Raw genomic sequence first — 57,671 nt, 5'->3', positions numbered from 1 at the left:
TGTATCTTCGTCCTCTTTCTGATTAACGAGTATCTCAGCACCTAAATTAGACGTTAAAACTATAATAGTATTCTTAAAATCAACCGTGATACCCTGACTATCGGTTAATCTTCCCTCATCAAGTATTTGCAGCATAATATTAAATATATCGGGATGGGCTTTTTCAACTTCATCAAATAATATTACTTGATAAGGACGGCGTCTTACTGCCTCCGTCAACACCCCGCCTTGATCATATCCGATATAGCTGGGAGGTGCTCCTATCAGGCAAGAAACAGCATGCTTCTCCATATATTCCGACATATCTATACGAAGTATTGCATTACGGTCATCAAAAAGAAAACCGGCTAAAGCTTTGGTAAGTTCGGTTTTACCGACGCCGGTCGGTCCTAAGAATAAGAATGAACCAAGAGGGCGGTTAATATCCTGAATACCTGCACGTGATCTTCTAACCGCATCACTGACCCCTTTAATTGCTTCACCCTGCCCTATGACCGATTCACGTAGCTTCTGCTCCATCACAAGCAGACGCTCACGTTCACTTGATAGCATTGTATCAATTGGAATACCAGTAATACGAGAGATAATACTCGCTATATCGCTTTCCGATACAATTTCTTTTAACAGCCCTTTATTATCCATACTTTCAGCTTCCTGAATCTTTTTCATAATCTCAGGTATAATTCCGTATTTTAGCTCACTAGCTTTAGCGAGATTAGTATCACGTTCGGCACGTTCAAGCTCGTTTCGGCTACGGTCTAGTTCTTCTTTGAGCTTTTGTGCTTGCTGTAGTTTAGACTTTTCAGCTTGCCATTTAGCTCCCATATCATAGGATTTAGACTCTAATTTTTCTAATTCTGTAGTTAAATGCTCTATTTTCTTTTTAGAATGCTCGTCATTTTCTTTTTTAAGTGCTGCAAGCTCTATTTTTATCTGAATAATACGACGGTCCAGCTCATCAAGCTCTTCGGGTTTACTTGATAGCTCTATTTTCATACGGCTACAAGCTTCATCAATCAAATCAATAGCTTTATCAGGCAAATAACGATCGGTAATATAACGGTTTGATAACGTCGCTGCTGCAACTATTGCACTATCGGAAATTCGCACTGCATGATGTAGCTCATATTTTTCTTTAATTCCTCTAAGTATTGATATAGTATCCTCAACCGTCGGCTCACTCACGTAAACAGGCTGAAAACGACGAGCAAGTGCCGCATCTTTCTCGATATATTTACGATATTCATCTAGAGTAGTAGCACCGATACAGTGCAGCTCACCACGAGCAAGCATTGGCTTTAGCAAATTCGAGGCATCCATAGCACCGTCGGTTTTTCCCGTACCGACTAATAGATGCAATTCATCGATAAATAAAATAATTTCACCGCTTGATTCTTTGATTTCGCTAAGCACTGCTTTAAGACGCTCCTCAAATTCACCTCGATATTTAGCCCCCGCTATTAATGCTCCCATATCAAGCTCAATAATACGGCAGTTCATAAGCGACTCAGGTACGTCCTTACTAAATATGCGTTGTGCAAGTCCCTCTATTATAGCAGTTTTACCGACTCCGGGTTCGCCGATCAATACAGGATTGTTTTTCATACGGCGTGATAGTACCTGCACGGTTCTTCTTATTTCTTCATCACGCCCGATTATCGGGTCAAGCTTACCGCTTTCGGCAAGCTCTGTTACATCTCTGCCGTATTTCTTTAGAGCATCGTAACTATTTTCTGCCGATTCGGTATCTGCTTTTTTGCCTTTACGAAACTGTAAAATAGCTGCTGCTAATTTTTTACTATTAATTCTATTATTCGTTAAAATTTTACCGGCTATAGTATTATCATAAGTTAATGCTTCAAATATACGCTCTATGGTTACAAAACTATCCCCGCTGTCTTTAGCAATGCTACTCGCTTTTTCTAAAACTTTAAGAACTTCAGCAGAAGAATAAACTTGTCCCCCTCCCTCAACCTGAACTTTTGGGATTTTATTTAGTTCTAGCTGAACTTGATCTTTTAATAAGTTTATATTACCGCCGGTATTATTAATAAGGGTTTGAATTATACCTGTTTCTTCACTTAAAAGACTAGATAATAAATGCAAAGGTAATATTTGCTGATGATCGTTTTTAGCAGCAAGCGATTGACTACTAGCTATCACTGATTTAGCATGTGCAGTAAATTTATCGATATTCATATAAATAACACATTTTAATTAATAAAGTTAAATTTTAATATAATAATTTTTAATTAAAATAACAAGAGATGAACAACTACATATAGAATTTTATAATGCTTTCATCATTAAAAAACAATTTGATAACGATAAGGAGTTTTTGTTAAATCATACAAAAGAATTTTTAACTACACCAGGAGTAGGCGTTCCTTTAGAAACAAATAGAGCTAAAATTGAAAAAGGCAGCTTTACCGAGGCATTACAGGGTTTAGAAATTTTACGTCATGAGAAAACCGGTATAAAGCTTACTAAAATTGAAGGAAAAATATGCAAGCTGAGATTGACAACGTTGCTGAATTGCTAGGAAAAAATGGTATTAAAAATGCTCATAAAAAATTAAATGTTGCTAAAGATTTTCAAAATTTCAATGATGAGCATTGTAATATAGTAACTTTGTCAAAAGTCATCAATAATGAGGGAAAAGAGCATATTGTAGTTGAAGCGGAAGTAGCTTTTAAAGGCTTGACAGAAGAACAAAAGCAAGAATATCAAAATAGAGACGGTAAAAACTGGTATAATGTAATGCCTGAATGGGAGAAAAAGCTTGTTGATCAGTACGCTGATACAATTCAAAACGGTAGGCATGTTATCCCAACCCAGTTACAACAAATTGTTGGCATGAAAAATACCTTTGAGAAAATTGGTGCAATAACTGACAAAGACGGTAAAAATTTTGAAACATTGCTTACATCTAAACATGCAGGTACATTAGCCTCGATTTCGGATGATATAGATTCTAGACAAAAAATTACCGACTTAAATGCACGCCAAGCCCAAGAATGGACTGAAGACGGTGTTACTCTTCATACCAATACATTAAACTCAGATCCTATAGGAGTCGGCAATGATCCCACAATTGTTGAGCAGACAAAAAAATCTATGGAAAGTGTCGGTGGGAAAAATACTAATACTCCTCTTAATTTATTTAGGCTTATAGGAGTAACAAATAACTTTTCAGGAGTGAGCGATACTTTAAACAAAATAGCAGAAAATTTACCGACTGAAAAAGGAATTGATGAATTAAAAGCACATATTAAACCTAGAAGCAAATTTGAACGTTTTTTTAGGATAAATAAACCTAAAGGAAATGCAGCAGAAATAATTAACAATGTAAATTTAACGGATAAGGAAAAAGAAATATTAAAAAAGCCGTCACATTAAGAAAAAATATTGAGCAAGCAGGTAGTATTTATGCAGGCGGTGCAACAATAGGTTGTTACGGCACTAAAAAAGAAAATAAAAGAGCCATTCCAAAAAGTAGAAAAGAAGCACTTGCTGCTATAATGGAATTAACTGCTAAAACTAATAAAATTGAAGACAAAAAAAATGGATGAAAAGATAGATGCAGAATATGAAAAAAATCATCCTAAAGAATCTATCGTAATACGCAGTGATAGGAAAGTTGTTAAACCGGTAGTAACTAAATCGGTGTCACAGTTTAAACCAAGTATAACCCCACCGGTTAAATTTAATAAAAGTCAAAATATAGGTATGGAAAAATAATGTCAGAACTTGCAATTGTAACAGGCGGTACTAGAGGAATAGGTAAAGCTACCGCTCTAGAATTAAAAAATAAGGGTCTTACGGTAGTTGCTAATTTTTTCAGCAATTACGACGCTGCTAAAGAAATGGAAGAAAAATACGGTATAAAAACCAAACGCTGGAATGTTGCAGATTTTGAAGAATGCAAGCAAGCAGTAAAGGAAATTGAAGAGAAATTTAAAAAACCGGTAAGTATTCTTGTTAACAATGCCGGTATTACCAAAGATAAAATGCTACATAGAATGAGTCATCAAGATTGGAATGATGTGATTAACGTTAATCTCAATTCTTGCTTTAATATGTCTAGTAGCGTAATGGAGCAGATGCGAAACCAAGATTACGGTCGTATAGTAAATATCAGTTCAATTAATGCTCAAGCAGGGCAGGTTGGACAGACTAATTACTCTGCTGCTAAAGCCGGAATTATCGGCTTTACTGAGGCCCTTGCTCGTGAAACTGCTTCTAAAAATATCACCGTTAACTGTATAGCTCCAGGGTATATTGCAACCGAAATGGTAGGAGCAGTACCCGAAGACGTGCTTGTTAAAATCGTTAATAGTATCCCCAAAAAAAGACTAGGACAGCCGGAAGAAATAGCTAGAGCCGTAGCATTTTTAGTTGATAAAAATGCCGGTTTTATAACAGGCGAGACTATTTCCATCAACGGCGGTCATAAATATGATTTAAACAATTAACTAATATAGATTAGAATATGAAAGAGATAGTAGACCAATTAATCTCTGAAGGAAGAGAGCTTTTAAGTAAAAATGAATATAAAAAAGCACTTAATATATTTACTTTAATTAAACAATATAAAGATTTTCTACATGCCTATTATTATTATGAAGGCTTCACTTACTTATGTTGGGGAGAGTATACTAATAATATAACTGAGCAACAAACCCTTTGGCAGTAGCTTCATTACGACAAGCAGCTCTATATACATATACATCTAAACCTAAAGATACTGATTTTTTATTAGGAAAAGCTTTTTATAAAGCAGGCAAATTAAGCGAAGCTGGTACTGTACTTAAAAAATATAAACCTTGCCCAGAGAATGAGAAAGAATTTCAAGAAATTCTCAGTCAAATAACTCCAGAACTTAATAAAACTACTAATTCACTGATGTTATCGAGAGATAGTAGTCAATTAACTTCGTTTAACAATAAAGATTCGCATGATATAATAGAAGTGAGTCAAAAATTAAATGCAGTAATAAGCATAGTAGTTAAACATGATCAAGATATAGCTCGACATGAGCAAGCAACTGCAGACATAAAAAAAATGTTACAATCTGCAAATATCCCACTTACCGCAGATATAAACGAGCAAATTACAAAATTGAAAGGCATTGATCCTAAATTAGAAGAATATTATAAATATTTTAATATGGCTTATGTATTGCTGCTAGTGCCGTAAGTAGCGGCTTAGTAGTTCCTGATGCAGGGCATTTGGAACGTGTGAGTGCCTCTTCTCTTATAAAATGGGTTTGTTACCTTGGCGACATAGCAGCGTCCGGTTTTTTAAATCCTATTATCACTGCTCTAATAGCAGTTCTGCATGATGCCGGTGATAATATGTTTAACTCTAAGGAAGAAAAAAAGCTAGTAGATGTACTTACTAAATTTTGTAAAATGATTAATAAACAATCTGATATGACCGTGCCTGTAGGACAAGATTTACAGAGATTAGCTTTACTTTTTGCTAATTTAAGGAGTGCGGAAATCACAAAAACTAATGAGACAGATTTTAGTAATTTCTTTACGACTAAACTGCCGATGCAAAATAAATTTTTTCGTTATGATACCAATAATACCAAAGAAATGAATAGTAATCCTATGGAAAAAGTAGCACTTCAAGATACTATTTCTTTGATTAGTTATATGTATCATCATGCAGAAGATATATTAAAGAGTTCTAAATCGTTGTTAAATCAAATTTTAACTACTACAAAAGAAGGATTAAGCACATCTCATGGGATGATATAAAGAAAACTACTCCCGGCAATGTAGAGTATGATTTATGGCAAATGGAAAAGCAAGTATCTGAATCTGAAATAATAACTGAGAAAGCAAAAAGCGGACAACTGCGCAGTATAAAGATATCTTGCCTTTCGGTTGATTTCTCAAAACCACTTTTGAAAAAAATAGCGATTTCTTCAACCGACATCAGAAGAGGAGTTGAAGATTTTCTTAATCAAAAATATTTTGCTGATAAATTTACTGAAGAAGAACAAGGTTGTTTTGTCTTATTCTTAGCATATAAAATATTTAGATATGGTAATAAGGTATGTCTCGAATATTTTAGCGAGAAACAGCCGGAGCTAATTACAAAAATTTTCAATGATTATCCTCATTTATTTTTTAGGAGAGAGGTAATTAACATATGTATTAAAAATGAAGATGGTAGACAAAAAGCATTAGATGCAATAAAGTTAAAATAGTCGGATAAATTTTTTAAAGATTGCTTTGACACAGTATTCCCTAAGGTAGATGTTGTTGTAAACCTTATATTCGAAGAAGAACCTAAACCGAAGCACGTATCTAATGAACCTGAACTTGTATTTAACTTAGAGGTCCTACCTTTAAATATAGACGAAAATGATGATGTACTACCAACAGGTAATGTAGAAGATAATAATCACTAAACAAATAAAATGACTAGCATATATCACATTCTTGACCGTGTTCCTGCTATTTATAAGCAGGACATGGAAATAGAGTATGAGCATTTAGCGATGCAATTAATTAAGTCCGGTAAATTACGGATAGATACCGATGATTGCTGCAATTTTGCAAGGTTTATCGAGCCTGCTCTTAATATAAACTTAATGGTTAGTAAAGAAGAACTAACAAGTCCGCATTTAGTCCCCGAAACTACCAAGCTTTTTCAAAATTTATACAGAAACTCTGCTTCAGATCAAAAAATAAAATCAATTTTCGACAATTTAAAAAAGCAAATACAAAAGCTACAGCCGGTTAAGAAAGAAGTAACCGAAATGCTGGCACGTCTTTTTGTACAGTCTGCTCATCCAATCGTAATAAGATGGCTTCTTTTTAATAAGACAGAAGTATTCCTTACCTACTCACATAATATCGGCGATATGATGGATATGGTTAGCTGGCAACGGGTAGGCGGTAATAGCGGTATGCAAAGCACTAACGGTAAGGACGTGGCTATTTTTGTTTCATGCGGCGGTAATCCTTTTGCTGAAAACAATAAAGATCATCCGACTTACGGCAACGGCTTTGCTGCGGCAGCAAGACTTCAGATTATCGCAGCTCAAGAACTTGGGCATTTTGCCGATATAAAAAGAGATGATAGGGGGCGGCAAATAACTCGCCATTCAGCTAATTTTTCCGGTACTAAAGCTACCGATAAAGTACGAATTGCTAGAAAAAATGATATAATACATTGTCATAATTTGCTGGCTAAGCTCCTTAAAGCAGGTATGAAAAAGCAATTAGATTATGAAACGAAACTTAAATTTTATAATGTAAATAAAGTTAGCGGCTTAAAAGTTTATGCTATAAAATTCATGATTTTTATATATAAATTTCGGCTTTTAAATTATAGCAGTAGGAATAACCTAATATTTGTAAAAAAATTTAAAACCGATAAATATATGGCATTAATGATTGAGGCTATGTTTAAAGATATGCAAGCTAATTTATCACCAAACGCTGACGTGTATAAAAATAAAAACCCTGAAATTGAAGAAGCTGTAGCCTGTATTGAAGCACTTGCTAGAGTACCGCAACAAGCCGTAAAATGGGGGTATTTAACTACCAAAGAAACTATGCATGACCTTTATAAAATATATTATAACAAGGTTATACCTTCTCTGATTACTAGCTATAATGCTGTCACCGGTGAAAATTATAAACGTGATTTTAAAAAGCCAAAAAGCAATTTCTTTTCTAAAATTAATATCTTTAGTAACAAAAAGTTAGTACTAAAACCGGTTAGGGAATTATGAGTATACTGATGTGAAATGAAGAATAGTAGACGAAGATAAACTTCAAAAAGAGCAAGGAATTCACAAGGCGAGGAGGCATTGCTGCGTGGATATCGGTTTTTCCGTCATTGCGAGGAAATTACAAAGTAATTTGACGAAGCAATCTCAGGAGTTTGTTATTATTTCATGAGATTGCCACGCAGCCTACGGCTGCTCGCAATGACGATTTAGTATCCCGTTTCTACAGGAAAGATATTATTAGAACAATATCTTTAACTTTAATGAACCTTGATGGCTAGTATATTTGCTGCGTAAATTACAGTTATACGTTGCAAGTAGCTCAATATTCTTATGAGCCGTAAGTAAACTTGCACCTACATTATAGCCGACTTTCGGTGTGCTGCTACTTGTAGTGTTCTCAAAGTAATTATCTGCCCCAACAAATCTAGCTTTCACCTTAGGTTGCTTATTGCTAAAGCTATTTCCTATGGAAGCATGCAGTCCGGATACTATTTTAGTATCGTTTGATAATTTCTTAGGAGCGGTTAGTTTTATACCTGCAATCCCTGTAGTTAAGTTACCGGATTTACCTGCAACATACATATTATTCACACCTATACCGGTTTCGGTATAAGCATTATCTTTATATGTATTATATCTAAATACCGATATTAGGCATTAAATTTATACCGTCCATAGCAGAGAATTGATAACCGACATTACCCTCAAAACCGTAAGCTTTGCTTGTATATTTACCGCTAGCCGTTTTATAACTATTAGGTCCGACCGGTCTTAAGTCCTTCTTGTTGATTTTACTGTTACTTGCTGAAAATATTTCTTGTAAAGGCCATTACTAAATTGTTGTTGACCGTATAGAGAAATAATATCGCTTTCTGCCGATAATTTATCACCGGTGCTTGAACCTTTAAACTTAAAGTCAGAGTTCATACGGCTATATGCAATACCGACAAGACTATTTTCCCCGATGTAAAGATCACCGCCGATCGTGCCGCCGGATACCGTGCCTTTATAGCTAGGATTACCTTTATATGCATCTTGATTACTTGAACCGAAAGTATCGGCAACCCATAATCCTTTTTTAGTAATTATAGAGGTTTCTTCATCACCTGCTACAACGGCTATCACACTACCGCCTGATAGGTGATTATTAATATTAGCAGTTACTGCTTCAGCCGTAACATTTGCTACACTAACCGATCTTGTTCCTTGCTCGGTTAAATGCTCTACTACTTTTTTTGCATTATCAGGTGCAACTTGAGCTAAGTTTGCTACGAATAATAAAGATTGCTCTTGCTTTGTTTTACTCACTACAACAGTATCATCATTAGCTACTTTAGCCACTTCTTTAAGCTCAGCTTTATTATTTACTAACTCCTTAGCAAGTTCTACCTCATGTTTTTCAGGATTTTTCATAACAAGTGCAGATTTTTCTCTGATCACTTCTTTTTGCACTTCCGTTACAAAAGTATTTTCCGTATAAACAACGATAGTATTATTGATTACCTCAGCTAATTTTTGCAGCTCAGGTTTTTTAACATATTCCTCGGCTACTCTTATTTCGTTAGCTTGACGTTGCTGATACTCCGCTTACAGTCTTTGCTCTTCTATTCTTCTATTATTTTCTTCGACTATTGCTCTTTCGTTAGCCTCTTGTTGTGCTAATCTTTCATTTCTTCTTTCTTCTTCTTGCTGTTGCTGAGCTTGCAGTCTTTGCCGTTCAGCTCTTTCTTTAGCTTCACGCTGAGCTTGAGCCTGTGCTTGTTTGCTGATTCTGCTGAACTTGTCCTTGACCTTGGCCCTGTCCTTGCTGGTTCTGCTGTGCTTGAGCTTGTTGCTGAACTTGCTGCTGTTGCCGCTGTAATCCTTGAATTTCAGCTTGTAATCTAGGTTGCTGCTGGGCTAACCTCTGATTTTCGCCTAGTATTTGTGTTCGCTGCGTATTTATACGGTCAACCTCATCTTGTGCTTGCTATTGTTGAGCTAATGCATCAAGCTGAACTTGTGCTTGTCCTGCTGCTTGTGCTACTTGTTGCACTAATGCATCTACTATATCTTGAGCTTGTCTTTGCTGTCCTGCTAATACCGGGACTCCAGCTCGCGCTCGTGCTTGTACAGCCTGACGTCGCTGAGGTAGTGTTTGTAGTTCAGTCTGTTTTTGTTGCTGTTGCTGATTTAATACTTGAACTTACCGTGCTTGAGCCTGTACTGCTTGTGTTTGAGCATTAACTCTTGCTTGCTGCTGTGCTACTTCTTGAGCCGCTGCTTGTCCTGCTTGTTGCACTTGTAACCCGTTCCTAAAGTTCATTTTTCCCGTAACCGGATTATAATTATGCCCTTCAGGAACAAATGCACCGCCATTGACCCTAAAAATAGATAATGCCGATACTGCATCTACGGGATAGGCACCGTTAACATTAATCTCAATACTTGTACCGGGCTAATACGCTAGGGAGATTATTTTGAAAAAATACACTATATCCTCCGGTTACGTTAAATGTAATATTACCGAAAAATTCTACATTACCGTTAAGAATTAAGTCACGTCTAAGGTCAAATGTTGAACCGTTAATTTTAGCATTTCCCTCAATTGTAACAGGATTAGCGTGAACATTATAAATACCGGCCTCAAAGTTAACTTGGGTAGCATAAATGTTTTTATGTAGGTTACGAACATGATTACCCGTAAATGTTAACTTCTCAATCCTCTTATTTACTGCACCGACTTCATAAATATTAGGAGTATTTACAAAAGTTACTTCACCTTGGCCTGCTTTACTAGTAGTAATGTTACCGATTAAATCTTTATTAAACTTTACTTTGCCGCGATTCGTAAATTCTAAATTACCGGTATGTATTAAATTAGTTCTATTACCTCTATTATCCTGATTATACTGAGTCATATCAAGTTTTTCTTGAAACTCAACATCATTACTTGCTACTGTAATCTTCTTTGCGTATACATTTTGTTTGAATTCAGCTTTATTTTCATTTCCAATTTTTATCTCGGCAACTCTAAAATCCTGTAAGCCGACGCTTTTACGAAAAATTACCGCATTTTTCCTTTTACTTCAACTATACCATGATCATCCCCCGGATTATTGGAAGCAACTCCGGACCATACATCTATACTCTGTTTAGAAGAATCTATAATTAATTTTGAATTTTGTCCTAAAACAATATCATTAGAATAAATATCGGACTTTAAGGTAGCTGTTTTATTATTTTCTATCTGTAATGCAGAAATACTAAAAAGATTCATTCCATCGTGACCGATAGGTTTTGTAAAAACTACATTATTGCCTGCTACAGTTAATCTACCTCTCTCTATACCGTTAGAGTATATTCTATTATCAACCGTAATATTATTATTTTCAAAAACTAACTCAACCGACGCACCGCCAAATCGAATTGCACCGACTGCACTAATATCGTTTCCCTTAATAACTAATTTACTATCCTCAACTAATGCTCCTTTGTTTGCTACCTAATGGTGAAGTAGTATATCCACTTTTGCATTCTTATTACCACCATATCCTAGGGGAACTCTTAAAGCATTTTGAACTGCTGCTTGAGTTTCATTGTTATTAACATTAACTATATTATTAATACTAACTTGACGAGTTGGATTATTAGTCGGAATTATAAGCCCCCATGAAGTATAACCGTAAAGATTAATATTACCTATATTAATATCAGTATCAATATTAAGACGCTGATTATTCTCCGTTAAGATAATATTATCACCGTTTTGTGGATTATAATGAGCTCCATTATACTGCCAATCATTCCCATCTCGTGTGTAAACAGTCGGTCTTGCAGCAACAATATCCACCGCAAAGCTTTCTGCACTTGCAAGTAGCCCGATGCTACTGGTTGCTAGTAAAAGTTTATTAAAAAAAAGTTTTTTTCTTATTAGTCATAATTTCCCCTATAACTTATTGTTTTTAATGATTTTACCACTTAACTTATTGGTAATTATACACTATTTATTTACGACGCACAACACTTAATTAATAAATTTACTATTGGTTAATATTTATTAATTAATTACGATTGAGTGATTTATAAAATTTAAAGGAAATATACTGGTTTAATGAAGAAGGGTTATGGTGCTTGTTTGGTGGGTAATCGTCATTGCGAGCAGGCATTGTTGTGTGGACCGGTTTCCTAATTGTCATCCCGCGACTTGATTGCGGGATCCAGTTAAAAATACTAAAATTATTAGTATTTTTTATTGTTTTTATGGACCCCGTGGTCAAGCCACGGAGTGACACAGTGGGTTTTACCGGTCCACGCAACAATGCCTTACGAGCAGCCGTAGACTGCGTGGCAATCTCATGAAATAATAACAAACTCCTGAGATTGCGTACGTACAATTACTTACGTAATTTCCTCGCAATGACGTCAAAATAACATCCTATTCATCATCTATATTTAGAAAGCTCATCTTATAATTCTTGAGAAAATATATCTTTATCATCATTAGAATCGCTTGATTTCTTAAGGGAGTTTTTGAAATTATTTAGGTCTTTATTTTCAAATATTTCAATAGATTTTAAAATCTCGTTTGGAATTATAACTATAATATTTTTACTTAATTCATCTAAATAATCAGTGGTGACGGAAACTTTCAGCACTCCTCCATATTTGCTCTGTTTGCTACTTACTACAAAATCTTTTAAAGATTTACTTTTAAAATAGTTTTCAGAAGTAAAGATCATTGTTATAAAAAATAGTACTAACGAGATAGTAGTACCTACGGTAAGTCCCGCTAATAGCCCTAAGAATCTGTCAATAAAACCGTTTCTCATAAACGAAATTATAGCAAGAAATTTATAAACTATAAAAACACATAAAATTAAAGAAATAACATAAGATATAACACCGGCAATAATTATTCTTATAACCTCATTATCCATATATTTCCCGATTAGTTCAGAAATATATGGATATAAGAAATATCCTAACATTATAGAAGTAATAAAACCGAGTATTCTAGTTGAAAACCCGATTATACCTTGATATAAGCCGAAAAATGAGAAAAGAGTAATAATAGCAAAAATAGTAATATCAAAAAATGTGATCATTATTGTTAACTTCTATTGAATAATTGGATTTAAATCTTATATATTAATTATTATAATTAAAGTTTTATTTATGGGCGATAAAATTTTTCATAACTTATCCGGTAAAACACTCGTTGCTACACCACATGTAATTACAAAAGGCATTTACCATAAATCCTTAATTTATATGTTATCACACACGGAAGAAGGAGCAATAGGTTTAATATTTAACCGTTTAGTAAATCATATAGATTTAAAATCGTTTTTTAAAATAAAAAATGACGAAATAACAACCCCGGTTATGGTTCCTATATATCTTGGCGGGCCCGTAGAACATGAAAAAGGGTTTTTTCTTCATTCTAGCGATTATAATAAAAATTTGTTATTGGATTTCCATAATGATTTAGCAGTAAGCTCTAATTTAGAAATTTCAGAAGATATAGCTTTCGGTAAAGGACCTAAAAATAGCTTATTCATTGTCGGTTATACAGCATGGAAACCAGGACAGCTTGAAGAAGAATTAGAGAAAAATCTATGGCTGGCTATGGATTGTAATAAAGAATTTATTTTTGCCGATAATCCTGAAAGTAAATGGCATAATGCATTAAAACACTTAGGCATTGATGAAATACATTTCTCATCACAAATAGGGAATGCTTAGATAACGTCATTAGGTATGTCTCATGTGTCATTTTGCGAAGAGGTTTTGTTAAACCCACTATGTCATCCCGTGGTCAAGCCACGGGATGAACACAGAAAAGCACTGAATTCCCACTTTCGCAGAAATGATATTTTTATTTAACCATTTTTTGGTAAGCCTAAGCAATAATGCTTTAAAAATTTTCCTTGGCTGCTAATTAAATACACAAAATTAGAATGTTGTAATTCATATTCGTTTGTTTTTACATCAAATATTTTGGATGTATAGAAGACCTTAAATTGGTTTGCTAATTGTTCAATATCTTGTACTCCCCCGTTAAACCTATAAAATTAATATCTATTTTTTCCAAATATTTTTTCCTCACTTGTATCATGCTCAGGATCTAGAGCAATAAAAATTATCTTTTACTATATCAAATATCGTAATATCTAAATTGTGATATTTTTATCATATACATATTTTTAGTTAATCTTAAAGTTAAGATTATTAAATAAAAAAACAACTGATGAGGATGATTAATATGTTAGATTGGTCAAAAATGACTAAAACACACCAACAGCAAGAAACGGAAAAATCTGTTCTTGAAATATTAGAACCTGTTAAGCTGATAAATGAATATGAGCAAAAATATGCACCTATTATTAATCAAAGTAATAAAGCTATAGTCACCTTAGGACCAAATAAAGAAGATTTAAATATTCTAACTAAATTTTTTAAAGATAAACAATTAGCAGTTAAGAGTGATGACTTTGGAAACTTTGAATTTATCAGAACAAGCGGACATGATGAAAAAATAGACATCTTTAATGTTCCTGCAAATAAAAATCAACCGAATTTAATGACTTGTAACAGTATAAATAACAACCATTCATTTGCCCAGTCAATTCTTAATACATTTTTTTACAAAAGATTTTAGATATTAAACCAACCAAATTTATTTTAGTAATAAAAGATATTGCCATACAAAACGCTCAATCTCCTGATACTCAAAATAAGATAAAAGAGCTTACTGGTGTATTATGGGAATTTACTAATTTATTTGAATCCATAGACACAGGTAATAATATATCCGTAATTTTTACCGACACAATAAATGAGAAAACTCAGATTCAAATATCTAATATTTTTAATGAAGCTCTTAAAGAAAAAAGCTTTAGTGAAAAACAAAAATCTATTATTGCTAAATTAACATCCAATTCATATTTTTCCCTAAGCCTAGTAATAAGCCAAAATACGGAAAAATATTAAAGATTCTATATGATAAAGATTATATCACACCTAATAAAAGTAATAAAATAACCATCAATGATTATAATTCACAAGAAATTTTAAGTGCGATAAAGATGATTAATCTAGAAATAAAATCTAATATAGATGCACTTAAAACAGAAATAGATAAAATATGGGATAAAGAAAAAAATACAATATTTGATCCATCTAAAAATCAAAAATTAGTACAACTAATAAAAATCCTAAATGATTCTCAAACTAGGAACAATAAAGACAAGACTATAGCAAATTTTCTTAAGGTTAGTGATGAATTATATTCTATTTTACAAATTTCAAAACCGGAAAGTAGTTTAAATTCTCTTATAAATTATTTGAAATATTTTTCCAATATCAATAATTTTCAAGAGAATTCAAATTTAATTAATTCTTCAGAGTGGTTTGATAATTTATTTAGCGAGGTAGCAAGCTATAATATAAATGGAGAATTATTAGTAGCTTTCATAGCAATGATAGAGAGTACTAAAGAGTCGTTTCTTAAAAAATTAAATAAAACTGTTCAGAATTTTTATAATAACATAAAAACTAACAAAACTTTAGATACTGCAGAAGTTAATGATATATTTAAGCTGAGAGAATTTTTAACAAGAATTAAAACCGCTAATATAAAAAATTTAGAGGATATTAAAACTAACTTAAAAGCAAATTTAATAAATTTATCTCTGAATTTATCTATAGATAAAAATATTACTAATTTACAAAACCTAATAAATCCCATCAATGAAGAAGATGCTAAATCACTATGGGAATATATTACCGGTTCTATAACAGAAATTATTAAAGACGAAGACATAAATATAGTAATCTTAAGCTACTTACTTCTAAAATACTTCCACAACAAGAGATAGATACTTATAACAAGTTAGAGACATTATTAAAAGATGCTTATGACAATATGTCTAAAAAACATAAGGAAGAACAATTATTAAAAAGCACTTATGAAGATACCAAAGAATATAAAGAAGAACATTGTAAGCGTTAATTAGCTGAAATTTATTGCCAAAAAGCCAAAATCTCCACAATAACGCCGAATCAATCAATAGAGTTATATAAAAAAGCTGCCGAACTTGGTTCTGTTAAAGCAAATATAGAACTCGGCAAGAAGAATTATTCTGAAGCTCTCAAATATTTACACTTAACTCCCGATGTAAACGGCGTATTAAAAGCTTTTGAAAGCTTAATCAATACTCATAAATCAGAAATAATAAGCAAAATACAACAGGGTGGTATCGAAGATATAACAAAATTATCTTTAGTATTAACTGAAGCATATTTAGAGCAAGCGAAATATTTTAAGAACAAGGGGCTAACAAAGTTAGCAGGAGATGCACAAGAATTAACAAGAATAGCGTTTTTCGATATTATAACGGCAACAATAACCATAGATGAATATAACAATAATATAATATTACATAACCTTTATAAATGTCTAAGTACTTTATACTCCTCTCTTGATACTCAGCTTAAATTTAATAAGATAGCCACAAAATATAAAGATTTTACTCAACAATTTAATAATACGGAAAAAGACGAGAACCTATATCTACTTAGCCTTAAGGATATACCTAGCGATTATAATGAAGATTCTAGCAATATGTTAGGTGCTTGTTATAATTCCTCAGAGTATACTCAATGAGAAAAATTTAATATCTCTTAATACAATTTTAATAGACAATCAGAAATGTAGTGCTAGTATAAAAATAGCTATATTTAACGATGAATTAGATTATGACAAATAATCAATTTTCCGAAGATACCAAAAAAATCGCCGATCAAATAAAAGATGCATTAATGGGTATTAGTGACGATCTTGTACTTGAGAGTAAAGAGGTAGAGGAAATTTTTAAAGAATTAAGCCAAAATGAAGAATTTGAGTATGAGATAGAGCGAATACTTGCTATCTTAAACGAGCAAACTATGGATTTAACTCAACTGCAAAGCCGAATTATCTTATTAATCCGTAAGTATTTAGGTAAAACTAAAAACTTAAAGCTTAAAATGGATGAGAAGCTCATTAACAAGAATGTTGCCGAAGTCAGTAATTATTTAATGCATCAGCATTCTAAAATAGTTAGAGATGCTAATAAAAACCTTGCAAACCCAAAAGACAAATTACAAGGTTTAACCAAACAAGCTAGAATAGACTTAAAACTTTTATTAAAAAGCTTTGCCGTTTACCAAATTTATATGTTTATGAACCCAAAAAGAATAGCAGGCGAAACGAAGCTAATGAACTTCGCCTATAATATGATCAAAGGGGGAATGAAACTCGCTAAAAAATATGAAGGCGGCAAGGAAAAAGACATTAAATCATATTCACCTAAATTTATTAAAAAACTTGAAAAAGCTCATGCCGGCTTTAAAAAAAGCGGCGGTATATCAATTTAACTATTGTATCTTTTTATAAAGAGCTTATACTAAACTAACATTAATATTATGATAGGTATCAAGCTTTCAACTTAAGTTATTCATGTAAACTTAATATTTCAGAACTAATAACTTGGGTACATCTTGGCTGCAGTACTCAAGAAAAACACCACGCTCAACCTGTAAAAATTAACATAAAACTCTTTTCTCTCAACTCCTCCCCTTGCTACTGTAACGGATAATATAAACGATACTGTTTGTTATGCAGAAATCGTACGGCTAGTACAAAAACTTTCTCAAGAGAATCACTTTAATCTTATCGAGTATTTAGCCGCACAAATATATGATATTATTTATCAAAATTTTATCGAATCTAAATTAGAAAAGATTTTTCTAAACGTAACCGTTACTAAATTAAAATCACCGGTTTCAGGAGTGCATGGCGGAGTTTCTTTTTCTTATTCAGGAAAGGAGACATTATGATTTATATTTCTATAGGCAGTAATTTAGGTAATAGACTTTTAAATATTAAAAAAGCTCTAAATTTACTAAAAGGAGGTAAGATGAAATTTTTAGAACAGCTTAATATAGATCTTGAACGATATAATCTTTTAAATCATCCATTTTATCAATTATGGAATATGGGAAAACTTACTCATTCTACTTTACAAATTTACGCAAAAGAATATTATCATCACGTTACAGCTTTCCCGCGTTATATAAGTGCAATACATTCCAAATGCAGCGATATACAAGCTAGGCAAATATTACTTGGTAATCTTATAGAAGAAGAACAAGGTGAAGAAAATCACCCGGAACTATGGAAACGTTTTGCTGAAGGACTTGGATGTTTAAGAAACCAGCTCACTTCAGAACCTAAATTAGACTCAACTCAAAAACTTGTTCAAGGTTATTTTAAATCAACGGAGAAATCTTTTTCTATAGGTCTTGGAGCACTTTATGCTTATGAACGTCAGACTCCTGAAGTATCTGACTCTAAAATTCAAGGGTTGCAAAAATTTTATGGAATTTCAGATTACAGAACTTTACAATTTTTCATTGTTCATAGTAAAGTTGATCAATGGCATGCACAAGAATGTGCAAATTTGATTAATAATTTAAGCTCAAAAGAACAAAAATTAGTATATCAAGGAGCAATAAAAGGTGCAAAACTACTATGGCAATTTCTAGACGGTATAAATACAACGTATCAATAATTTAACTATTATTCTTTCATAAAATGAAAAATATCTTCCTACGTTCCTTAAGTCTTGAAAATTATCGTAATTTTAAAAATCTTGAACTAAAAACAGATAATACCCCCATAATTTTAATAGGTGAAAACGGTAGCGGTAAAACTAATATTTTAGAAGCTATATCGCTATTTTATCCAGGAAGAGGGCTGAGATCAGCGAAACTTGCCGATATATGCAAGACTTCAGAAGATCATTGTACCGTAAAAGCTCTATTGCAAAGTAAGCTAGGACTTGCAGAATTTACCACACAATTTAAACGTAGCTCTAATAGAAGAATAACCGAGTATAACGAAAGTAAAATAGCCAATAATGAGTTAAGTAAATTCACTAGCATGGTATGGCTGACTCCGCAAATGGAAGGAATCTTTACAAGCGGTAGCAGTGATAGAAGAAAATTTCTTGATAGAATAGTTTATAATTTTGATCCAAAACATGCAGAACTAGTTAGTAAATACGAATATTACATGCATGAGAGAAATAAAATTCTAGCAGAAGATATAGGAGATGATAATTGGCTTAAAATTATCGAAGAAAAGATGGCCGATATTTCTAACCATATTGCTAATAATCGCTTAAAAACCTTAGAATTTATGCAGCAAGCAATAGATGAACTTGAAAATGAGTTTCCAAAGGCCGATTTATCGATTGACGGCATTGTTGAACAAAAAATATTAGACGGCGAAGAAAATATTGTTAGTTTTATTACTGCAGAACTTTATCAAACAAGAAGCAAAGATAAACTACTCGGTCGCACTAGTTTTGGAGTTCATAAAAGCGACTTTTTAGTAAAGCATCAAAAGAAAAATATCTTAGCCAAATTCTGTTCTACAGGTGAACAGAAAGCTATATTAATTGCGATAATACTTGCTGAAATGAATTATGCTATAAAGCTAACTAAAATAGCACCGATTTTACTTTTAGATGAGGTCTTTGTGCATCTAGACGACAAAAGACGTCAATATTTAATCGAATTTTTTACCGGCTTAAACATGCAACTATGGGTTACCGCTACCGATCTAGAGGGAATAGAAAATTTTGCAGGTAAAACACAATTGATTAAGTTATAATTATGATCATTTAGCTTGTATTATTTTCAAATAACCTAAATTGGCATACTCTATAATTTTTTGATCAAAAGTAAATAAACACGCATAGTAGTTCTAGTAGCCACTATAATAAATCTATCTGCCGGGTCTTTATGTTCATAATGAGGTAAAAGGCAGCTTTGTATTAAAATTGAAACCGACAGGTCAATTAAATTTAAGTCCGGTATAGATAGTAATTTATCAATCCAATCATTTAACTCAATTGAAAATGCTATTTTACCTTTATTTTCAAGCATTACTATTTCCCATATAGATATAGCAGAGATATATAACTTATCTTTTTCTCTTATTTTCTCTATTAGATTTATTTGTGCTTCAGATAATCTAATTCCTTCTACAATATATGAGTATCTAAAATCAGCCCCTCTTGGTTGCTAGCTTCAATATCAATCATTATTTACTTCAATCAGATTCACAAGAAGAATTTATTATATCGTCATTAATTTTAACAGTACCTCTTAAACAGCCAAAATAACTTTTTTTATTTTCTTTAGTATCAATCTCTAGAGGCACTACCTTAGCAACCGGCAATTTTCTTTTTGTAATAATGAAAGAATTATGTTTACTTTTAACTTGATCAACTAGATTTAAGAAATGCTTTTTAAACTCAGTAGCAGATATTTGAACATTACTATTTTTCATAATATGAATATAATTAATATTTACCTTAAATTACTACATGACCATTAACATATGTTATATAGTATTTAGAGTATAGTCATGAAATATAAAAACATCAAATTAAATTTAAAGTTTTTGTATATAAAATATATTGCTTAATCTTTTGAAACTGCTTAAAATTAATTTTTAATTTATGTAAATACTATGACAAAACAAGCTAATAAAATATCCTATGATGAAGTACCTTACTCTCCATTTACTTTCAGTTATACCTCCCCACCGTATTTAAGAACTATCGGTAAGCTATTTGGACTAAACCCTCCGCCTCTTGAAACTGCTAAAGTACTTGATATCGGTTGCGGGGTTGGTGTTAATCTGCTTAACTTTGCTGAAACATATCCTAAATCACAATCTCTAGGTGTTGACTTATCCAAAACACAAATAGAATTAGGTAAAAAAATTACCAGTGATTTAAAAATAAAAAATGCCGAACTAAAGGCATTATCTATATTAGACCTTGATGAGTCATACGGTAAGTTTGATTACATAGTTTGTCACGGCGTATATTCATGGGTACCTGAAGAAGTACAAGATAAAATACTCGAAGTCTGTAATAAACTGCTAAATCCGAACGGCATAGCTTTTGTAAGCTATAATACGCTCCCGGGCTGGAATATGCAGAGAACAATACGTGAAATGATGATGTTCCATTCAGAGCTATTTAATACTAGCCACGATAAATTACAGCAAGCTAGATTACTTTTAAAGTTCATCAATGACTCATTAGAAAGCTCCACAACGCCTTATTCTAATTTCTTACGAGATGAAACAAAATTATTATCTGCATATACGGACTCATATGTATTACATGAATATTTAGGCGAAATTAATACAGGTATATATTTTCACCAATTCATAGAAAAAGTTCAAAAAAATCATCTAAATTACTTAGGTGATACGTCGCTTACTGCAATGTTTATCGGTAATTTACCTACTAAGGCAGCAGAAAAGCTACAAGCCGTTAATGATATTGTTCGTACTGAGCAATATATGGATTTTATCACTAATAGAAAGTTCCGCTCGACATTATTATGTCATCAAAACATGCCTATAAACAGAAAAATTGAATTTAATAATTTAAAAGAGTTTTTTACTAGCCTTAATATTAGACCGGTAACTCTAGAAAAAGATGTTGATTTAACTAACGAACAGGAAAATGTTAGCTTCTATTACGAAAATTTACCTGATCCTTTTATTTCAACCACTTCACCGATCATGAAAGCTATTTTATATGTATATGCTGAAAATATTAGCAATCCGATAAGCATAGAACAAGTAGCAAAAGAAGCTTTAAAAAAGCTCGGTAAATATCAATTACAAGATTTCTTAGCTGCACTAGAGCAACATTTTATCAAATTCATTTTTCAAGGTTATCTCAAAATATTTGAGACCAAACCGCATGCTATAGCAACTATCACCGAAAAACCTAAAACTAGTGAATTTGCAAGATATCAAGCAAAACAAGCACATTTTAATAATGCAACTAACGTGTTTAGCGTCACTAATAGACTTAACGATATGGTAGGTATACCTATACATGAAAAATATATTTTAGAAATGTTAGACGGTATACATAATATTGATGATATTAAGAAAGGCATTCTTGAAAAAATTAATTCAAAACTTTTAACTGCTCGTGATGATAAGGGACAGGAAGTAACAGATCCAAAATTGTTAAAAGAATTTGTTGACTATGTAGTGACTGCATCCCTTGAGAAATTCCGGATGAACTATCTGTTAGTAGGGTAAGTTAGTATGGCTTTGTAGGGATTGCAAATAGGTATTGTTGCACAGGTCGAAAAACGCACTCGGCGTCATCCCGTGGCTTGACCACGGGATCCAAAAAACCACTTAAAGTATTAATAATTTTAGTATTTTTAGCTGGATCTCGCGATCAAGTCGCGGGATGACAACAGAAAGCTTAGCCACGCAACAACACTTTAGATAATGTCAAAACTTACGCTACTAATTTTTCACGCAATACTTCAACTAACTTATTAATTGCTTCGGTTGGGTGGATGTTTTCAAGGATAGCAAGCTCACCTGCAAGTCTATTTAAAGCTGATTCGTAGAGTGTTCTTTCACTGTAAGAACGATCATTATCAACATTTTTATGTAAGTCCCGTAATACTTCGGCTATGGCTACAATATTACCTGAGTTAATTTTGCCTTCATATTCTTGTGCTCTTCTACTCCACATTCTATTTCCTTGCTTTGGTTTACCTTGAAGAATTGAATATATGACATCTAAATCTTTTCTGCTTGCAACCGCTCTAAGCCCAACAACCACAGCTCTACTAACAGGCACTTTTAATATCATTTTATCCTGCGAAAAGGAAATTACATATACTTTAATTTTAGTACCTGCAATAGTATGATATTCAACATTTGTTATTTCACCAACTCCATGTGCAGGATAGACAATTCTCTGCCCTATTTTAAACTCGGATTTTTGTTCGGTTTTATGTTCGGATTGTGTTGTATTTGCCATTATTAATTCCTCCGTAGTGGTTTTAGTGCCTAAGAACTTAATGTTAAACTATTATTTTCTATAGCATAGCACATTTTGTTTCTATTATAAAGTAGATATTTTTATTGAAATAAAATTAATATGATCTTATTGTAGATAATATTAATAGTTAAAGGAATAAATATGCGAAGTATTTTTATTGTGCTAATATTTTTATTATTTTTGAGTAGCTGTTCAGAAGAAAAAGCACAAGATAAGAACTATGAGGAAAAACAAATAATAGAGCAAGAAACTCTGCAAAATAACGAAACTTCTAAAGAAACGAATCAGGAAGCCGTAAATTCTGAAAATACGGCTGAATCGATAGTTCCTGCTAATGATAATAATCAGACTGATGAAGTATCAACGCCGGCTTCACAAGAACAAAAAAATCCTGAAATAAAACCTGTTAAAGTCACTTTTAAAGTTGATAATAATGATATGGTTCTCGGTAACAAAAAATCAAATGTTATAGTAGTCGAGTATTTTTCTCCTACCTGTCCGCATTGTGCTTATTATCATCAAACAATTTTTCCGGAACTTAAGAAAAAATATATCGATACTAACAAAATTGCATATGTGGCTCGTGAATTTATTGCTACTAAACAAGATTTAGATGCTGCAATTTTAGCCCGCTGCAAGGGCGATATAGATAGCTTTGTACAATTGCATAATACCATATTAAAACAACAAGATAAATGGGCTTATAGCAATAAATACAGAGAATTATTAACCGATATAGGTCAGCTCGGAGGTGTTTCTCCGGAAGAATATAAGCAATGTTTAAATAGTGATAAAATTACTGAAACACTAATTGCTAATACTAATTTTGTAGCAAAAGCACCAAAATTTATAGGCACCCCTTCTTTCTTTGTTAACGGAGTACAAACCGGAAATTATAGTATAGATAATATTTCCACAGCAGTTGATAAAGCTTTAGAGGAGCAGAAAGAAAAAGCAAAAAATGAAATGAGCTTGTAATTTAGATCGTCATTGCGAGCAGTCGTAGACTGCACGGCAATCTCGTCAAATATCCTGAGATTGCTTCGTCGACGCCTATGGCGTCTTCTCGCAATGACGGAGATAAACTAATGAATACAGAAAAACTAAAAGATATCAAAGCAAGAATTAAAGACTTAAAAACTCCTAAGTTTTCTAATCCTAAAATTCGGCAAGAAATTAGCCCGTTCACTATCGCTGTAGATTTAGTTTCAGGTACAATGGTAGGTGTCGTAATTGGAATATTTACAGATAAGTTTTTTAATTCTAAACCTTTATTTCTTATTATATTTACAATAATAGGAATGATTGCCGGCTTTAACATTATAAGGCAAAAAGTAAATAATAAAAAGTAAGGAAATGACTCATAGCCCTTTAGCACAATTTGATATCAAAAAATTAATAAACATCAAAATGTTCGGTTTTGACGTCAGCTTTACTAATTCGAGTATCTGTATGTTACTTGCTAGCATCTTAGCTCTAACTTATTTTTACTTAGCTTTTTATAACCGGAAATTAGTACCTTCTAGATTACAAGTGAGTGCTGAAATAGTTTATAATCTTGTAGCTGATATGTTAAATCAGAATATAGGAGTAAAAGGACGTAAATTTATTCCGTTAGTTTTTAGTTTATTTATTTTTATTTTATTCTGTAATTTACTTGGTATGACACCTTATAGCTTTACCGCTACTAGTCATATTATCGTTACTTTTACCTTGGCAATTCTAGTATTTTTAACGGTAACTATAGTCGGTTTTGTAAAACACGGCTTACGTTTTTTAACTCTTTTTTCACCGCACGGTACTCCTTTATGGTTAGCACCGTTGATGATAGTAATTGAACTATTTACATATTTAGCAAGACCGGTTAGTTTATCATTGCGACTTGCCGCTAATATGATGGCGGGACATGTTTTATTAAAAGTAATAGCCGGTTTTACCGTTTCATTAATGATTTACTTGAAATTTCTGCTAATCCCTCTTATGGTGATACTAATTGGGTTTGAAGTTTTTGTTGCAATACTTCAAGCTTATATTTTTACTATTTTATCTTGTATGTATCTTAATGATGCTATTAATTTACATTAATTGTTATTTTGATTAATTAAAAGTTAGGTTTTTTATGGACATGGTTTCTTTAAAATTTATTGGTATAGGGCTTATGGCTATCGGCATGTACGGTGCAGCTCTAGGCGTTAGTAATATATTTAGCTCTCTACTTAGTTCAATAGCACGAAACCCTTCAGCTGCAGAAAACTTACAAAGAATGGCTCTGATCGGTGCAGGTCTTGCTGAAGCAATGGGGCTTTTTTCTTTTGTAATTGCTATGTTACTTATTTTTTCTTAAAATTCATTTTTAAATAAGATGCCTCAATTTGATATTGCTACCTATTATTCACAAATTTTTTGGCTTATCGTTACTTTCGGCTTATTGTATATCTTTGTTTATAAATTTATAACTCCAAAAGCCGAAGAAATTTTTAATAATAGACAGACAAATATTCAAGATAATATTATGCAAGCCTATACATTGACCATAGAAGTAGAAAAGCTAAATAAATATTATAACGAGGAAATAGACAAAACAAATACTGAAATAGATAGGCTAAAAAAAGAAAAAATAGACTCTTTAGAATCAGAATTTTTAATTAAAAAAAAGAATCTAGAGCAAGATTTAAAAAACTATATAAATCAAAATATTGAAGATATAAATTTAGCTGCTAAGCAATTTAGAACTAATAAAAGTGAAGCAATCATAAAACTTGCCGTTAATATTATTGAAAAAATAGCCGGAACTAAAGTAGACATGAATTTACTACAAAATATAAAAGTAAAATAATGAATTTCCTAGATGAGAGCTTTTGGCTTGCCGTTAGTTTTATAATTTTTGTATATTTAATTTATAGACCGGCAAAAAAAGCCATTTTAAATTCTTTAGATGCTAAGATTTTAGAAGTCCAAGAAAAAGTTCTAAAAGCTGAAAAGTTAAAAGAAGATGCTGCTTTGCTCTTTGAACAAACCAATGTACAGATAAAGCAATTAGAAACTTTACGCTCTCAAATGATAGAAGAAAGCAATGAAGTTACAAAAAAAATCATTCAAGAAAAAACTAAAGAAATTGAAGAATTTTTAGAGCATAAAAAATTTGATGCTATACAGTTAATTCGAAACCAAAAATTAACCGCAAGTAAGGAATTACAAGATGAATTTTGTGATAAAGTGATAAAGCTTGTTTCCGAATATTTTCAATCAGCTAAGCTTTCAGAAAGCAACATTGCTAAAAATTTAATGGATAAATCTGATTTTCCTCATGATGAGGATAAAGCTACATAGTCACATTAACCACTAGCTAGCAATTTATTTAAAATTGCTTCATCATTAACACATAATCGTAATATTGAGCCGTCAATAAAATATTCAGGATGTTCATTTGTTATCTTGTTTGTTAATTCAGGATAGGCTCTAACAAATTCTTTTACACAAAGGAAGTTTTTGCTAGGGCTGTTAATCGCTCCTAAGCAAATCGCTTCAAAACATAACATTTTAGCTATTTCTATATTCTCAGATAAAACTCCTAGTTGTTTTGCTAAATATCTATCGCCTAAATAGCCTTTCACCCCCCAATTTCCTAAAATTGAGAACTTACTATTCCATTTATCTTTAGCAGCACTAATATATATTTTATTTAAAACGTTCTTTTGTATTTTTTGTTTAATTTCTAATATAACTTCCTCAAAATCGCCTCTTTGTAATATAAACTCCCTAGTTTCATTATTTTTTATAAATTCCGGAGCATTTTTCTCAAGGTAACATTTTAATTCCTCAGTATTTTTAGAGCTTCCTCTAAATACTTTAGACCCTTAGAGATATTACCTAAACCTCGGTAAGATCTACCGATATTATTAAGAAAAATAGCAATATTATGGTAATTATTTTGATTCACTATTTGTAACATTTTTAAAGCTGCTTTTTGATATTTTAAACCTTTAGGAATATCGCCTAGACTCTGATAAGCCAGCCCAATATTATTAAGAGAATTAGCAATAGAAGATAGTGATTGCCTTGATACAATTCTTGATTCATCTTTAGAGCTTCCTTTAGATATTTTAGACTTTCAGAGATATTGCCTAAGTCTTATAAGTCAAACCTATATTATTAAGAAAGATAGCAATAAAAGGATAATTGCTTTTATATACATCTTGCGATATCTTTAAAGCTGCTTTTTGATATTTTAGACCTTTTGAGGTACAACCTAAGTTTCGGTAAGCTAAACCGACATTATTAAGAGAGGCAGCAATATCAGGTTGATTACTTTGATACAAACCTTGTGACATTTTTAAAGCTTCTTTGTGATATTTTAATGAGTCCTTAAGTTTATATAACACGCTCTCATTATAATATCCTAACTTTTTATATAAATTTGCCTTTCTAAATTTATCAATTTCAATATTATTGTTTAATATTTTTACTACATGAGGATAAAATAATTTAGAAATTTCCCAGTCTTTGTTTGGAACAGCTGTTAAATAAGGAAATAAACTGTCTAAAGCTTCAGCTAGACTTGTATAAATTTTTTGTTTGTCTATTGCATGTTCCTTATGTTTGTCTACATATCTTTTTACTGTGGACTGCATTAATCTATGTAATTGTAAGCTGGCTTGTCCATTTTGGTATGTTAGATTCATTATCGATAATGCTTCTAACCTTTTTATAGGTTCTTGTAGCTTTTCTTCATCTATTAAAAATAATTCTTTGAAAATCTCTATGCTGATAAAATCAGGATCTAAATGTGCCGAATATTGTAGTATCTGCCAAGCTGCCGATGATACTTCTGATAACTTTAATAATATAACGCTATCTATGTAATTATCATTGCTATTTTTAAAATAATTAACACAATCATTTACTTTAAATAATTTGTTTTCCTTTAAATATGTTACTGCGTTAGATAACTTATAAGGGACACAGCATCATTACTGCCAAGTTCTTTTATTAAATTGCTAATATCTTGGTTACTTAACCTATTTCCTAAGGATTTTTCTAAATATGTTATTGCTGTTCTTATATTAAAAGGCTTTAATTTAATATTTGTTATATCCTCACTTAAATTATTATTTCTAGTAGTAATTATAACTTGCGTCTTATCGTTGTTAGGCATATTCATTATACCGTTAATATAAGGCTCAATGTCTTTATATGCTTCTACGTTATCAAAAACAAATAATGTATTTGAATTTAAACTAGCAACCCTCTCATGGACTAATCTTATTATATCCTCTTCTCTTTCGCCTATTGTATAAATACCAAGCTCCTCAGCAAGTTGTCTATATGCTCCGTTAATCTTGCTTTAGGAATCTGCATTAATAAAACGTACTATTTTCTTTGCTTCATCTCTTTGTTTACGACCATATTCTATAGCTATTGTACTTTTACCTGTTCCGGCGTAAGCACTAATTGCTACAAATGAATTTTTGCTTAAAGCTTTTTCTATTTTTTGCAATATTTTTTCACAAGTAATAAGATTATGGTCCGATAAAGACGGTAAGTTGCTAATTATATTTTTATCATTTTTAATAAAAATATAATTGTTACTAGATTCTAATACTTCCTTTGCTTCAGGGCTAACTTCAATTAACCTTAAAATTTGCTCTCTTAAGTCATCTACTTTAACTTTAGGTAAGTTTGTAAATATATAATATTTGCTGTTTTGAAACTTTATTGTATATTGCTCTTTTACTACTTTTAACTGCTGCTTTATTAAATTCGGTATTTCTTTTCTATCTATTGCTTAATTTACTCAACTGGGCTAGATACCAATCACTACTTCCCTTATTATTCGTGTTTATTATATCAGTAGACAAATTTACTTCTTGTGAGCGGTAATGACCTTTGTAAGAAAGTTCAAATTGATCTTTAGCAGATATTACATCTTTTCTTGGCTGATATCCTTGGGCATGATCGTTTTCTAAATGCTTATAAACCTCTAAAAACTGTTCAGCGGTTATTATACTTATGAATTGATCAATTACCTCTAAAAAGCTCCCTAATGTTGTTGCCGTGATACCTCTATGTATTAATTTACTTGCAAAATCTTTAATCGTATTACTACCAGATATAAAATCAAGCACTTTATCTATTGCTTTCTCACCTAATATATCATCTTTAGGATCATATTTTATGCATGGCCAATCTAGTATTTTTTTATATCTTATAGGCTTACCTGTTTCGGGATCAAAACTATCTAGCATTGAATCAAGTAAATCACCGCTTAATGATAGTAAAGTAATATAGTTTTTAATAGGAATGGCTTTATTTAATATATTTATTATTTTATTGCTATATTTAGCTGCGGTAATTTCAGGAAATAATCTATATGCTTTATTAATATGCGGATTACAGACATTTACAAAATTCGGAGCTGATAAATAAGTTGTTATATTTAAATTTTTCACGTCAAAGGTAGTTTCATGACTATGCATCTGCGGCTGAAGATTTTCTGTAACTAAATCCGGGCTATCGAATGTGATTGCCTTTGCTTTTGGATAATGAAAATCTCTATGAGCAAAATATAAACTAAGCTCTGCAAGCCATGCACCTAAAGAATGACCGGTAAAAGATAAATTATAATTATGCTTTTCAGCATATTTAGTAATTTCCCCTGTAGCTTCATACGCTGCCGTTTGCTGTGCTACTATCTGCCCACCTAAAATACTTTTAAAATGAGCTTTAAACGGTGAATTAGTTTTGAGTAAATCCAATTTTTCAAATGTAGTACCTCGATAAGCAAGTACTATTTGTTTTGTCTTTTTATTTATATATGCTACTGCGTAATATCTATCTATTTTAGGCTCGTTAAATATTTTCCAATCTTTTAATTGTTCATTTCAGATTTTTACCTTTTCATTATTTTCTTTTTCTACAGCAAATTTTACAATATCATTTTCCGTAGAATCCATATAAGCATGCAAACTAAATAAACCATGCACAAAGTCGGTAGGGTGGTGCTTATAGTTTTGATTATTTAAAATAATTTTACTTTCGATTTTTTGTACAATATCACTAGAAGCATTAGGCATCTTGCCCCAGCTTATATTACCGATAAAATTATTATTTTGGATTTTAGCGGCTATTTCCTCTAACTGCGGAAGCGTTAAATGTAGATTGCTAAAATCTAGATGAACAAATGAAGGAGTATTCTTTTCTAGACACGCTATAATTGTTTGATAATCACTTGTATTAACTGGATTTTTTGAAGAAAACACATTTGCTTTCATAAATATACTTCATAAAATTTTATTGGTTGTATTATATAGCTCTAATTGAACTGAACTTTGCGTTTTCAACCAAAATTTTTGAAGCATTAAAAACTATTATTTTTATTCTGAATTTAAAATTAGATTATTTGAGATAATAATGGTGACCCCTACGGGACTCGAACCCGTGTTCCCACCGTGAAAGGGTGGTGTCCTAACCGCTAGACGAAGGGGCCTTAAAGTAGGCAAATAGATATATTAGTCATACTGTGGCTATGACCACGGCATGACAGTAAGTTAGAAGTTTTATACAACAACTTTGCAAATATTGCAAGTATAAAAATTATAGGTTTACCTTAAGCTTAACATTACCTTGATGACTTCTATAATGTTTATTTAGATAATAATTATAATCCAAAGAAATAGTAGTATTCTTGATACTGCCTATAATACCCGTTCCTAAATTATAGGATGTTTTCGGTTGCTTCGGTATTAGATAATCCTGTTTGAATGTATTATCAAATATTTTAACAACTCTATTTATTCTTTGGGTTTTCTCTTTAAAATTATGTTCTACCGCTCCTTGGAATGTTAGACCTAAATTATTAAATTTTAGAGCATCTTTTAAAGGTACTTTGACTTTAGTACCGACAATTCCAGACAATATATTATTCTCTTTCATTGTAAGAGCTATTTCTTGTACGTTAATACCGGTTTCATTATATACCCCGTCTCGTGACTTCCCGTATCTTAAGCCAATATTTGGAGTAATAACGAGCTTGTTCTGCAAAAGATAATTATAATTCAGTAATGCTTCTGCATTATAACTATGATTGCGATGTTTTACATTACTTCTAATTTTAGTATCACCATATGAATAAGTTGTCTTATCTTTAATAAAGTTTTTAGAAGCAGATACTAAAGCTTGTAGTGCAAAATTCCTCGGTAATTCTTTTTGTCCGTAAATAGAAACTACATGGCTATTAATAAGTTCTTTATCATTATTTTTACTATTTTTAAATTTAAATACTGAATGAACATTACTATAAGCTATACCTAGAATATTATTGTCGATTTCAACGTCAAACCCAATAGTAGCACCTTTGTTAGTACCTCTATAACCGGTCATATTGTCAACGCGTCCATGATTATTAGTGCCGTACATACCACGCATCCACAAACCTCTTTTTATACGAGACTCTTCTTCATCACCGGCTCCTACTGCTACCATATTATTAGACATATTCATAGATGCATCTAATCTGTTGCGAATCATATTATTTACAATAGTATTAACAACTTTCGCTTGATTTAAAGTAGGAGCGTTTTCTGAAATTTGCGTTTGCATTTCTTTTTTTGCTTTCTGTTCAAGAGGACTAGCCGTATCAACTTCCGTTATTTTAAGGTTACCCCCATCGGAATCGGATAATTGCTCTATATCGGAATCGGATAATTGCTCTATATCGGAATCGGATAATTGCTCTATTGTTTCTTCTCCCTCTTCAAATCCTGAATCATAACTTTCTTCATCTTCGCTACCGTCACTTAATGCTAATGCATACTCATTACTTGATACAGGTAATAAAGATAATTTTCCACTTACGTCTGTTACTTCTGTGTCTTCTTGTTCTTCATCTCCTGTAGGTAAGGTAGATTCTGATTTACCATCCGACACTAACATTTCTTGTAACAATGACTGAGCAAGAATGTCTTCAGCTTCTTCGCTTGTATACTTCTCTAGAAGTAACGAAGAAATTTTTTCATCATGCTCTTGTAATCGTGCATTTATTGCTAAAAGCATGTTTTCATCTAATTCCTCTACATCCTGTATACGATTACTTATATAAGCCATTGCTTCTTTAATATGATTAAGTTCCTCACTTCTAGAACTTGAGCCAGGCAATTTTTCTATTTCTTGTATTTTATTGCTTAATACTCTTATATAGGTATCTACATAATCTTTTCCTATTTCCTGTAAAGCTAAATTAAGTGATTTTTGTTGTGAAGGACTGGTTGTTTGTAGTATTTCGGTTCTTTTTGCATCTAAAAGGCTTATAAGCTGAGCTGCCTTTTTTGTTAATCCACTATCTACACTTAAACTAGACTCCTTATGATGCTCATTTCCCCAACCTTGACCAAATCCTCCCTCTTGATCTACTGTTCTTTGCTTTGAGGTTTCTCCATCTCTTTTCCTTTTGCTGCTTTCTGCATCATTTGTTTGCAAAATTGACCCTAAGCCTGAATCAAAACGTTCTTCTTGTGAATGCAAATCTAGCCCTAGATCATTCTGCATACCTGAAGTTTCGGTACGTATTTTTTCTGATTGCGGTTGTTGTATCTCCGGAATACTTCCACTTAGATTATTTTTCCTCAATGAGTCACTTTTAGCGACCGGATTCTGAGCAAACGCGTCGCCAGCTAAATCTAAATATTCTAATCCTCTTTTGTCAAGCTCTCGGCTTGAAGAATATGATTCAGGATTTTTCCAATTTTTGTCAGATCTCAAGCTTTCATCTGTAGTCGTTGTTTGTAACAATGCTGATTTTTCTTCAAAATTTGATGATATTACACTTTCAGCTAAAGACGAGCTTGATAATACCGGAGTATTACTTTTTCTTGAATTCTCTTCATACTTTGCAGTGGGATTTATATTCTCTAGTATGCTTTGCATCATTAACAAATTGCTATTTTCTGCATTTAGTTGTTGTTGCAATGCCTCTAAAGCTTTAGTACCCTGCATTAATACAGCACTTGTATTTTTTAGCGATGCTTTTTTTAGTTGTTGATTCTCATCATAAGACTGAAATATTTCAGCTTGCTCATATACTTCTTGAGTTTTCTGAACTCTAGCTTGCTGAATTTCATACAATTTCAAGAACAAACCTTTATATGCCTTTATATTGGCAAGATGTGCAATCTCATCTAATTTTTGATTAAATTGACCCGCACTTAACTTTCTCATTTCTGTCACTAAACTATCTATTACACCATCTATTTGAGCTTGACTTGACTGATTTGGCTGTATGCTATCCAAATAATTAATATATTGTGAAGCCTGAGCCCCGTAAATATCTTTTGGATTGCTTGGAAGCTGTCCAGATACTTTTGAACGATTTTCTTGCATTTGCTGCAGCAGCATGCCTAACACCGGATTACCTTCTAATGAACTATTCACATTAGCAGCTTGCGTATACGGCATATTTCCCCAACCTGAATAAAATCCGGCATCTTCATCTGTTTCTTTACCTAAAGTGCCGTTTGATAAGCTCCCCAAGCCTAAATCCACACTTTTAGGGTCCTCTATTTCTTGACTCGACAACATTACTGTATAAGGTTGCTGCTGAACTTTTGTTGACACTAAGTATCCATCTCCATCCTCCAGTTGTTCACCTAAAATTCTATGAACCCCACGACTTAATGGCATGGTTAGCTTTGCTTTTGGCGGCTGCTTATAAGCAGAACCGGTAGAACTATTATAAACAACAAGAGTTAATAACTTTAGATTTTCCTCTATCTTATTTAATTGTTCAGAATAACCATTCATTTTATCTTGCATGGCTCGTAATACCGTTCTACTTGTTTCTTTTTTCGCACTAGCAGCTACTTCTTTAGCTTTATCTGCTGCCGTTTTTATAGCTTTTTCTTGTTTCTTTATTTCTGATAACTGCTTTTGTGCTTCTTGTTTTTTCTTTTTATCTTTTATATTTCCTACTCTTGTTTCCAATTCTTCCAACTTTTTCGGCAGTATTTCACTATAACCACTCATTGTTGACTGCATTGACTGCATTTTTTTTGCAATATCTTCCCTGATTTCTACTATATTTCTTGCTTTTTCTTTTTGATGATTTTCTTCTTTTCTTTTCTTTTCTCTTTCTGTTCTTTGCTTATCCTCTGCTTGTCGCTGCTTTTTTGTTTTTTCTGCAGCAATATGTTGTTGATTTTGTCCTAATACATCTTGCTGAGCCTCATTAATTCTTGCTTGCTGTGCTTGAAACGCGCTAACTTTGGTTGACGCCGTTGTAACCGGAACTGTTCCCTGCGATTTTATCGAAACTTTATTTACTGGAATATCTATTTTTTCTATTTTCTGAAATAACGTATCTGCTTCACTGTTTCTACTTACTAACTCTTTTTTAAGTTTTTCTATTTCTTTATTACTTTTTCCTACTTTTGTCCTATCTTTATCAAATTCATGTTTATTTTTTATTCCTCCTTCCTTTTTGTTCCAATCGCTTAGACTCGTATTTGCTTTATCTAATGCTATTATTTTTTGTCCTATCCTTTCAGCTTCTGACTTTAGTTTTTTTGCTGTTTTTTGTGATGAAGTTAGCTGCGTATGCAACTTCTGCAATGGTTTTTTATTTTTTTTACCTGTGGTATCTTTAATAGCCTGTGTTACTTCAGCTAACTTGATTCCTATCGTCTCATTAACTCGTGATATATTATTTACCATTCCTGCTGCAATTTCAGTACTGCTTTTTTTTATAGGCAACGGTACAGGTGTTATCGGTCCCGGAGGAACCGTTGGTTTACTAAGTTGTACTATCTGTTGCGGCTCGCTACTAAACGATAGTTTTTGTACTACCTTTGAGCTTGTACTTGGTGGTGTATTAACTCCTACACTATCATTTGGTTTAGAATCTGGAGTAGGCTGATACGGAGTCGCCAGTGTTGATGGAGTACTAGGTGCCGTAGTATAATGTTCCGGTGATGTCAGGGTAGTATTTGGCGTATTAGGTGCAGTGACAAAGCTATTTGAAGCTGGGCTAACAGTAGGCGAAGATGCTGTTATTATAATCTCTGGTTTTTGAGGCGTTTGCTCTGTCGGTTCAGGAGTATAAGTATTTTGACTTTGTTCTGTTTTTTCACTGTCTACAAATGTTTTGCTTCTAGTAGGTGGTCGTACTTTTCTTGCTTTTCCGACATCAGACTTACTAAGTGCTATCTTTTTATAATGATCCTCTACAGGAACATCTTTTAATGGATTAGATGCCTTAGGTTTGTTAGATATTTTCATTTCTCTTATTTCAGATGGAGTATATGTGTTTATTTCCGGTTCCGGTACAATTACTGTTCCTATCTGCTGCGGGGTATTTGTCGTATCTTTGTCTCCGTTTAATTGTGACAAGTTATTCAACAATCTATTACCGAGGTCGATACGAAATGCTTCTTTACTCATCGCCATACTCTCAAAAGGTATTGCGATTATTGCTCCTACTGAAATAGAGGCAAGCAGCGAATATTTTAAAAATCTTGATTTTTTTAGTAAATTTTGTTCTGTTAACTTATTCATTACAAATATCTCAATTTAAATTAAATTTTATATACGTATAACGTTAGATATTATAATAAATAAGTTAATAAAGGGCAATATATAAGTTAATTTACTTAACTTATAATTACAGGAGAATTTTGTTCTAATTATTGAAAATATAACAGATATGACGTATAATGATTTTTAACTTTTGATAGAAAATGCTACAATATTTTAAAATAATTTTGGAAGCAGAGTATACTAATTTAAATATTTGGTATTTTGTTAGTTTTATTTACAGTATTATTGTTTATTTTCGCTTGATTTTGAGCTTTCATTTACAACAATTTTTTTCATTTTTTGTGTTTGCCTAATATTAACTTTTACTAGAAATTCTAATATATTTTTACAGTTTACTTACTGGATGATTATTGCTTTTATTTTTGGCGTATTCATCTCTAAATATCGTGTGACAAATTTACATAGCGAAATGCTTTATAAACCTATCATCACTAAAATTAGCGGTAAAATAGAATCGATAAAACCGACTATTATAGGAGGACAAGTAGTATTAAGTAGCATAAAGATAGAAAAAATTAATCGTAGCTTACAAAAAGTTAAAATTAGTATACCGAGGAAATATATATACTCTGGTGAAATGCAGAGTGATTATACGAAGATCAACTTGGAAAAGAGTAATCGGTCTGTAAGCGGAGGAGCAGAGCGTACAGAAGTACGTGAGCATCCGAGGACTTACAAAGACGACGTAGCCAATTTTTCAAGTTCATCGAGTATAAAAGAAATTAGGGTAAATGACAGAATTACTTTGCTAGCTAAGCTCTATAAGCCGCAAAATAGTATATTATCAGGCGGTTATGATTTTGGTTTTTACGCTTATCTATCGGATATTGGAGCAAACGGCTATGCGATGTCTGAGCCGCAAATTATAGAACGTAATGAAACAAATTTTGATAGTTTTATTTATAGAGTGCGTTCTTATATTTATAATAATTTAATAGAAAAGATAAAGGGAATTTTACAGCTGCAATATTACTCGGCGAGACGAAAGGTTTAAACAGGCAAATAATGCAGGATATGAGGCAAAGCGGTATATCACACGTGCTTTGTGTTTCAGGATTGCATCTATCTTTAGTCGTGATGATTATTTTCCTTACTACAAGGTTTTTATTAAATCTCTCAAATTATTTGGCATATAATTTCAATATAAAATTAATTTCTGCTTATTGTTCAGCTAGTAGGAAGCTTTGGTTATTTAGAGCTAAGCGGTATGCAAATAGCAGCGACTAGAGCTTTTATTACTGCTGCAATTTTTATTTACGGTATTATTATCGGACGCTCTTGCTTTCCCCTTCGTTCACTTGCAATTGCGGCTTTTATAATATTATCGTTAAATCCCGAATATATTTTTCATCCAAGTTTCCAATTATCTTTTATCGCCGTATTATCGCTTGTTGCCGGTTATGAATTTTACTTAAAGAATTCATGGTTACTTGGAGAAAAGAAAGGCATTTTTGGAGCAGTAAAATTTTATACAGCCTCAAATATTTATTCAAGCTCCTTAGCAAGTATCATAAACGGCACCTGTAGTAATTAATCAATTCTTTATATTTTCTACTTACTCAGTACCGACTAACCTCATTGTCGTTCCGATAACATCATTTTTTCTTATGCCGCTTGCTTTGTTATCTCTGACTTTTACCATGATCGGATTTGATAACTATATCCTAAAGCTTATGGGATTCTTTATTGATATAATAATAAAATCAGCCGCCTATTTTAATAGTTTACCGGCTGCTGTATGGTATTTCGGTTATATTACCAATTTCAGCATATTACTTTTTTTATTCGGCTTTTTTTGGATTTGTATATGGAAAACCTCGTGGCGTTTACTTGGTCTTGCAATCATGGCAATATCTTTTATATTTATGTTCTGCTCCCCAAAACCGGAATTAATATTTGACGCAAATCATATGGCGGTAGGCGTTAAAGATAGAGAAAATAAGCTAGTAATCTACGCCGATAAAATGCCTGCTTTCAATAGAACTTACTGGGCTAATTGGTTTGGACAGAAAGATAGTGCGGTGTTACCCTTAGAGGATAATATTTTCATAACTAATCACGGACAGAAAATTGTCATTAACAAAAATAATCATTGTGAGAAAGCCGAAATTCATATTAATCTCAATTATAAATCTAAATGCCGCGGGAGCTTAATAACGATTAATAAAGATTTTTTTAAAAAAAGCCCTGTTATACTTATCTTTTGCAATAAAAAGGAATGTACGGTAAAATCTTAGTACCGGACTGTTTTTGTTCTATGTCATTCCCGCGGAAGCGGGAATCCAGTAGTCAATAAGGGATAAATATGAAATGTAGAAATTGTTTTACTTTTTTCTGGATTCCCGCCTTCGCGGGAATGACATAAACGAGCCATACAACAAGGTCCAGCTCTTAGCTAGGATGACATCAAAGTCTTTTTAAAAACTATCCGATACTATAGGTAAAATCAAGTAATGCAAGTTATACATAAAACATTAAAAATCCCCTCAAAAGGATATAGAAAAATCTTGAGTCTCTTAAATGAAAAAGGACAAGCAAGACTTATAGGCGGCTGCGTACGTGATGCGTTACTAGATCTCTTGCATAACGAAGCTAATAAAGAGGAATTTGAAGGAGACACGGAACGCAGAACCGCAGCGTACATAGACGTACGTGAGGATTCGAGTACTGGATCGACGTACAAATTACCTTTAGAAGCAAGTTATCCAAGAGATCTACTTGAGAAAGATAGCTATGATATAGATATAGCTACTAATTTGATACCTAGTGAAGTAACAAATATTTTATCTGGAGCTAAAATAAAAACTATTCCGACCGGTTTAAAATTCGGCACGATTACGGCTATTTTAAATAATGAAAAATTTGAGATCACGACTCTTAGAAAAGATATCGAATGTAACGGTAGACATGCCAAAGTAGTATTCACCAACGATTTTGCTGAAGATGCCGCAAGACGAGATTTTACTATTAATGCTTTAAGCTATTGTCCCTTTAAGAACGAGATATATGATTATTTTGAAGGGTTTAAGGATTTGCAGCAGGAAAAGGTTGTATTTATAGGGGAAGCTCTAGATAGAATTAAAGAAGATTATTTGCGAATTCTACGCTTTTTTCGGTTTTCTAGCTATTATGCGAATCAGCTTTATGATGGCAGCTTTAAAGCATGTAAAGCTTTAAAAGACGGCTTAAAAACTTTATCACGAGAACGAATAAAAAGCGAAATGGATAAAATTATTGTTTCAAAAAGAGCAGCACAAATTTTAAAAGCTATGTTTGAAATAGGAATATTAGAACTAATATTCTTTATCCAAAATTATGAAATAAAATTTTTTGAACAGGCAAATGATTTTAAATTAGAATTAGCTACTCGATATGCACTCTTATTATATTGTCAAAAAGATTTAAATTTAAAGGTCTTTCTAGATTGGAAATTCTCAAGACATGAAGCAATGCAAATATTATCAATAACGAACTTTCTGAATGAAGCTAAATTTAACATAAAGAAAATTTGGTTTGAAAAAAAGAATTATAAGGAATACTTATTAGCAGCTAGCATAATCGGTAAATTAAATCATTCACAAGCAAAAGAATTTATCCTTAAATATGATGCGTTATTACGTCCTAAATTCCAAGTAAACGGTAATGATTTGTTAAATATGAATATAGAAAAAAAAGAGATAGGAGCAAAACTAGAATATCTAAAAAATTTTTGGATAGAGCAGGATTTCAAACCTAGTAAATTGGAGTTGTTGGAGAAATTATGAGAGCTAGTATGTCAAACCGTCATTCCCGCGAGGCATTGTTGCGTGGACCGGTAAAACCCACTGTGTCATCCCGTGGCTTGACCACGGGGTCCATAAAAACAATAAATTTTAACTGGATCCCGTGGTCAAGCCACGGGATGACACAGTGGGTTTTACCGGTCCACGCAACAATGCCTCGCGGGAATGACATAAAAGTTAAAATTTTAATCATACTATATCTACTATTCTTCAGTCTTACTAGCTATGCTAAGCCTAAGATAGTTGTAAGTATTACGCCAATTAGTAGTATTGTTTCGATGCTTGTTAAAGATAAAGCGGATATTGAGAGCTTAGCTATTAGTAGTGACTGTCCGCATCATTATAATTTAAAACCTAGTGATTTAGTAAAAGTTAAAAATGCCGATATAGCAATTTATATTAATGAACAATTTGACGGTTTTGCCGAGAAATTAATTGATAATCATAGCAAAAACATTATCAAAATCAGTGATATTAAATCTTTAACCACTATAAAAGATAATTGGCATATTTCGCTTGATCTTAATAATGCTGCGATTTTACTACAAGAATTTGCACGAATATTTAGCGAAAATTTTCCTGAGCTACAAGAAGATATTAATAATAACCTTTTTGCAGCACTTAAAGAATTAAACAAACTACAAGAAATTAAAAATAACGAGCTTGCAACGATAAAAGACGTAATTTTATTAAGTGACAGTAGCGAGTATTTTTTTATTAATACTAATATTAAAACTGCAAAATTATATAGCGAAAGTCAAAAAAGCCTCCGATATATAAGCAAGCTAGAAGATTTAATTAAAGAGTCTAATAACAAATGTCTTATTTTAAGTAACGAACAAAGTTCACGATTATACGATAAATTAAACGCTAAAATAATAATATTAAATAGTGAAAACTGGAATGTTCAGAATATTAATTCAAGCACTTTTCAGAACCAATATTTACAAATGATTGATCAAGTTAAAAAATGCATACACTAAATAGCAAAGAAGAGACAAAAAAACTTGCAAAGCTTTTAGCACAAAGCTTAAAACCAAATGATATAGTTTTATTTAACGGTGACCTTGGAGCAGGTAAAACATTTTTTTGTCGTGAAATTATTAAATATTTTTGCGGTGAAAATACAAGCATTATAAGCCCGACTTTTAACTTACTGCAAACATATCAAGTTCCTAATTTCACCATAGTCAATTCAGACTCGTTTGATGACAGGCGTGAGGAGCGAAGCCTATATACTAATAGGCGGGCCGACGAGCAACGAAGCAGTAAACGTGGATCAATTGACTATATTTATCATTATGATCTTTATCGTCTAAAATCACCTGAAGAAATTTATGAACTTGGATTTGAAGAAGCATTAAACGGTAATTTAATTTTAATAGAATGGTCTGAAATTATTAAGCACCTACTATCCCCGCCTTTAATCGAAGTAAATCTAGAAGTATTAGACGAAAACAAACGTTTGTGTAGCATTATAACAAATTCACAAGAATCTTCCCTTATTGATTTTTTACAAAATTCTCCGCTATTCGGTACAAAACTTGATATTCAAAGAGATAGAAGCCCTACTAGAAAAGTTAAGTTATAATTATGAACTATTTAATTTTTCTTTTAAATAATTTATAAACTTCTCCATCATTTCTTTTTCCTATAAGAAAGATATATGTTTTAATTTTATCTTTTTGATAAATTATTCTAAATTCTCCTACATCAACTTTATAGTATTGTTCTGTTAAACCTTTTAAAAGCTTACTATCATTAGGGTGGTTTATTAATTCACACAATTCTTTAATCTTAATTGCTATTTGCCGTGCTTGCTTCGTATCTAACTTTTCAATAAACTTTTGTGAACTTTTTGATAATATTAAAGTCATATTTATTCCTTTAATATCTTATTTAAAAAATCCTTACTCTCTTCCTCTGATAAAAAACCGCTTTTACTCGCATTTTTTGCTTGCATTGCCCAATACATATCTTCAAGCTGATTAAATTTCTCGTATTCTTCATGTGATATAAGAACAACTGTGGGTTTACCGTATTTATTTATAATTACCGGTGATTTTACTGCTTGATTCATCAACTCCCCAAAATGATTTTGAGCTTTTTTACTACTAATACTTTTCATATTGTTACTTTATTTAGTTTGTATAATTATTATATTAGCTATGATAGCTATTATCAATATGATAACTACTAATTATTAATATCTAACTAATCAATTGTCATGTAATAAAAATGCCTTTTCAATAGGAAGTAATTTTAATTCCGGTAACATCGGCATAATTAAATTTATTCCGGCTTTTTCGTTACTATTACCGTGTACCAATATAAAAGAACCATTTTGAACTTTTTCGCCTTTAGCAAGCCATGCCTTACTGCCAAGCGGGATAAATCCCAAATCTTTTAGTTTTTCTATTAATGTTTGATCAGAAACTAATCCAGGGAAACGAAAGAAAGGCGACGGAGCAATATTATAACTTACTAATATTTTCCCTGCTTCTAATACTTCATTTTCAAAATCATCTTTATTGGAAAGAAGGAAATTATCTTCAAGAGGTTTATCTTTAAAATAAGGATGACTAAACGAATGATTAACCCATGTTATTTGTAAATAACCGTTTTCTTGTTGCTTCATTAGCCAAAAAAACTCCTCTTGATGTTTATTAATCCATAATCCTGAAATACATATAGCAATCGGAATAGGTTTATTTAGTTTGATTGATAATTCTACGAGCTTTTTAAAAAAATCTTCTTCAAAACTTTTGGAAGAAGGACACATATCAATCGTAAGAAATTGACCTTTTACTTTATACATGCTACTCGTAGCACCGTAATTTTGCTGTATAGAGCTATATTTATTTAAAACTTTAATATACGGAGTTTTATTTAATTTTTTTAGAAGATTTTCTTTTTCTATTTTATTCGTAGGTAAAATTACCAGCTCTTGTAGGGCTATTTCAGTTTTAAAAGAATTCGGATCTACTAAAACGAAATATGATTTTTCATTATTTAAATAAGAACGAATAGCGATTTTTATTTTTTTATTCTCAGCAATTACAGGCAAAAATACCGGTTTATAATCAGTTATAATCGCTGCTTTTTTATCCGCATAACTTAAATTAAAAAACAATATTATAAAAATAAAACTTAAAATATTTCTCATTACTACCCATTCAAGCATTGTTACGTGAATCAAAAAATGCGTTCTAGGTCATACCGTGGTCAAGCCACGGTATCCAGAAAAATAACTTAAAATACTAATAATATTAGTATTTTAAACTAGATCCCGCAATCAAGTCGCGGGATGACAGAGGTGGAATTGATGCATGCAACAACGCTTACTCTTTCATAACATTATTATAAAATTCTGCAATTTTCTCTTTTACCGCTGCGGGATCGTTCATCAAATTAACGGCACCTCTAAACTCTGCCGAATTCGGTAAACCGCTACTATACCAACCAATATGCTTACGTGCAATAGGTACGCCCACGGATTCACCGTAATAATCAAGTATTGCATCATAATGCTCTGTTACAATATCTAGCTGCTCTGCTATAGAGGGAGCAGATTTTTCTTCACCTGTTTTAAAGTAATGATCAATTTGTGAAATAAGCCAAGGTTTGCCATATGCTCCTCTACCGACCATAATACCGTCCGCACCGGATTTTTGCAGGGCTTCTTTTGCTTTGGCAAAATTAGTAATATCACCGTTAGCAATAACCGGAATTTTTACCGCTTCTTTAACTGATCGTATAAAATCCCAATTGGCATTACCGGAATAAAACTGAGATCTAGTTCTACCGTGAACGGTAACCATCTGAACACCTGAGCTTTCAGCAATTTTAGCTAAAGTCGGAGCATTTTTCGTATTATCATCCCAGCCCATACGCATTTTAACGGTTACCGGCAGCTTAACCGCTTTAACGGTAGCTTCAAAAATCTTAGCTGCCAGCTGCTCATCCCTCATTAGAGCTGAGCCTGAATAACCGCCTACTACTTTTTTTGCTGGACAGCCAAAATTAAGATCGATAATTTTTGCCCCCATATCCTCGTTCATTTTAGCAGCTTCAGCTATTACATTCGGCTCACAGCCCGCTAGCTGTATACAAGCACTTGTTGCATCATCACGCATAATAGCACTTTTTTGTAGTGACTGCCTAGATTCCACAATCATTGCTCTACTTGCTACCATTTCAGAAACTACAAGCCCTGCACCGAATCTTTTCACCAATCTTCTAAATTCCAAATCCGTAACACCCGACATTGGAGCTAGTATAATATTTGAAGAAAGTTCAATATTGCCGATTTTGATCATAAAAAACCGTTATAAAAATAAACGCTCATAATATCATAATTAAGTATTTTTGTCTAATATTACTAATTAAGAATAGACAAAAGCCGATTAATCTATTATAAGCTTATTGTTGTATTTGGTTTTCCAGTCATTGCGAGGAGAAACTGCAAGTTTCGACGAAGCAATCCAGTTAAAAAATTCTAATTTATAGAATTTTTTTATTATCTTTTCTGGATTGCCACGCTCCTTTCAGTCGCTCGCAATGACGATTTAGGCATACTCTGAATAAATGAGGAGTAAGTAGACGAAGTTTAATTTGGAAAAGAGCAAGGAGTTCACAAGACGAGGAATGCAGCGTATGCTTGTGAGTACCGCAGTGCTTGTAGAACGACGTAGCCAATTTTTCAAATTAAACGAGTATATACGGCCACGTAGCTCAGTCGGTAGAGCAAAGGACTGAAAATCCTTGTGTCGTTGGTTCAATCCCAACCGTGGCCACCATTCTTTATTTCTATTCCAATTTATATACACTCAAACAGCGAACACATTATAAATTAAGGGCTTTTTGCTGTCCAAAAAAAGTTATAGATAATGTTGAATCTTTCTAGTGATTCTTCTTTAAATCAATCTCAATTCATTTATTTACACTTCTAATTAAATTTCTATTGCATTCTTAAAACTACTTATTACAGTTTATCCATATTTCAGTTATTTTTTTAACAAAATATTAAAATTTATAAGATTTAATAAGGATATAGATATGAAAGAATTAATAGAATTCTAGAAAAAAGAGGATTTAAAAACCAAGCTAAAGCTAACGGCTTAAGAGATGGTACTACTAAATTTAAAATTTCTTGGTGCAACATAGGTGATGAAGGAGCAAAGTTAATTGCTGAAATTCTTAAATCCAATAATACTATTACTAAACTTGACCTTAGAGCCAATAAGATAGGGGATGTTGGAGCTAAAGCTTTAGCTGAGGCTGTTAAAATTAATAATTTTTTAACTCAGCTTGATCTTAATGAAATTCCGGGAGCAAGTACTCTAATCAAATCTATAGATGAGAAAATTAAGTATAATAAAAAACTAGTAAAAAAATTAGCTGTATTTCTAAAAAAATGTTTTGCAGGTGAAAATAATTCAGATTTTTTTAAAAATTGCAAATGCCGCAAAATTTTATAAAAAAGTAAATAAGAAGCTATTAAAAGAATATTTACAAGAACAAAAAGTTGATAACCCTGAATCCATATTAATTAAAACGAATAACTTTATAAAATTAAATTCTTTTCTTATTAAGGGAATATGTAAAGAAGTAAAAATAATACCAAATGACATAGTATCCCATATCGCTTCCTACTTAGAAAACGAAAAATGGGGAATAGATGCAGAAGTTGAACTATCAGGAAAAAACGTTTATATAGGAAATTAAATATAATATTTTATATTTTACATAGAAGGGGAACAATTTGTCCCAACCCTTTAAATTTTTATGCTATCTGTAAATTTTGTTACACAAAAAAGTATTACTTAATATACTGTCACTTAGTGGAGCAAATAGTCTACTTGCCTCCACTATTTCAATTCTTCTTCTTTCTGCTTATTTAATTACTCTAAGTTAATCAGTTTTTTAAAGTAATTAATTTTATATAACAAAAAGTAATTTTCGTTACTTTTTAAAGCTCGTATATTCAATATAAAATCATTCTTGTCATAGATAAAAATTTTAACTAAGTTTAGATATAATAAAGTGCCGAGAATAATTGAACGAAATAAACCAAACGATGCTTTTAAAAGTTGTTTATCGATTATAAGTATAATTTTTCGGTATGGCAATTTGAATAAACTTCTGATTAATTTGTAGTAAGAATATGATGTATAAGGTTTTTCAGCTAAAATAAGTTCTATTCTTAATTCCCTATTTATGCCATTTGGATAAATTTCACGTAATAAGTCTTTGTCTTTAATAATAAAATCTAGATACGGCTCAATAATGGCTATTTTTCTTCTACTGTTTTAGTGTTCATAACGGCTTAGTTCTCCTGATTAAACTTAAATGAAGCCCGATTGGTGATCAGGGAGTTAGAAACACCGTCAACAAGAACAGCTGAGTAGTTTTTAGGCTTAAAGTTATACTCTAAGCCCTGAACATGACTTACTACCTCCCCGACCGTAAAATATCGAGGAATAAACCAATTTAACGGTGGTTTTACCGCCTGTTGATGGAGGTTTCTATACTCCAGAACAACCTTAGCTGTTCCAAGATGATTCTAAGTAAAACTCTAAACAAGTCAATATGATTATTGATTTCAGAAATTTTTTCATTATTGCATGACTGGTTTGTCATTCTAGCTCAGCAATACCTTTTATACTACCTGTAAATTTTGTTGCATAACAAAACTATCACTTATATACTGTCGCTAATGATTAATTTGCTTAAAGTTTCATATGGTAAGTAGTAATTTTTATAAAAATTTAGGACCACGAAAACTAACGGCAATTATAGATTTTTTACACGATATTATAGAACCTCCTAAGATTCATGAAGATATAGCTATTCATGATATTAAAATTCTGCAGGAAGCATCATCAAATGATATTAGCTTTTTAAACAATCCTAAATACTCCGAATTTTTAAAAACTACCAAAGCTACTGCTTGTATAGTGCCGAAAAATTTTACGGGAGAAGCAAATCCAAATACTCTTTTAATACATGCCGAGAATTCATATTTTGCTTACAGCAAATTGATTGATTTTTTTTATGCTCCTATTAAATCATACCCTGCTAAAATAATGAAATCCGCTATTGTTGCAGATTCGGCGACTATCGGAAAAAATTGTTATATAGGTCACAATGTAGTTATTGAAGACGAGGTTATTATAGGTGATAATAGTATTATAGAAGCCGGAAGTTTTATAGGTAGAGGCGTAAATATCGGCAGAAACGCTAGAATAGAACAACATGTTTCAATAAATTATGCAATTATAGGTGACGACATCGTAATACTTGCAGGAGCAAAAATAGGACAAGACGGGTTTGGCTTTTCTACCGAAAAAGGCGTACATCATAAAATATTTCATATAGGAATAGTTAAAATCGGCAATAATGTTGAAATTGGTAGCAACACTATTATTGATAGAGGTTCGCTTCAAGATACTATTATAGAAGATTTATGCCGCATAGATAATTTAGTACAAATAGGACATGGAGTAAAAATAGGTAAAGGTTCTATTATCGTAGCACAAGCAGGTATAGCAGGAAGTAGCACGATCGGTAAATATTGTGCTCTTGGAGGGCAAGTAGGAGTCGCCGGACATCTAAATATAGGCGACGGGACACAGGTAGCAGCACAAGGCGGTGTAGCACAAAATATAGAGGCAGGTAAAATCGTCGGCGGTAGTCCTGCAGTTCCTATCATGGACTGGCATAGACAATCTATTATTATGAAACAATTACTAAAGACCTCTAATAGCAAATTAAAAAAGTAGTTTGCTATTGAAAAGGGCTTTGTTGTGTGGATCAATTTCACCTCTGTCAAGCCACGGGGTGACACAGTGGATTTTATCGGTCCACGCAACAATGCTTTGCGAGCAGCTGTAGACTGCGTGACAATCCAGAAAAATTAGCAAAAAGTGCCGATTTTAGCACTTTTTACTAGATTGCTTCGTCAATTATTTCATAATTTCCTCGCAATGACGGAAAATTTACATTAAAGAAGAGACCTAAATAAATGATCATAGATATTACCGAAATCATGGATTTGATACCTCATCGCTATCCATTTTTATTAGTAGATAGAGTACTTAAAATCGATCCTAACAAATCAATAACAGGTATTAAAAACGTTACTGTTAACGAGCCGCAATTTACAGGACATTTTCCGGCAAGACCTGTTATGCCCGGCGTTCTAATGGTTGAGGCTATGGCACAATTAGCTGCTATATTAGTTGCTAAATCTTTAGGTTCTACTAAGAATAAAGAAGTGCTTTTAATGGCTATCGAAAATGCAAAATTTCGTAGAATTGTTCAGCCAGGGGATACTATGCATATCCACGCTGTTATTGATCAGCAAAGAGCTAACGTATGGAAATTTTCAAGTACGGTTACGGTCGAAGGCGAAATAACCGCAGAAAGTAAATTTACCGCAATGATTAAAGATAAATAGGGACATAGTGTCAAATTCTAATATCCATACTACAGCTATAATTGCCGAAGGTGCAAAGTTCGGTAAAAACATAAAAATCGGTCCATACTGTATTATAGGTGCTGAAGTAGTGCTTCATGACAATGTCGAGCTAAAATCCCACGTAGTTATTGAGGGGATTACCAAAATCGGCGAAAATACAGTAATCTATCCTTTTGCATCAATCGGTCAACCTCCGCAAATCTTAAAATATGCTAATGAGAGATCAAGCACGATAATCGGCTCTAACAATACTATAAGAGAATATGTTACAGTGCAAGCAGGAAGCCAAGGCGGCGGAATGGTGACAAGAGTAGGAAATAATAATTTATTTATGGTCGGCGTTCATATCGGTCATGACTGTAAAATCGGCAATAATGTAGTATTTGCTAATTATGTAAGCCTAGCAGGTCATATTGAGGTAGGTGATTACGCAATAATCGGCGGACTGTCTGCCGTACATCAATATGCTAGAATCGGTGAATATTCAATGATCGGCGGGCTATCGCCGGTCGGAGCAGACGTAATACCGTTCGGACTTGTAAGTAGTAAACGTGCGGTGCTTGAGGGCTTAAACCTAATCGGTATGAATAGAAAAGGGTTCGATAAAGCAGAGTCTTTAAGTGCTTTAAAAGCTATCGAAGAAATCTTCTCAGGCGAAGGTAATTTTGCTGAGCGTATAAAACAAGTTGCCGAGAAATATAACAATAATTCTATAGTAATACAAATTATCGATTTTCTTAATCAAGATAGTAGTAGAGCATTTTGTCGTTTTGAGAAGTGATGTGATAGGTTCTTACTTGTCATTCCTGTGAAAGCATTGTTGCGTGGATTGGGGTTTCCGTCACTGCGAGAAAATTACTTAAGTAATTGACGAAGCAAGGAAGAAAAAAATTCTGTAAATCAGAATTTTTTTCTTCCTTTTTCTAGATTGCCACGCTCCTTACATTCGCGGTCTTGTTGCATGGATCGTTTTATGTCATCCCCGCGTAGGCGGGAATCCAGCAAAATAACTTCAGTATTGATATAGAAGTTATATTTGATAAAATAAACATATAAAAAAACAAGTTTTTTATATGTTTTACTGGATCCCCGCCTACGCGGGGATGACATAAAACGATCCATGCAACAAGACCTACAGTCACTCGCAATGACTAAGTATTTTTTCTTGTAAAGAATTTTGGCGTAAACGAGTTTTCAAGCTCTTAAAATCAACTATTTCTGCATTTTGATTTTGCTGGCTACATGCAAAAATATATTTTTTCTTTCCTTTAACTTTTTGGATACATTGTCCACAAATCCCCTTCATCATACATTGCATCGATGAATTAACACTAACTATTAGCTCCGTATTTTCACCGAATATTTCATTTTTTAGACTTTGCAATTCTTCTATTATTTCAGGAGAAGCATTAATTATTACTCTATCCACATAAGTTAATTTACGGTTTTTTATATCAGGATAGGTAACAAATATAACTTCATTATTATTTTCTTTTAGAACTTTTAATAAGCCTACATTACCGGCTTCGGAATCAACAATAACTATTTTTTTATTTTTAGGTATTTCCATCGGCAAGCCTGTCGGTCCCATTAAAACCACTTTCTCATTTTCGGATAATGTTTTACACAAGTTAGTAGATTTACCGACTTCAAAAACTATGAAGCTAATTAAACCTTTTTCTACATCGATATTTGTAGGACTTAAGGCTACCGGCTCTATTAACTTAGCAGCATATTCAGAATAATTTTGTAAGCGAAAGAACTGTCCGAACTTAAAATTTTTAGCAGCAAGCGGCGAATGAATTACCAATTCAAAAGCTTTATCACCTAAGATATTTATTTTATGAATTCTGCTGACTAATAAATAATCAAGCTGCGTACAAAAATCTTTATAAATACCTTTAAAGCCAGGGTCATTATTTATAAGTCTTTTGTTAATAGCCTCGTACCCTTCTTTGGTACTAGCAAGAGCTTTCACTACACTTCCTGAATATTTAGGATTACAATCACCGAAATAACTATATTTATCCTCATCAAATTGAGTGTTATTTTCTATACCGATTGCCATAATTACGGTTTTGGCTTTGATTACTATAGTGTCATCCCGTGGCTTGACCACGGGATCTATAACATTATTCTGATGGATCCCGTGGTCAAGCCACGGGATGACACTGAATTCCACAGATTCTACATGACCGTACTTATCGGTGTTAATCCTTAAAGGCTGCATATTTTCTTTAAAATCAACACCAAGTGCTAATGCATATATTAGCTCCTCGTGGTTTAATTTATACGCCGGCGAATCTTGCAATCTTCCACGATAGTAGACAGTAGCACCCCCAAGCTTATTAAAAACCTTTCTTAATTCTTCATTATTTTTAGCTTCTTTAAACAATTTTGCATGAGCAATAAATTCTTCAGCTATTTCTTTATCTTCCTCCGTTAAATCTTTTTCTATATAATCTTCAGCAAATTTCTCTACTTGCTTTTTATAGTAATATAGACTTTCCGTTGCTGCATCTAAAGAAGTAAGACCGCCGCCTATTACCGCAATCGGCATTCTAATTACCATATTAGTATTAGAATTTTTTAAAAATGCCCCTCCGCTTTGTAAAGTCATTAAGAAATCGGAAGCCGTTTTTACGCCTTTAGCTTCAAAATTTTCTATATCCAAAACTTTCGGCTGACCTGCTCCAATGCAAAAAGCCATATGGTCAAAACCCAAATCAAAAGCCTGTTCTTTCGTTATATTAAAATCTAAAGCTACCCCGTCATAATATTTAAAATTATTATTTCTCTCTAATATTAGCCGTAATATATCAAGATTGTTTTTATTCCAGCGAACAGTTATACCGTATTCTGCTACCCCTCCAAATCCTCTTGGCATTCTTTCCGATAACAAATTTTTATATTTATGCCAAAATTTTATAGGCCTATGAACGTCAAAAGGCAAAGGAGTAATTTTTAAACCGTCAATAGCCGTAACATTGTGACCTGACCGTAATAAATAATAGCTAAGACTAAAACCTGCAGGACCAAGACCGGTAACTAAAATATTATAATTAGTAGGTTCTTTTGGTAGAGGTGCATAAATATTAAGCGGATTCCAACGAGTAAGAAGTAGATATATCTCTAAACCGTAAGGTAATTTAAGCGTTTCTTCTAAAATATTTGATTCTATTAACGGGATATTTACGGGATCTTGCTTTTGGTAAATACAAGCTTTTGAGCAATTATTACAAATCCTATGACCCGTTGCCGCAACCATCGGATTATCAATAACAATAATAGCAAGAGCACTTAGGTTAAAACCTTGTGCCTTAACATAGTTCATCTCGGAAATCTTCTGCTTTAAGGGGCAGCCGTTTTGAGTGTCATCCCGCGACTTGATCGCGGGATCCATTTGTTTTTTTTGGATCCCGCGATCAAGTCGCGGGATGACACTTACCCCCCTAGAACAGGAATCCTTATCCTGCTTATGGCAATAAATACAATAATGAGAGTGGTTTAGAGCTTCATCTAGATTTAAAAAAGAATCTGTATAGTCAAAATCTACTCTCTCATTTTTTTGATATTTTAATATTTTTTTATCGTCTATTAGGTTTTCTTTATCTAGTTTTTGGGGGATTGTAAACAAGATGTCATCCCATGGTTTGACCACGGGATCCAAAAAACAACTTTTAACATCAACATTTGTCGATTTACTGGATCCCGTGGTCAAGCCACGGGATGACACTGAATGGCAATAACCATAAACCCTACTACACGCTACATATTGTGCTGCTATGTCTAATTCTGTGGCAAAACTTTCTTCTGCCTGTTGCCATATAATTATTTGTTTGGCAAATTCTCTAGAGGTAAAATTCGTACCTATTAAATTAGTTAGCTTTAAATACACCTCTTCAAAATCAATATCTTTTATTTTTTCCGGTGGATATTTTTTTACGGCAACACGCTGAACAAATTTTCTTTTACACTCATAAATAATATCAAAATCTTTATGCTTTAATCTTGATATAATTACTTCTTTTGAAATACAAAATAACTCTGCTAAAAAATCGTCTAAATGAGGGGAGATTTTTAATAAAAATTCGGAATAATCTTGTGGAATAATAGAGAAAGGAGTTGATCTAAATAATATTAAATCTTTATACAGAGATTTATCGGCTTTAAAGAGATAATCTAAAAATATTTGATCTAATTTTTTAAGTCCGGTTAAATCTAATTCATTAAAATCTAGATTAAAACCAAGTTTCATAGGTAATAAATAACTCTTTTAGAAAATTGTCTGTAAATTAAATAACTGATAAAAACAGTAATAAATGCAACTATAATAGACTTAACTATCAGCATCATATCCGGTAATGTTCCGTCAATCACCAACGCTTGTACGGGTCTTATAACTAAAAAGAACGGATTAAATTCAAAATATATCTTTTTAGACTCCGGAATTAGCGAATATGGATAAACTATCGGTATACTCCAATAAATAACTCCGAGAATAACATTTAATATTTGTGGAATATCTCGAATATACGGCGTTAAAAATGCTACTGCGATAGAACCGCTAATCACACATATTATTAAGGGCAAAATTAATATCGGCATAAATATTATTTGCCAAGAAAATTTTTCTGGAAATAATAAAATAAAAGCAAAATACATTGCCGAAAATGAGCAAATTAAAGCATATAATTGCCCTAAACTGTCCGCAACAGGAAAAAAAGTCTTAGAAATTCTAACTTTTTTTATTATTTGATCACGTGTTACCAAAGAACTCGAACAAATCGTTAGGCTACTTACTATAAAACTCCATAAAGGAATACCGCTGACTAAGTTCATTACCATAAATTCTCTTGGCTGTCTTAACAAAAAACCGAAAAAATATGAAATTACCATTATGTGAATAAAAGGCTGAATTAAACTCCATAAAGAACCCAAAAAAGAATCTTTATTTTGCCTAATTATAGAAGCTTTAACTAGTAATGCTATTGCCCGCCAGTATTTTTTAGAAAAAAAATACTTTATCATTTATGAATTTCCTTGTTGTTGGTTATAGATTTTAAACATTTCTGATGGAATCCCATCACCTATAATATTGCCGTCTTTTAATAAAACACATCTATCGCAATTATCTTTTATAATTTCTTCTTGATGACTTACTATTATCGAAATAGGAGTATTCTTAAATTTATTTTTCATTAAATTAAGAGATTTTTCTATAAAATAGCTATCGCCTGCCGCAAAAACTTCATCAAGTAATAGAATCTGTGGATTCTGAAATATTGATACGGAAAAAGCAAGGCGTGATAACATTCCTGAACTATAATTTTTTATCGGTAAGTCGATTTTACTACCTAATTCTGAAAAATCTATGATTTCTTGCTCAATTTTTTTGCTATACTTATCTAACATATTGTTATATAGCATTAACATTTTTATATTTTCACGACCTGTCTGCTCCTGTTCAAAACCGACTCCCATATCTATAATCGCCGCAATATCTCCATGAATTTTGACGGTACCGGATTTTAACGGATATATTCCGGCGATTAGTTTTAGAAGCGAACTTTTTCCCGAACCGTTACTCCCCATAAAAGCTATTTTTTCTCCCTCATAACAAGAAAAATTAATATTATTTAATATAGGTATATTTGGAGAAAGAGAGACTCCTTTTTTCAAGAAGAAATGCTTTAAACCTTGAGCTCTTTTATGAGTATCTATGCCTTCTACATAACCATCGGTTATCTCTATAAATACTTTTGAATGATTAAGTGACATAAAATAAATATTAAATAAATTTATTAATCCAATCTAAAAGAGATTTTTTTTGTTGCAAACCTATTTTAGTACCTTTTTGTTCACCGTTTTTAAATAACATTATCGTTGGAATACTACGAATACCGTATTCTGAAGGAGTGTTAGGATTTTCATCAATATTCATTTTAAGTACTTTTACTTTGCCTTTTAATTCTTTACTGATTTCATCTATTATCGGTGTTAACATTTTGCATGGTCCACACCATTCTGCCCAAAAATCAACCAGTACCGGTAAATCCGATTCTAATACTTCCTTTTTAAAAGAGCTATCCGTTACATTACTTGCCATAATTTCTCCTTGTTATTACTATCGGTAAATGAAGAGTGGTTATACGAGGTCAATTTTAAAAAGAGTAACCGGTCTGCAAGGCGGCGAGAAACGGAGTGTATACTTAATACGTGAGTACCACAGAACTTGCTAGACGACAACGCCAATTTTTAAAATTCACTGAGTATAAAATAAAATTATAAAGTACAGGCTTCTACTTGTAAATAATGAAAATCTTTTTATTTATTATATTTATTTTTTCTATTATAATATATCCGCATTATTAAAGCTGCTGTTTCCTCTATTGATCTAGTCGACACGTCAATTACTGGCCAATTTCTTTGATCACAAATTTTTCTAACCTCTAAGCATTCTTTTTGTACTATATTAAAATCTGTATAGCTTTTATTTTCGTTAATTTGTAATAAATTTAACCTAGCTTCCCTTATCTCAATTAATCTATTTGGATTAATGACGAGTCCTACTACTAATTGATCTATATCTTTTTCTATAAAATCAGGAAAGGGACAATTATAAACATAAGGAATATTGGCAGCTTTTAGACCGTTATACGCTAAAAATACGGAAGTTGGTGTCTTAGAAGTTCTAGAAGGACCTATTAATATTATATCAGCCTCCGACAACTCATTAAGCATTTGTCCGTCATCATGTCTTATGGCATAATCTATGGCATTAAGTGTATCAAAATAAGTTTTATCGAACTTATAATTGTAATTCTGTTCTTTTTCTATTTTAATACCTGAAAAAACAGACATTTCTTTAATAATTTTACCTATTACAGAAATACATGGAATTTTTGATTCATAGCAAAATTTCGTTAAAGCTTTTCGGAGTTCTTGATCGGCAATCGTGTACAATACTATCCCGTGTTTAGATTCTATTTTACTTAATACTTCATTTAGCAATTCCAAATTTCTAATCATTGGCCAATGATATAATTTTGGTTTTACGGAAGTAAATTGTGCAAGAGCAGAATTTGCTGCATATTTTGCAGTTTGCACGGAAGAGTCTGAAACCAAGTGAATAATTAGCTTTGTCATACTTTACACATGTAATTGTGGATAAATTTTTTAATAACTTGTTATTTTTCCTATTAAAATCTATTAAAAATTTCCTCAAATCCTTATTAAATCAAGTAAATCTAGTGTATTTTCTTTTAAATAAATAGTTTGTGGATAAAATTGTGAATAAATATCATTTTTCTTTGAAAAAATAGTCTTTTCTAAGCTATAAATGAATTTTACACTTAATTATCCACTTGTATAAATTCATTACAAACTTATGTAAATAATAATTAAAAATACCTATATTTTTAAGAACATTTTAATGAAAATTTTGTTGATAACTCTGTTTAAAACATTTAATCTACATAATTCTGTTTATATAAACAACAAACAATAAATTATCTATTAATTTAATATTTTTAGTAATAGCATGAAGCAAATTTTAAATCCGTTAAAAGGAAATAGTAATAAAATACCTATTTGGTTTATGCGTCAAGCAGGTAGATATTTGCCGGAATATAAAAAAGTAAGAGAAACAACAAAAAATTTTCTAGACTTTTGTTATGATGTTAACAAAGCAACGGAAGTAACCTTACAACCGATAAAACGTTATGGATTTGATGCAGCTATTATTTTTTCTGACATATTAGTTTTACCTCATGCTCTTGGATGGGAAGTGGATTTTAAAGAAAATATAGGACCTATATTAAAGCAATTCAAATCACAAGAAGATTTTAAATATCTGCAAAGCAATCCGAATAATAAATTAGAAAAGGTTTATGAAATAATAAAAAAAGTAAAAAGAGAATTGCTCTCCACCACTTCTTTAATAGGGTTTGCAGGTAGCCCTTGGACAGTGATGAGTTACATGCTAGAGGGAAAAGGGAAACAAGATTTTAAAACGAGCAAAAAATTTATATATGAAAATAAAATACTTGCTAAAGAATTATTAAGTTTTATTACGGAAAAAACAGCTGATCATCTTATAAATCAAGCAAGATCGGGAGCAGATGTTTTAAAGCTTTTTGATTCATGGTCAGGAGTACTTGCAGAAGAGGAGTTTACTGAATTTGTAATAGAGCCGACAAAAAAGATTATACTAAAAGTAAAAGAAGTTTTTCCAAAAAATCCTGTAATTGCTTTTCCTAAAGGAGCGGGGTTATTGTACGAAAAATTTATAAAAGAAGTACCGATAGATATTTTAGCCGTAGATCAAATGATTCCTCTTGAAAAAATGGAAGAGTGGAGTGATAAAGTAATAGTACAAGGTAATTTAGATCCAGTTGTATTATTAACTAATAAAGAAATTATTAAAGAAAAAGCTTATAAAATTCTTCAGGCAATGAAAGGAAAGAATTTTATCTTTAATTTAGGACATGGTATTTTGCCTGAGACACCTCCGGAAAATATAGAATTTTTGACAGAATATGTTAGGTTATATGAAGAAAAGAATAGCAATAGTACTTTTTAATTTAGGAGGTCCAAAAGACCTTGAATCCGTAAAACCTTTTTTATTTAATCTATTCTATGACAAAGCTATAATTAATCTACCAAATCCTTTGCGTTATATTATCGCTAAAATAATTTCTATTACTAGAGAGAGAAAATCTCAAAAAATTTATTCTTTAATCGGTGGTAAATCTTCTTTACTTCAGGAAACAGAGGAGCAGAAATTAGCACTAACCGAAAAGCTAAAGCAACTCATAAAAGAAGATTTCTCTATTTTTATAAATATGAGATATTCAGCACCGTTTGCTAAAGAAGTAATAGGTCAAATAAAAAAATATAACCCAAGCGAAATAATATTATTGCCTCTATATCCTCAATTTTCAAGTACTACGACAAGATCTTCGGTTAAAAATTTTTTACAAAACCTTGATATTGATATTCCAATTAAAACAATTTGCTGTTATCCTCTAGAAGAAAATTTTATAAAAACCCATGTTTCATTGATTAAGGAAAAACTATACGATAAAAATTTTCGTATATTATTTTCTGCTCACGGGTTGCCTGAAAAAATAATAAAAGCAGGTGATCCTTATAGTTTTCAAATAAAAGAAACAGTAAAAGCAATAGTTAAAGAATTAAATATAAAAGATCTAGACTATAAGATAACTTATCAAAGTAGAGTAGGACCTATGGAGTGGTTAAAACCGAATACGGAAGACGAAATAGAGCTAGCGGGAAAGTTAAAAAAAGACATAATTATCGTACCCGTATCCTTTGTATCCGAGCATGTTGAAACACTAGTAGAACTTGATATTGAATATAAATTAATCGCAGATAAATATAAAATTCAATATACCCGAATTCCGACACTTGGAACAAATAAAATTTTTATTAATAGTTTGACAAATATATTGCTACGATTTATTAATAAGGTTGATACTAATTTAGTTACGAGTAGCTCTAGTACGAGAATATGTCCAAACGAATTCACTAAATGTTTATGTAAATTAACAAATTAATAAGAAAAAGAATGGCAAGTTACTATCTATGGTTTAAGTCAGTCCATCTGATATCTGCTATATGTTGGATGGCAGGACTTCTTTACTTACCTAGAATATATGTTTACCATACCAAAGCTAAAATAGGTAGTGAGCTAGATAGTACTTTACAAGTAATGGAGCTAAAATTACTCAGATTCATTATGAATCCGGCAATGATTAGCACATTTATTTTTGGTTTAATAAATACTCATATTTACGGGTTTGTTGCTCTTGATACTTGGTTTCACGTTAAAATGTTTGCAGTATTAATTTTAGTGATATTTCACGGTTTACTTACGAGATGGCGAAAAGATTTTGCAAATGGTAAGAATGTCCATTCAGAAAAATTTTACCGCATAGTTAATGAGATTCCGGCTATCTGCATGATTGTTGCAGTGATTATGGTTATAGTGAAACCATTTGACTAGTATACTCGTTTTATTTGAAAAGGGATTGCTAAAGATATATCGTCATTGCGAGCAGCGGTAAGCTGCGTGGCAATCTCATGAAATAATAACAAACTCC

61 protein-coding genes, 2 tRNA genes and 8 pseudogenes (1 of these 71 running past the window's edge) are annotated in these 57,671 nt (G+C 32.1%); 38 read left to right on the top strand and 33 right to left on the bottom strand.

Annotated features, from left to right (window positions below; genetic code table 11):
- Positions 1-2,199 carry the 5' portion of an ATP-dependent chaperone ClpB gene (clpB, locus tag MB29_RS04595; RefSeq protein ID WP_032139234.1) on the bottom strand. 375 nt of this gene lie to the left of the window's left edge, so the window shows 2,199 of its 2,574 coding nt (coding positions 1-2,199); the start codon lies at positions 2,197-2,199; its stop codon lies off the left edge, out of view.
- 139 nt (positions 2,200-2,338) lie between these two features.
- Between clpB and MB29_RS04590 the strand changes: the two genes are divergently transcribed.
- The 9 genes and pseudogenes from MB29_RS04590 (at position 2,339) to MB29_RS04535 (ending at position 7,759) form a co-directional block, all read left to right on the top strand.
- Positions 2,339-2,542: a hypothetical protein gene (locus MB29_RS04590; protein ID WP_032139233.1), complete on the top strand. Its 204-nt coding sequence runs from the start codon at positions 2,339-2,341 to the stop codon at positions 2,540-2,542.
- Entirely contained in the window at positions 2,506-3,399 is an 894-nt protein-coding gene (locus MB29_RS12840; protein ID WP_233418942.1) for a hypothetical protein, read from the top strand. Before MB29_RS04590 ends, MB29_RS12840 begins: the two co-directional genes overlap by 37 nt.
- 150 nt (positions 3,400-3,549) lie before the next feature.
- Positions 3,550-3,741, top strand: coding sequence for a hypothetical protein (locus tag MB29_RS11610; protein WP_215426236.1), 192 nt, complete (start codon positions 3,550-3,552; stop codon positions 3,739-3,741).
- Complete coding sequence (locus tag MB29_RS04570) at positions 3,741-4,475, top strand: SDR family oxidoreductase (RefSeq protein WP_032139232.1); 735 nt, start codon at positions 3,741-3,743, stop codon at positions 4,473-4,475. The genes MB29_RS11610 and MB29_RS04570 overlap by 1 nt, the downstream gene beginning before the upstream one ends.
- Positions 4,476-4,492: 17 nt before the next feature.
- Positions 4,493-4,696, top strand: coding sequence for a hypothetical protein (locus MB29_RS04565; RefSeq protein WP_032139231.1), 204 nt, complete (start codon positions 4,493-4,495; stop codon positions 4,694-4,696).
- Positions 4,687-5,199 (top strand): hypothetical protein, encoded by a 513-nt coding sequence (locus MB29_RS12835; protein WP_233418941.1) that lies wholly within the window; start codon positions 4,687-4,689, stop codon positions 5,197-5,199. The genes MB29_RS04565 and MB29_RS12835 overlap by 10 nt, the downstream gene beginning before the upstream one ends.
- 32 nt (positions 5,200-5,231) lie before the next feature.
- Positions 5,232-5,768, top strand: coding sequence for a hypothetical protein (locus MB29_RS12830; protein ID WP_233418940.1), 537 nt, complete (start codon positions 5,232-5,234; stop codon positions 5,766-5,768).
- Positions 5,769-5,897: 129 nt separating this feature from the next.
- Positions 5,898-6,427 (top strand): annotated as a pseudogene (locus MB29_RS12825) (hypothetical protein).
- Between the two features lie 9 nt (positions 6,428-6,436).
- A complete protein-coding gene (locus MB29_RS04535) occupies positions 6,437-7,759 on the top strand; it encodes a DUF2748 family protein (RefSeq protein WP_032139230.1) in 1,323 nt (440 codons plus the stop codon).
- 237 nt (positions 7,760-7,996) lie between these two features.
- On the opposite strand, the gene MB29_RS04530 is transcribed toward MB29_RS04535, so the two are convergent.
- The 7 genes and pseudogenes from MB29_RS04530 to MB29_RS04505 form a co-directional block, all read right to left on the bottom strand.
- A complete protein-coding gene (locus MB29_RS04530; protein ID WP_032139249.1) occupies positions 7,997-8,341 on the bottom strand; it encodes an autotransporter outer membrane beta-barrel domain-containing protein in 345 nt (114 codons plus the stop codon).
- A 189-nt stretch (positions 8,342-8,530) separates the two neighbouring features.
- Positions 8,531-9,211 carry an autotransporter outer membrane beta-barrel domain-containing protein gene (locus MB29_RS10290; RefSeq protein ID WP_084686875.1) on the bottom strand — a complete coding sequence of 227 codons (681 nt, stop codon included), beginning with the start codon at positions 9,209-9,211 and terminating at the stop codon, positions 8,531-8,533.
- A 968-nt stretch (positions 9,212-10,179) separates the two neighbouring features.
- The gene (locus tag MB29_RS08510; RefSeq protein WP_051965316.1) at positions 10,180-10,659 is read right to left on the bottom strand and encodes a hypothetical protein; all 480 of its coding nucleotides are present in this window, start codon (positions 10,657-10,659) and stop codon (positions 10,180-10,182) included.
- Between the two features lie 146 nt (positions 10,660-10,805).
- Entirely contained in the window at positions 10,806-11,018 is a 213-nt protein-coding gene (locus MB29_RS09150; protein WP_051965315.1) for a hypothetical protein, read from the bottom strand.
- A gap of 225 nt (positions 11,019-11,243) precedes the next feature.
- Positions 11,244-11,591 carry a hypothetical protein gene (locus MB29_RS09140; protein ID WP_051965313.1) on the bottom strand — a complete coding sequence of 116 codons (348 nt, stop codon included), beginning with the start codon at positions 11,589-11,591 and terminating at the stop codon, positions 11,244-11,246.
- Between the two features lie 211 nt (positions 11,592-11,802).
- Complete coding sequence (locus MB29_RS11600) at positions 11,803-12,111, bottom strand: hypothetical protein (protein ID WP_215426230.1); 309 nt, start codon at positions 12,109-12,111, stop codon at positions 11,803-11,805.
- A gap of 65 nt (positions 12,112-12,176) precedes the next feature.
- A pseudogene (locus tag MB29_RS04505) lies at positions 12,177-12,846 on the bottom strand (CvpA family protein).
- Positions 12,847-12,916: 70 nt separating this feature from the next.
- Between MB29_RS04505 and MB29_RS04500 the strand changes: the two are divergent.
- The gene (locus MB29_RS04500) at positions 12,917-13,486 is read left to right on the top strand and encodes a YqgE/AlgH family protein (RefSeq protein WP_032139227.1); all 570 of its coding nucleotides are present in this window, start codon (positions 12,917-12,919) and stop codon (positions 13,484-13,486) included.
- Positions 13,487-13,623: 137 nt separating this feature from the next.
- Here the strand turns inward: MB29_RS04500 and MB29_RS10280 are convergent.
- Positions 13,624-13,890 (bottom strand): annotated as a pseudogene (locus MB29_RS10280) (SCO family protein); the annotation flags it as partial.
- A 116-nt stretch (positions 13,891-14,006) separates the two neighbouring features.
- Between MB29_RS10280 and MB29_RS04495 the strand changes: the two are divergent.
- The 6 genes from MB29_RS04495 to recF all read left to right on the top strand — a co-directional run bounded on the left by MB29_RS04495 (position 14,007) and on the right by recF (position 19,463).
- A complete protein-coding gene (locus MB29_RS04495; protein WP_215426229.1) occupies positions 14,007-14,402 on the top strand; it encodes a hypothetical protein in 396 nt (131 codons plus the stop codon).
- Between the two features lie 427 nt (positions 14,403-14,829).
- Positions 14,830-15,621 carry a hypothetical protein gene (locus MB29_RS10275; protein WP_084686873.1) on the top strand — a complete coding sequence of 264 codons (792 nt, stop codon included), beginning with the start codon at positions 14,830-14,832 and terminating at the stop codon, positions 15,619-15,621.
- A gap of 880 nt (positions 15,622-16,501) precedes the next feature.
- Complete coding sequence (locus tag MB29_RS04485) at positions 16,502-17,161, top strand: DUF5394 family protein (protein ID WP_032139225.1); 660 nt, start codon at positions 16,502-16,504, stop codon at positions 17,159-17,161.
- Positions 17,162-17,383: 222 nt separating this feature from the next.
- The gene (locus MB29_RS12820) at positions 17,384-17,623 is read left to right on the top strand and encodes a dihydroneopterin aldolase (protein WP_324607279.1); all 240 of its coding nucleotides are present in this window, start codon (positions 17,384-17,386) and stop codon (positions 17,621-17,623) included.
- Positions 17,624-17,703: 80 nt separating this feature from the next.
- The gene (locus MB29_RS04480; RefSeq protein WP_032139247.1) at positions 17,704-18,357 is read left to right on the top strand and encodes a CADD family putative folate metabolism protein; all 654 of its coding nucleotides are present in this window, start codon (positions 17,704-17,706) and stop codon (positions 18,355-18,357) included.
- Between the two features lie 23 nt (positions 18,358-18,380).
- Positions 18,381-19,463: a DNA replication/repair protein RecF gene (gene recF, locus MB29_RS04475; RefSeq protein ID WP_032139224.1), complete on the top strand. Its 1,083-nt coding sequence runs from the start codon at positions 18,381-18,383 to the stop codon at positions 19,461-19,463.
- A 50-nt stretch (positions 19,464-19,513) separates the two neighbouring features.
- On the opposite strand, the gene MB29_RS09130 is transcribed toward recF, so the two are convergent.
- Positions 19,514-19,738: a PIN domain-containing protein gene (locus tag MB29_RS09130; RefSeq protein WP_051965311.1), complete on the bottom strand. Its 225-nt coding sequence runs from the start codon at positions 19,736-19,738 to the stop codon at positions 19,514-19,516.
- 166 nt (positions 19,739-19,904) lie between these two features.
- Positions 19,905-20,144, bottom strand: coding sequence for a type II toxin-antitoxin system Phd/YefM family antitoxin (locus tag MB29_RS04465; RefSeq protein WP_032139223.1), 240 nt, complete (start codon positions 20,142-20,144; stop codon positions 19,905-19,907).
- Positions 20,145-20,327: 183 nt separating this feature from the next.
- Here MB29_RS04465 and MB29_RS04460 point away from each other — a divergent pair, with 183 nt between their 5' ends.
- Entirely contained in the window at positions 20,328-21,932 is a 1,605-nt protein-coding gene (locus tag MB29_RS04460; RefSeq protein ID WP_032139222.1) for a methyltransferase regulatory domain-containing protein, read from the top strand.
- A 208-nt stretch (positions 21,933-22,140) separates the two neighbouring features.
- Here MB29_RS04460 and MB29_RS04455 read toward each other — a convergent pair whose 3' ends face one another.
- The gene (locus MB29_RS04455; protein WP_032139221.1) at positions 22,141-22,674 is read right to left on the bottom strand and encodes a CarD family transcriptional regulator; all 534 of its coding nucleotides are present in this window, start codon (positions 22,672-22,674) and stop codon (positions 22,141-22,143) included.
- A 162-nt stretch (positions 22,675-22,836) separates the two neighbouring features.
- Between MB29_RS04455 and MB29_RS04450 the strand changes: the two genes are divergently transcribed.
- The 6 genes from MB29_RS04450 to MB29_RS04425 all read left to right on the top strand — a co-directional run bounded on the left by MB29_RS04450 (position 22,837) and on the right by MB29_RS04425 (position 26,025).
- Complete coding sequence (locus tag MB29_RS04450) at positions 22,837-23,673, top strand: DsbA family protein (RefSeq protein WP_032139220.1); 837 nt, start codon at positions 22,837-22,839, stop codon at positions 23,671-23,673.
- 110 nt (positions 23,674-23,783) lie between these two features.
- A complete protein-coding gene (locus tag MB29_RS04445; RefSeq protein ID WP_014365153.1) occupies positions 23,784-24,047 on the top strand; it encodes an AtpZ/AtpI family protein in 264 nt (87 codons plus the stop codon).
- Between the two features lie 4 nt (positions 24,048-24,051).
- Positions 24,052-24,780: a F0F1 ATP synthase subunit A gene (locus tag MB29_RS04440; protein WP_032139219.1), complete on the top strand. Its 729-nt coding sequence runs from the start codon at positions 24,052-24,054 to the stop codon at positions 24,778-24,780.
- A 34-nt stretch (positions 24,781-24,814) separates the two neighbouring features.
- Positions 24,815-25,039, top strand: coding sequence for a F0F1 ATP synthase subunit C (locus MB29_RS04435; RefSeq protein WP_010420727.1), 225 nt, complete (start codon positions 24,815-24,817; stop codon positions 25,037-25,039).
- 18 nt (positions 25,040-25,057) lie between these two features.
- The gene (locus tag MB29_RS04430) at positions 25,058-25,531 is read left to right on the top strand and encodes a F0F1 ATP synthase subunit B family protein (protein WP_032139218.1); all 474 of its coding nucleotides are present in this window, start codon (positions 25,058-25,060) and stop codon (positions 25,529-25,531) included.
- Positions 25,531-26,025 carry a F0F1 ATP synthase subunit B gene (locus MB29_RS04425; protein ID WP_032139217.1) on the top strand — a complete coding sequence of 165 codons (495 nt, stop codon included), beginning with the start codon at positions 25,531-25,533 and terminating at the stop codon, positions 26,023-26,025. Before MB29_RS04430 ends, MB29_RS04425 begins: the two co-directional genes overlap by 1 nt.
- 5 nt (positions 26,026-26,030) lie before the next feature.
- Here MB29_RS04425 and MB29_RS12815 read toward each other — a convergent pair whose 3' ends face one another.
- The 9 genes from MB29_RS12815 to MB29_RS04380 form a co-directional block, all read right to left on the bottom strand.
- Entirely contained in the window at positions 26,031-26,309 is a 279-nt protein-coding gene (locus tag MB29_RS12815) for a hypothetical protein (RefSeq protein ID WP_233418939.1), read from the bottom strand.
- A gap of 197 nt (positions 26,310-26,506) precedes the next feature.
- A complete protein-coding gene (locus tag MB29_RS12810) occupies positions 26,507-26,710 on the bottom strand; it encodes a tetratricopeptide repeat protein (protein WP_233418946.1) in 204 nt (67 codons plus the stop codon).
- A gap of 109 nt (positions 26,711-26,819) precedes the next feature.
- Positions 26,820-27,377, bottom strand: a complete 558-nt coding sequence (locus tag MB29_RS12805; RefSeq protein WP_233418938.1) for a tetratricopeptide repeat protein — start codon at positions 27,375-27,377, stop codon at positions 26,820-26,822.
- 251 nt (positions 27,378-27,628) lie between these two features.
- Positions 27,629-27,850, bottom strand: a complete 222-nt coding sequence (locus tag MB29_RS12800) for an NTPase (protein WP_233418937.1) — start codon at positions 27,848-27,850, stop codon at positions 27,629-27,631.
- A 189-nt stretch (positions 27,851-28,039) separates the two neighbouring features.
- A complete protein-coding gene (locus MB29_RS12795) occupies positions 28,040-28,192 on the bottom strand; it encodes a hypothetical protein (protein WP_233418936.1) in 153 nt (50 codons plus the stop codon).
- Positions 28,193-28,469: 277 nt separating this feature from the next.
- A complete protein-coding gene (locus MB29_RS12790) occupies positions 28,470-29,450 on the bottom strand; it encodes a lipase family protein (protein WP_407690058.1) in 981 nt (326 codons plus the stop codon).
- 126 nt (positions 29,451-29,576) lie between these two features.
- On the bottom strand, positions 29,577-29,966 hold the full coding sequence (locus MB29_RS08490; RefSeq protein ID WP_233418935.1) for a hypothetical protein: 390 nt from the start codon (positions 29,964-29,966) through the stop codon (positions 29,577-29,579).
- Between the two features lie 140 nt (positions 29,967-30,106).
- Positions 30,107-30,181 (bottom strand) — tRNA-Glu (locus MB29_RS04385).
- 107 nt (positions 30,182-30,288) lie between these two features.
- Entirely contained in the window at positions 30,289-35,238 is a 4,950-nt protein-coding gene (locus MB29_RS04380) for an autotransporter domain-containing protein (RefSeq protein WP_032139216.1), read from the bottom strand.
- Positions 35,239-35,668: 430 nt separating this feature from the next.
- On the opposite strand from MB29_RS04380, the gene MB29_RS12785 reads away from it, so the two are divergent.
- From MB29_RS12785 to MB29_RS04355, 4 genes and pseudogenes are all read left to right on the top strand, one after another.
- Complete coding sequence (locus tag MB29_RS12785) at positions 35,669-36,274, top strand: palindromic element RPE5 domain-containing protein (RefSeq protein WP_233418934.1); 606 nt, start codon at positions 35,669-35,671, stop codon at positions 36,272-36,274.
- A 20-nt stretch (positions 36,275-36,294) separates the two neighbouring features.
- Positions 36,295-37,037, top strand: a pseudogene (locus MB29_RS13790) (ComEC/Rec2 family competence protein); the annotation flags it as partial.
- 87 nt (positions 37,038-37,124) lie between these two features.
- Positions 37,125-37,328: pseudogene (locus tag MB29_RS13785) on the top strand (ComEC/Rec2 family competence protein); the annotation flags it as partial.
- A 405-nt stretch (positions 37,329-37,733) separates the two neighbouring features.
- Positions 37,734-39,044, top strand: coding sequence for a palindromic element RPE1 domain-containing protein (locus tag MB29_RS04355; RefSeq protein ID WP_032139215.1), 1,311 nt, complete (start codon positions 37,734-37,736; stop codon positions 39,042-39,044).
- A 46-nt stretch (positions 39,045-39,090) separates the two neighbouring features.
- Here MB29_RS04355 and MB29_RS14210 read toward each other — a convergent pair.
- Positions 39,091-39,186 (bottom strand): annotated as a pseudogene (locus tag MB29_RS14210) (palindromic element RPE4 domain-containing protein); the annotation flags it as partial.
- A gap of 28 nt (positions 39,187-39,214) precedes the next feature.
- Between MB29_RS14210 and MB29_RS04350 the strand changes: the two are divergent.
- Positions 39,215-40,045 carry a metal ABC transporter solute-binding protein, Zn/Mn family gene (locus MB29_RS04350; RefSeq protein ID WP_032139238.1) on the top strand — a complete coding sequence of 277 codons (831 nt, stop codon included), beginning with the start codon at positions 39,215-39,217 and terminating at the stop codon, positions 40,043-40,045.
- Positions 40,033-40,653, top strand: a complete 621-nt coding sequence (gene tsaE, locus MB29_RS04345) for a tRNA (adenosine(37)-N6)-threonylcarbamoyltransferase complex ATPase subunit type 1 TsaE (RefSeq protein WP_032139214.1) — start codon at positions 40,033-40,035, stop codon at positions 40,651-40,653. The genes MB29_RS04350 and tsaE overlap by 13 nt, the downstream gene beginning before the upstream one ends.
- Positions 40,654-40,660: 7 nt before the next feature.
- On the opposite strand, the gene MB29_RS04340 is transcribed toward tsaE, so the two are convergent.
- From MB29_RS04340 to dusB, 5 genes and pseudogenes are all read right to left on the bottom strand, one after another.
- Positions 40,661-40,939, bottom strand: coding sequence for a type II toxin-antitoxin system RelE family toxin (locus MB29_RS04340; protein ID WP_032139213.1), 279 nt, complete (start codon positions 40,937-40,939; stop codon positions 40,661-40,663).
- A gap of 11 nt (positions 40,940-40,950) precedes the next feature.
- Positions 40,951-41,037: pseudogene (locus MB29_RS13775) on the bottom strand (type II toxin-antitoxin system Phd/YefM family antitoxin); the annotation flags it as partial.
- A gap of 24 nt (positions 41,038-41,061) precedes the next feature.
- A pseudogene (locus MB29_RS13770) lies at positions 41,062-41,142 on the bottom strand (type II toxin-antitoxin system prevent-host-death family antitoxin); the annotation flags it as partial.
- Between the two features lie 138 nt (positions 41,143-41,280).
- Positions 41,281-42,228 (bottom strand): polysaccharide deacetylase family protein, encoded by a 948-nt coding sequence (locus MB29_RS04330; protein ID WP_032139236.1) that lies wholly within the window; start codon positions 42,226-42,228, stop codon positions 41,281-41,283.
- Positions 42,229-42,403: 175 nt separating this feature from the next.
- Positions 42,404-43,381: a tRNA dihydrouridine synthase DusB gene (dusB, locus tag MB29_RS04325; protein ID WP_032139212.1), complete on the bottom strand. Its 978-nt coding sequence runs from the start codon at positions 43,379-43,381 to the stop codon at positions 42,404-42,406.
- 404 nt (positions 43,382-43,785) lie between these two features.
- Here dusB and MB29_RS04320 point away from each other — a divergent pair.
- The 6 genes from MB29_RS04320 to lpxA all read left to right on the top strand — a co-directional run bounded on the left by MB29_RS04320 (position 43,786) and on the right by lpxA (position 48,325).
- Positions 43,786-43,861 (top strand) — tRNA-Phe (locus MB29_RS04320).
- A 267-nt stretch (positions 43,862-44,128) separates the two neighbouring features.
- Positions 44,129-44,542, top strand: a complete 414-nt coding sequence (locus MB29_RS10240) for a hypothetical protein (protein WP_215426232.1) — start codon at positions 44,129-44,131, stop codon at positions 44,540-44,542.
- Complete coding sequence (locus MB29_RS04310; RefSeq protein WP_032139210.1) at positions 44,490-44,789, top strand: hypothetical protein; 300 nt, start codon at positions 44,490-44,492, stop codon at positions 44,787-44,789. The genes MB29_RS10240 and MB29_RS04310 overlap by 53 nt, the downstream gene beginning before the upstream one ends.
- 1,016 nt (positions 44,790-45,805) lie before the next feature.
- A complete protein-coding gene (lpxD, locus tag MB29_RS04305; RefSeq protein ID WP_032139209.1) occupies positions 45,806-46,846 on the top strand; it encodes a UDP-3-O-(3-hydroxymyristoyl)glucosamine N-acyltransferase in 1,041 nt (346 codons plus the stop codon).
- Positions 46,847-47,088: 242 nt separating this feature from the next.
- Positions 47,089-47,523: a 3-hydroxyacyl-ACP dehydratase FabZ gene (gene fabZ / locus MB29_RS04300; RefSeq protein ID WP_032139208.1), complete on the top strand. Its 435-nt coding sequence runs from the start codon at positions 47,089-47,091 to the stop codon at positions 47,521-47,523.
- Between the two features lie 7 nt (positions 47,524-47,530).
- On the top strand, positions 47,531-48,325 hold the full coding sequence (gene lpxA / locus MB29_RS04295) for an acyl-ACP--UDP-N-acetylglucosamine O-acyltransferase (protein ID WP_032139207.1): 795 nt from the start codon (positions 47,531-47,533) through the stop codon (positions 48,323-48,325).
- Between the two features lie 119 nt (positions 48,326-48,444).
- On the opposite strand, the gene MB29_RS11585 is transcribed toward lpxA, so the two are convergent.
- From MB29_RS11585 to MB29_RS04270, 6 genes are all read right to left on the bottom strand, one after another.
- On the bottom strand, positions 48,445-48,666 hold the full coding sequence (locus MB29_RS11585; RefSeq protein WP_215426227.1) for a hypothetical protein: 222 nt from the start codon (positions 48,664-48,666) through the stop codon (positions 48,445-48,447).
- 16 nt (positions 48,667-48,682) lie between these two features.
- The gene (locus tag MB29_RS04290; RefSeq protein ID WP_032139206.1) at positions 48,683-51,802 is read right to left on the bottom strand and encodes a palindromic element RPE4 domain-containing protein; all 3,120 of its coding nucleotides are present in this window, start codon (positions 51,800-51,802) and stop codon (positions 48,683-48,685) included.
- Complete coding sequence (locus MB29_RS04285) at positions 51,799-52,575, bottom strand: ABC transporter permease (protein ID WP_032139205.1); 777 nt, start codon at positions 52,573-52,575, stop codon at positions 51,799-51,801. Before MB29_RS04285 ends, MB29_RS04290 begins: the two co-directional genes overlap by 4 nt.
- Entirely contained in the window at positions 52,576-53,325 is a 750-nt protein-coding gene (locus tag MB29_RS04280) for an ABC transporter ATP-binding protein (RefSeq protein WP_032139204.1), read from the bottom strand.
- 10 nt (positions 53,326-53,335) lie between these two features.
- Positions 53,336-53,653, bottom strand: coding sequence for a thioredoxin (gene trxA, locus MB29_RS04275; protein WP_032139203.1), 318 nt, complete (start codon positions 53,651-53,653; stop codon positions 53,336-53,338).
- A 218-nt stretch (positions 53,654-53,871) separates the two neighbouring features.
- A complete protein-coding gene (locus tag MB29_RS04270; protein WP_032139202.1) occupies positions 53,872-54,693 on the bottom strand; it encodes a pyruvate, water dikinase regulatory protein in 822 nt (273 codons plus the stop codon).
- Between the two features lie 394 nt (positions 54,694-55,087).
- Between MB29_RS04270 and hemE the strand changes: the two genes are divergently transcribed.
- The 3 genes from hemE to hemJ are packed head-to-tail and all read left to right on the top strand — an operon-like array spanning position 55,088 to position 57,574.
- A complete protein-coding gene (gene hemE, locus MB29_RS04265) occupies positions 55,088-56,128 on the top strand; it encodes a uroporphyrinogen decarboxylase (protein WP_032139201.1) in 1,041 nt (346 codons plus the stop codon).
- Positions 56,085-57,125: a ferrochelatase gene (gene hemH / locus MB29_RS04260; RefSeq protein ID WP_032139200.1), complete on the top strand. Its 1,041-nt coding sequence runs from the start codon at positions 56,085-56,087 to the stop codon at positions 57,123-57,125. Before hemE ends, hemH begins: the two co-directional genes overlap by 44 nt.
- An 11-nt stretch (positions 57,126-57,136) precedes the next feature.
- Positions 57,137-57,574, top strand: a complete 438-nt coding sequence (hemJ, locus tag MB29_RS04255) for a protoporphyrinogen oxidase HemJ (RefSeq protein WP_032139199.1) — start codon at positions 57,137-57,139, stop codon at positions 57,572-57,574.
- Positions 57,575-57,671: the final 97 nt, after the last annotated feature.

This window comes from Rickettsia tamurae (assembly GCF_000751075.1).
GTDB lineage: Bacteria > Pseudomonadota > Alphaproteobacteria > Rickettsiales > Rickettsiaceae > Rickettsia > Rickettsia tamurae.
Note: the sequence above shows the minus strand (reverse complement) of the source record. Positions and strands in the feature narration are given on the sequence as shown.

Coding starts and splice junctions, on each gene's coding strand:
- MB29_RS04485 (WP_032139225.1), top strand. CDS start 16,502: ATGACAAATAATCAATTTTCCGAAGATACCAAAAAAATCGCCGATCAA.
- MB29_RS04535 (WP_032139230.1), top strand. CDS start 6,437: ATGACTAGCATATATCACATTCTTGACCGTGTTCCTGCTATTTATAAG.
- hemH (WP_032139200.1), top strand. CDS start 56,085: ATGTTAGGTTATATGAAGAAAAGAATAGCAATAGTACTTTTTAATTTA.
- MB29_RS12800 (WP_233418937.1), bottom strand. CDS start 27,850: ATGCCTAACAACGATAAGACGCAAGTTATAATTACTACTAGAAATAAT.
- MB29_RS04455 (WP_032139221.1), bottom strand. CDS start 22,674: ATGGCAAATACAACACAATCCGAACATAAAACCGAACAAAAATCCGAG.
- MB29_RS04445 (WP_014365153.1), top strand. CDS start 23,784: ATGAATACAGAAAAACTAAAAGATATCAAAGCAAGAATTAAAGACTTA.
- MB29_RS04430 (WP_032139218.1), top strand. CDS start 25,058: ATGCCTCAATTTGATATTGCTACCTATTATTCACAAATTTTTTGGCTT.
- MB29_RS04340 (WP_032139213.1), bottom strand. CDS start 40,939: ATGACTTTAATATTATCAAAAAGTTCACAAAAGTTTATTGAAAAGTTA.
- MB29_RS04425 (WP_032139217.1), top strand. CDS start 25,531: ATGAATTTCCTAGATGAGAGCTTTTGGCTTGCCGTTAGTTTTATAATT.
- MB29_RS04460 (WP_032139222.1), top strand. CDS start 20,328: ATGACAAAACAAGCTAATAAAATATCCTATGATGAAGTACCTTACTCT.
- MB29_RS04500 (WP_032139227.1), top strand. CDS start 12,917: ATGGGCGATAAAATTTTTCATAACTTATCCGGTAAAACACTCGTTGCT.
- MB29_RS04440 (WP_032139219.1), top strand. CDS start 24,052: ATGACTCATAGCCCTTTAGCACAATTTGATATCAAAAAATTAATAAAC.
- tsaE (WP_032139214.1), top strand. CDS start 40,033: ATGCATACACTAAATAGCAAAGAAGAGACAAAAAAACTTGCAAAGCTT.
- MB29_RS04480 (WP_032139247.1), top strand. CDS start 17,704: ATGAAATTTTTAGAACAGCTTAATATAGATCTTGAACGATATAATCTT.
- MB29_RS04355 (WP_032139215.1), top strand. CDS start 37,734: ATGCAAGTTATACATAAAACATTAAAAATCCCCTCAAAAGGATATAGA.
- MB29_RS04570 (WP_032139232.1), top strand. CDS start 3,741: ATGTCAGAACTTGCAATTGTAACAGGCGGTACTAGAGGAATAGGTAAA.
- MB29_RS11585 (WP_215426227.1), bottom strand. CDS start 48,666: ATGGATCGTTTTATGTCATCCCCGCGTAGGCGGGGATCCAGTAAAACA.
- hemJ (WP_032139199.1), top strand. CDS start 57,137: ATGGCAAGTTACTATCTATGGTTTAAGTCAGTCCATCTGATATCTGCT.
- MB29_RS10275 (WP_084686873.1), top strand. CDS start 14,830: ATGATTAATCTAGAAATAAAATCTAATATAGATGCACTTAAAACAGAA.
- MB29_RS04530 (WP_032139249.1), bottom strand. CDS start 8,341: ATGTATGTTGCAGGTAAATCCGGTAACTTAACTACAGGGATTGCAGGT.
- MB29_RS04495 (WP_215426229.1), top strand. CDS start 14,007: ATGTTAGATTGGTCAAAAATGACTAAAACACACCAACAGCAAGAAACG.
- MB29_RS09130 (WP_051965311.1), bottom strand. CDS start 19,738: ATGCTTGAAAATAAAGGTAAAATAGCATTTTCAATTGAGTTAAATGAT.
- MB29_RS12805 (WP_233418938.1), bottom strand. CDS start 27,377: ATGAATCTAACATACCAAAATGGACAAGCCAGCTTACAATTACATAGA.
- MB29_RS04465 (WP_032139223.1), bottom strand. CDS start 20,144: ATGAAAAATAGTAATGTTCAAATATCTGCTACTGAGTTTAAAAAGCAT.
- recF (WP_032139224.1), top strand. CDS start 18,381: ATGAAAAATATCTTCCTACGTTCCTTAAGTCTTGAAAATTATCGTAAT.
- MB29_RS04450 (WP_032139220.1), top strand. CDS start 22,837: ATGCGAAGTATTTTTATTGTGCTAATATTTTTATTATTTTTGAGTAGC.
- MB29_RS04290 (WP_032139206.1), bottom strand. CDS start 51,802: ATGAAACTTGGTTTTAATCTAGATTTTAATGAATTAGATTTAACCGGA.
- dusB (WP_032139212.1), bottom strand. CDS start 43,381: ATGATCAAAATCGGCAATATTGAACTTTCTTCAAATATTATACTAGCT.
- MB29_RS04270 (WP_032139202.1), bottom strand. CDS start 54,693: ATGACAAAGCTAATTATTCACTTGGTTTCAGACTCTTCCGTGCAAACT.
- MB29_RS04565 (WP_032139231.1), top strand. CDS start 4,493: ATGAAAGAGATAGTAGACCAATTAATCTCTGAAGGAAGAGAGCTTTTA.
- MB29_RS04380 (WP_032139216.1), bottom strand. CDS start 35,238: ATGAATAAGTTAACAGAACAAAATTTACTAAAAAAATCAAGATTTTTA.
- lpxD (WP_032139209.1), top strand. CDS start 45,806: ATGGTAAGTAGTAATTTTTATAAAAATTTAGGACCACGAAAACTAACG.
- MB29_RS04350 (WP_032139238.1), top strand. CDS start 39,215: ATGCCTCGCGGGAATGACATAAAAGTTAAAATTTTAATCATACTATAT.
- MB29_RS04280 (WP_032139204.1), bottom strand. CDS start 53,325: ATGTCACTTAATCATTCAAAAGTATTTATAGAGATAACCGATGGTTAT.
- trxA (WP_032139203.1), bottom strand. CDS start 53,653: ATGGCAAGTAATGTAACGGATAGCTCTTTTAAAAAGGAAGTATTAGAA.
- MB29_RS04330 (WP_032139236.1), bottom strand. CDS start 42,228: ATGAGAAATATTTTAAGTTTTATTTTTATAATATTGTTTTTTAATTTA.
- MB29_RS08490 (WP_233418935.1), bottom strand. CDS start 29,966: ATGAAAGCAAATGTGTTTTCTTCAAAAAATCCAGTTAATACAAGTGAT.
- MB29_RS08510 (WP_051965316.1), bottom strand. CDS start 10,659: ATGACTCAGTATAATCAGGATAATAGAGGTAATAGAACTAATTTAATA.
- MB29_RS09150 (WP_051965315.1), bottom strand. CDS start 11,018: ATGAATCTTTTTAGTATTTCTGCATTACAGATAGAAAATAATAAAACA.
- hemE (WP_032139201.1), top strand. CDS start 55,088: ATGAAGCAAATTTTAAATCCGTTAAAAGGAAATAGTAATAAAATACCT.
- MB29_RS04435 (WP_010420727.1), top strand. CDS start 24,815: ATGGACATGGTTTCTTTAAAATTTATTGGTATAGGGCTTATGGCTATC.
- MB29_RS12840 (WP_233418942.1), top strand. CDS start 2,506: ATGCAAGCTGAGATTGACAACGTTGCTGAATTGCTAGGAAAAAATGGT.
- MB29_RS04285 (WP_032139205.1), bottom strand. CDS start 52,575: ATGATAAAGTATTTTTTTTCTAAAAAATACTGGCGGGCAATAGCATTA.
- fabZ (WP_032139208.1), top strand. CDS start 47,089: ATGATCATAGATATTACCGAAATCATGGATTTGATACCTCATCGCTAT.